Annotated in this window: 53 protein-coding genes, 2 tRNA genes, 1 pseudogene and 1 riboswitch (1 of these 57 only partly in view); of the genes and pseudogenes, 13 read left to right on the forward strand and 43 right to left on the reverse strand. The window is 61.7% G+C overall.

Translation table 11 applies throughout. From position 1 onward, the window contains the following. The 7 genes from pdxS to BMY91_RS19930 form a co-directional block, all read right to left on the reverse strand. On the reverse strand, positions 1-782 hold a 782-nt coding region (pdxS, locus tag BMY91_RS19900; protein ID WP_090825293.1), incomplete at its 3' end, for a pyridoxal 5'-phosphate synthase lyase subunit PdxS. 257 nt (positions 783-1039) lie between these two features. Further along, positions 1040-1669: a phosphatidylinositol phosphate synthase gene (gene pgsA, locus BMY91_RS19905; protein WP_090825098.1), complete on the reverse strand. Its 630-nt coding sequence runs from the start codon at positions 1667-1669 to the stop codon at positions 1040-1042. After that, positions 1659-2252, reverse strand: coding sequence for an HIT family protein (locus BMY91_RS19910; protein WP_090825100.1), 594 nt, complete (start codon positions 2250-2252; stop codon positions 1659-1661). Before BMY91_RS19910 ends, pgsA begins: the two co-directional genes overlap by 11 nt. 19 nt (positions 2253-2271) lie before the next feature. Beyond that, entirely contained in the window at positions 2272-4281 is a 2010-nt protein-coding gene (thrS, locus tag BMY91_RS19915) for a threonine--tRNA ligase (RefSeq protein WP_090825101.1), read from the reverse strand. 132 nt (positions 4282-4413) lie between these two features. After that, on the reverse strand, positions 4414-7914 hold the full coding sequence (locus tag BMY91_RS19920; RefSeq protein WP_090825103.1) for a DNA polymerase III subunit alpha: 3501 nt from the start codon (positions 7912-7914) through the stop codon (positions 4414-4416). Between the two features lie 3 nt (positions 7915-7917). Further along, on the reverse strand, positions 7918-8262 hold the full coding sequence (locus tag BMY91_RS19925; RefSeq protein WP_090825105.1) for a DUF6504 family protein: 345 nt from the start codon (positions 8260-8262) through the stop codon (positions 7918-7920). Positions 8263-8344: 82 nt separating this feature from the next. Then, positions 8345-9412 (reverse strand): FAD-dependent monooxygenase, encoded by a 1068-nt coding sequence (locus BMY91_RS19930; RefSeq protein WP_177179971.1) that lies wholly within the window; start codon positions 9410-9412, stop codon positions 8345-8347. A 58-nt stretch (positions 9413-9470) separates the two neighbouring features. Between BMY91_RS19930 and BMY91_RS19935 the strand changes: the two genes are divergently transcribed. Together BMY91_RS19935 and BMY91_RS19940 are read left to right on the forward strand one after the other, a co-directional pair. After that, positions 9471-10007, forward strand: coding sequence for a TetR/AcrR family transcriptional regulator (locus BMY91_RS19935; protein ID WP_090825108.1), 537 nt, complete (start codon positions 9471-9473; stop codon positions 10005-10007). A gap of 46 nt (positions 10008-10053) precedes the next feature. After that, positions 10054-10443 (forward strand): hypothetical protein, encoded by a 390-nt coding sequence (locus BMY91_RS19940; protein WP_090825110.1) that lies wholly within the window; start codon positions 10054-10056, stop codon positions 10441-10443. A gap of 1 nt (position 10444) precedes the next feature. Here BMY91_RS19940 and BMY91_RS19945 read toward each other — a convergent pair whose 3' ends face one another. Then, on the reverse strand, positions 10445-11191 hold the full coding sequence (locus tag BMY91_RS19945; RefSeq protein ID WP_256212851.1) for an SOS response-associated peptidase: 747 nt from the start codon (positions 11189-11191) through the stop codon (positions 10445-10447). Positions 11192-11357: 166 nt separating this feature from the next. Here BMY91_RS19945 and BMY91_RS19950 point away from each other — a divergent pair, with 166 nt between their 5' ends. The 3 genes from BMY91_RS19950 (at position 11358) to BMY91_RS19960 (ending at position 13482) form a co-directional block, all read left to right on the forward strand. Beyond that, positions 11358-11615 (forward strand): mycoredoxin, encoded by a 258-nt coding sequence (locus tag BMY91_RS19950; protein ID WP_090825295.1) that lies wholly within the window; start codon positions 11358-11360, stop codon positions 11613-11615. 146 nt (positions 11616-11761) lie between these two features. Continuing rightward, positions 11762-12847, forward strand: a complete 1086-nt coding sequence (locus BMY91_RS19955) for an S-(hydroxymethyl)mycothiol dehydrogenase (RefSeq protein WP_090825114.1) — start codon at positions 11762-11764, stop codon at positions 12845-12847. Further along, entirely contained in the window at positions 12844-13482 is a 639-nt protein-coding gene (locus BMY91_RS19960; protein WP_090825116.1) for an MBL fold metallo-hydrolase, read from the forward strand. Before BMY91_RS19955 ends, BMY91_RS19960 begins: the two co-directional genes overlap by 4 nt. A gap of 10 nt (positions 13483-13492) precedes the next feature. Here the strand turns inward: BMY91_RS19960 and BMY91_RS19965 are convergent. The 4 genes and pseudogenes from BMY91_RS19965 to BMY91_RS19980 form a co-directional block, all read right to left on the reverse strand. After that, positions 13493-15819, reverse strand: a pseudogene (locus BMY91_RS19965) (FdhF/YdeP family oxidoreductase). An 84-nt stretch (positions 15820-15903) separates the two neighbouring features. After that, positions 15904-16644, reverse strand: a complete 741-nt coding sequence (locus BMY91_RS19970) for a lipoate--protein ligase family protein (RefSeq protein ID WP_090825118.1) — start codon at positions 16642-16644, stop codon at positions 15904-15906. Then, a complete protein-coding gene (locus BMY91_RS19975; protein ID WP_090825120.1) occupies positions 16644-17447 on the reverse strand; it encodes a thioesterase family protein in 804 nt (267 codons plus the stop codon). Before BMY91_RS19975 ends, BMY91_RS19970 begins: the two co-directional genes overlap by 1 nt. 31 nt (positions 17448-17478) lie before the next feature. After that, entirely contained in the window at positions 17479-17967 is a 489-nt protein-coding gene (locus BMY91_RS19980; RefSeq protein WP_090825121.1) for a DedA family protein, read from the reverse strand. 78 nt (positions 17968-18045) lie between these two features. Between BMY91_RS19980 and BMY91_RS19985 the strand changes: the two genes are divergently transcribed. Continuing rightward, entirely contained in the window at positions 18046-19002 is a 957-nt protein-coding gene (locus BMY91_RS19985) for a hypothetical protein (protein WP_090825123.1), read from the forward strand. Here the strand turns inward: BMY91_RS19985 and BMY91_RS19990 are convergent. Further along, positions 18999-20507: an FAD-dependent oxidoreductase gene (locus BMY91_RS19990; RefSeq protein ID WP_090825296.1), complete on the reverse strand. Its 1509-nt coding sequence runs from the start codon at positions 20505-20507 to the stop codon at positions 18999-19001. The genes BMY91_RS19985 and BMY91_RS19990 overlap by 4 nt on opposite strands. 45 nt (positions 20508-20552) lie before the next feature. Beyond that, the gene (locus BMY91_RS19995) at positions 20553-21065 is read right to left on the reverse strand and encodes a DNA alkylation repair protein (protein ID WP_090825125.1); all 513 of its coding nucleotides are present in this window, start codon (positions 21063-21065) and stop codon (positions 20553-20555) included. A gap of 60 nt (positions 21066-21125) precedes the next feature. Between BMY91_RS19995 and BMY91_RS20000 the strand changes: the two genes are divergently transcribed. Continuing rightward, positions 21126-22214, forward strand: coding sequence for a PDDEXK nuclease domain-containing protein (locus tag BMY91_RS20000; protein ID WP_090825127.1), 1089 nt, complete (start codon positions 21126-21128; stop codon positions 22212-22214). 12 nt (positions 22215-22226) lie between these two features. Here the strand turns inward: BMY91_RS20000 and BMY91_RS20005 are convergent, their stop codons facing one another. Then, positions 22227-23216 carry a dienelactone hydrolase family protein gene (locus BMY91_RS20005; protein WP_090825128.1) on the reverse strand — a complete coding sequence of 330 codons (990 nt, stop codon included), beginning with the start codon at positions 23214-23216 and terminating at the stop codon, positions 22227-22229. Positions 23217-23620: 404 nt separating this feature from the next. On the opposite strand from BMY91_RS20005, the gene BMY91_RS20010 reads away from it, so the two are divergent. Next, entirely contained in the window at positions 23621-24952 is a 1332-nt protein-coding gene (locus BMY91_RS20010) for an HNH endonuclease (protein WP_371261067.1), read from the forward strand. Between the two features lie 84 nt (positions 24953-25036). Here the strand turns inward: BMY91_RS20010 and nrdF are convergent, their stop codons facing one another. The 4 genes from nrdF to nrdH form a co-directional block, all read right to left on the reverse strand. Beyond that, positions 25037-26011: a class 1b ribonucleoside-diphosphate reductase subunit beta gene (gene nrdF, locus BMY91_RS20015; protein WP_090825132.1), complete on the reverse strand. Its 975-nt coding sequence runs from the start codon at positions 26009-26011 to the stop codon at positions 25037-25039. 121 nt (positions 26012-26132) lie between these two features. Continuing rightward, positions 26133-28274, reverse strand: a complete 2142-nt coding sequence (gene nrdE, locus BMY91_RS20020) for a class 1b ribonucleoside-diphosphate reductase subunit alpha (RefSeq protein WP_256212852.1) — start codon at positions 28272-28274, stop codon at positions 26133-26135. An 11-nt stretch (positions 28275-28285) separates the two neighbouring features. Then, positions 28286-28756 carry a class Ib ribonucleoside-diphosphate reductase assembly flavoprotein NrdI gene (nrdI, locus tag BMY91_RS20025; protein WP_090825134.1) on the reverse strand — a complete coding sequence of 157 codons (471 nt, stop codon included), beginning with the start codon at positions 28754-28756 and terminating at the stop codon, positions 28286-28288. A 63-nt stretch (positions 28757-28819) separates the two neighbouring features. After that, positions 28820-29062, reverse strand: a complete 243-nt coding sequence (gene nrdH / locus BMY91_RS20030) for a glutaredoxin-like protein NrdH (protein WP_011775022.1) — start codon at positions 29060-29062, stop codon at positions 28820-28822. Between the two features lie 396 nt (positions 29063-29458). Here nrdH and BMY91_RS20035 point away from each other — a divergent pair, with 396 nt between their 5' ends. Further along, the gene (locus BMY91_RS20035) at positions 29459-30424 is read left to right on the forward strand and encodes a LysR family transcriptional regulator (protein ID WP_090825136.1); all 966 of its coding nucleotides are present in this window, start codon (positions 29459-29461) and stop codon (positions 30422-30424) included. Positions 30425-30474: 50 nt separating this feature from the next. After that, positions 30475-30981, forward strand: a complete 507-nt coding sequence (locus tag BMY91_RS20040; RefSeq protein WP_090825138.1) for a DUF2004 domain-containing protein — start codon at positions 30475-30477, stop codon at positions 30979-30981. 94 nt (positions 30982-31075) lie between these two features. Here BMY91_RS20040 and BMY91_RS20045 read toward each other — a convergent pair whose 3' ends face one another. From BMY91_RS20045 to BMY91_RS20070, 6 genes are read right to left on the reverse strand one after another with little or no spacing between them, the layout of a single operon-like run. Further along, positions 31076-31777 (reverse strand): hypothetical protein, encoded by a 702-nt coding sequence (locus tag BMY91_RS20045; RefSeq protein ID WP_090825139.1) that lies wholly within the window; start codon positions 31775-31777, stop codon positions 31076-31078. Then, on the reverse strand, positions 31774-32772 hold the full coding sequence (locus tag BMY91_RS20050) for a vWA domain-containing protein (protein ID WP_256212846.1): 999 nt from the start codon (positions 32770-32772) through the stop codon (positions 31774-31776). Before BMY91_RS20050 ends, BMY91_RS20045 begins: the two co-directional genes overlap by 4 nt. Next, complete coding sequence (locus BMY91_RS20055; RefSeq protein WP_090825143.1) at positions 32769-33761, reverse strand: vWA domain-containing protein; 993 nt, start codon at positions 33759-33761, stop codon at positions 32769-32771. Before BMY91_RS20055 ends, BMY91_RS20050 begins: the two co-directional genes overlap by 4 nt. After that, positions 33752-34213, reverse strand: coding sequence for a hypothetical protein (locus tag BMY91_RS20060; RefSeq protein ID WP_090825145.1), 462 nt, complete (start codon positions 34211-34213; stop codon positions 33752-33754). The genes BMY91_RS20055 and BMY91_RS20060 overlap by 10 nt, the downstream gene beginning before the upstream one ends. Further along, positions 34203-35129: a DUF58 domain-containing protein gene (locus BMY91_RS20065; RefSeq protein ID WP_090825147.1), complete on the reverse strand. Its 927-nt coding sequence runs from the start codon at positions 35127-35129 to the stop codon at positions 34203-34205. Before BMY91_RS20065 ends, BMY91_RS20060 begins: the two co-directional genes overlap by 11 nt. 11 nt (positions 35130-35140) lie before the next feature. Further along, positions 35141-36148: an AAA family ATPase gene (locus tag BMY91_RS20070; RefSeq protein ID WP_090825149.1), complete on the reverse strand. Its 1008-nt coding sequence runs from the start codon at positions 36146-36148 to the stop codon at positions 35141-35143. A gap of 165 nt (positions 36149-36313) precedes the next feature. Between BMY91_RS20070 and BMY91_RS20075 the strand changes: the two genes are divergently transcribed. After that, positions 36314-36517 carry a hypothetical protein gene (locus BMY91_RS20075; RefSeq protein WP_371261065.1) on the forward strand — a complete coding sequence of 68 codons (204 nt, stop codon included), beginning with the start codon at positions 36314-36316 and terminating at the stop codon, positions 36515-36517. A gap of 27 nt (positions 36518-36544) precedes the next feature. Here BMY91_RS20075 and BMY91_RS20080 read toward each other — a convergent pair whose 3' ends face one another. The 5 genes from BMY91_RS20080 to BMY91_RS20100 all read right to left on the reverse strand — a co-directional run bounded on the left by BMY91_RS20080 (position 36545) and on the right by BMY91_RS20100 (position 42204). Next, on the reverse strand, positions 36545-37366 hold the full coding sequence (locus BMY91_RS20080) for a carbohydrate ABC transporter permease (RefSeq protein WP_090825152.1): 822 nt from the start codon (positions 37364-37366) through the stop codon (positions 36545-36547). Continuing rightward, entirely contained in the window at positions 37363-38232 is an 870-nt protein-coding gene (locus BMY91_RS20085; RefSeq protein ID WP_090825154.1) for a carbohydrate ABC transporter permease, read from the reverse strand. The genes BMY91_RS20080 and BMY91_RS20085 overlap by 4 nt, the downstream gene beginning before the upstream one ends. Further along, positions 38229-39629, reverse strand: a complete 1401-nt coding sequence (locus BMY91_RS20090) for an extracellular solute-binding protein (RefSeq protein WP_256212847.1) — start codon at positions 39627-39629, stop codon at positions 38229-38231. The genes BMY91_RS20085 and BMY91_RS20090 overlap by 4 nt, the downstream gene beginning before the upstream one ends. A 31-nt stretch (positions 39630-39660) precedes the next feature. After that, complete coding sequence (locus BMY91_RS20095; RefSeq protein ID WP_254779733.1) at positions 39661-40860, reverse strand: ROK family transcriptional regulator; 1200 nt, start codon at positions 40858-40860, stop codon at positions 39661-39663. Positions 40861-41082: 222 nt separating this feature from the next. Continuing rightward, on the reverse strand, positions 41083-42204 hold the full coding sequence (locus BMY91_RS20100; protein WP_177179972.1) for a class I SAM-dependent methyltransferase: 1122 nt from the start codon (positions 42202-42204) through the stop codon (positions 41083-41085). Between the two features lie 227 nt (positions 42205-42431). Here BMY91_RS20100 and BMY91_RS20105 point away from each other — a divergent pair, with 227 nt between their 5' ends. Next, a complete protein-coding gene (locus BMY91_RS20105; RefSeq protein ID WP_090825158.1) occupies positions 42432-42809 on the forward strand; it encodes a cupin domain-containing protein in 378 nt (125 codons plus the stop codon). A 65-nt stretch (positions 42810-42874) separates the two neighbouring features. Here the strand turns inward: BMY91_RS20105 and BMY91_RS20110 are convergent. Beyond that, a tRNA-Ala gene (locus BMY91_RS20110) sits at positions 42875-42947 on the reverse strand. A 374-nt stretch (positions 42948-43321) separates the two neighbouring features. On the opposite strand from BMY91_RS20110, the gene BMY91_RS20115 reads away from it, so the two are divergent. Next, positions 43322-43912, forward strand: a complete 591-nt coding sequence (locus BMY91_RS20115) for a ScbR family autoregulator-binding transcription factor (protein WP_090825302.1) — start codon at positions 43322-43324, stop codon at positions 43910-43912. Positions 43913-43986: 74 nt separating this feature from the next. On the opposite strand, the gene BMY91_RS20120 is transcribed toward BMY91_RS20115, so the two are convergent. From BMY91_RS20120 to BMY91_RS20175, 12 genes are all read right to left on the reverse strand, one after another. Further along, positions 43987-44062: transfer RNA gene (locus tag BMY91_RS20120), tRNA-Ala, on the reverse strand. A 116-nt stretch (positions 44063-44178) separates the two neighbouring features. Continuing rightward, positions 44179-44583 (reverse strand): ribosome silencing factor, encoded by a 405-nt coding sequence (gene rsfS / locus BMY91_RS20125; protein WP_090825160.1) that lies wholly within the window; start codon positions 44581-44583, stop codon positions 44179-44181. Between the two features lie 58 nt (positions 44584-44641). Next, the gene (locus tag BMY91_RS20130) at positions 44642-45835 is read right to left on the reverse strand and encodes a hypothetical protein (protein WP_090825161.1); all 1194 of its coding nucleotides are present in this window, start codon (positions 45833-45835) and stop codon (positions 44642-44644) included. Between the two features lie 7 nt (positions 45836-45842). After that, on the reverse strand, positions 45843-46514 hold the full coding sequence (nadD, locus tag BMY91_RS20135; RefSeq protein ID WP_256212853.1) for a nicotinate-nucleotide adenylyltransferase: 672 nt from the start codon (positions 46512-46514) through the stop codon (positions 45843-45845). Positions 46515-46518: 4 nt separating this feature from the next. Next, complete coding sequence (locus tag BMY91_RS20140) at positions 46519-46758, reverse strand: hypothetical protein (protein ID WP_090825163.1); 240 nt, start codon at positions 46756-46758, stop codon at positions 46519-46521. A gap of 81 nt (positions 46759-46839) precedes the next feature. Next, positions 46840-48204: a glutamate-5-semialdehyde dehydrogenase gene (locus BMY91_RS20145; protein WP_090825165.1), complete on the reverse strand. Its 1365-nt coding sequence runs from the start codon at positions 48202-48204 to the stop codon at positions 46840-46842. Beyond that, entirely contained in the window at positions 48201-49382 is a 1182-nt protein-coding gene (gene proB, locus BMY91_RS20150) for a glutamate 5-kinase (protein ID WP_090825168.1), read from the reverse strand. The genes BMY91_RS20145 and proB overlap by 4 nt, the downstream gene beginning before the upstream one ends. Further along, positions 49372-50958 carry a GTPase ObgE gene (gene obgE, locus BMY91_RS20155; protein ID WP_090825169.1) on the reverse strand — a complete coding sequence of 529 codons (1587 nt, stop codon included), beginning with the start codon at positions 50956-50958 and terminating at the stop codon, positions 49372-49374. Before obgE ends, proB begins: the two co-directional genes overlap by 11 nt. Before the next feature lie 134 nt (positions 50959-51092). Beyond that, complete coding sequence (gene rpmA, locus BMY91_RS20160; RefSeq protein ID WP_024816903.1) at positions 51093-51356, reverse strand: 50S ribosomal protein L27; 264 nt, start codon at positions 51354-51356, stop codon at positions 51093-51095. Between the two features lie 61 nt (positions 51357-51417). Beyond that, entirely contained in the window at positions 51418-51726 is a 309-nt protein-coding gene (gene rplU, locus BMY91_RS20165) for a 50S ribosomal protein L21 (protein ID WP_090825171.1), read from the reverse strand. Between the two features lie 376 nt (positions 51727-52102). Beyond that, the gene (gene thiD, locus BMY91_RS20170; protein WP_090825172.1) at positions 52103-53620 is read right to left on the reverse strand and encodes a bifunctional hydroxymethylpyrimidine kinase/phosphomethylpyrimidine kinase; all 1518 of its coding nucleotides are present in this window, start codon (positions 53618-53620) and stop codon (positions 52103-52105) included. After that, positions 53611-53709: riboswitch (TPP riboswitch) on the reverse strand. Its footprint overlaps the gene before it by 10 nt. Positions 53710-53883: 174 nt before the next feature. Next, positions 53884-57063, reverse strand: partial view of an Rne/Rng family ribonuclease gene (locus BMY91_RS20175; protein WP_256212848.1) — the 3' portion only. The gene runs 6 nt beyond the window's last position; only the last 3180 of its 3186 coding nucleotides appear in the window; its start codon lies beyond the right edge, outside the window; its stop codon occupies positions 53884-53886.

The following is a 57063-nucleotide window of genomic DNA, read 5'->3' on the forward strand; positions in this document are numbered from 1 at the left end:
CGCTGGGCGGGGTTGCCGGACTTGAAGATACCGGAGCCAACGAACACGCCGTCGGCGCCGAGCTGCATCATCATCGCAGCATCAGCCGGGGTAGCAATACCGCCGGCGGTGAACAGGACCACGGGGAGCTTGCCCGTGGCGGCAACTTCCTTGACCAGCTCGTACGGGGCCTGCAGTTCCTTGGCCGCAACATACAGCTCGTCCTCGGGCAGGGCAGACAGCTTGGCGATCTCGGCACGGATCTGGCGCATGTGACCGGTGGCGTTGGAAACATCACCGGTGCCGGCCTCGCCCTTGGAACGGATCATCGCCGCGCCCTCGTTGATGCGGCGCAACGCCTCACCAAGGTTGGTGGCACCACACACGAACGGAACGGTGAAGTTCCACTTGTCGATGTGGTTGATGTAGTCGGCCGGGGTCAGGACCTCGGACTCGTCGATGTAGTCAACACCGAGGGACTGCAGAACCTGGGCCTCGACGAAGTGGCCGATGCGGGCCTTGGCCATCACCGGGATGGACACGGCGGCAATGATCGCATCGATCATGTCGGGATCGGACATGCGGGACACGCCACCCTGGGCGCGGATATCAGCCGGGACACGCTCGAGCGCCATGACGGCGACGGCACCGGCGTCCTCAGCGATGCGGGCCTGCTCGACGTTAACGACGTCCATGATGACGCCGCCCTTGAGCATCTCCGCCATGCCCCGCTTAACGCGGCTGCTGCCCGTAACGCTGTTCGCGGACGAACCGGCTTCGTTGCTTACATCTGGTGTAGACACAAAAACCCCTATGGGTAGATAAACGACCTTCTTGCCGGAGGCACGCGCAGCCACACGACCGCAATCAGCGCACACCGGATTTTCAGGTCAAGGTGACCAAGTACTAGTAATAGTAGTCGCACGTTGCAAGGTGGCAGTACATTCATTACTGCCTTTGCAGGCAACAAACGGGCCTGTCATAGGACAGCTGCACAACCGCCGGCGCGCGACTCTGGCCGGATGCCACTTCACATGGGAAGAGTTCCGCCTTTAGGCGGCTAGGCCGTGCCGGCCCCACCCGTTTCGGCCATTGCTTGTTTGTGCACGGCGGACATCCGCTGGACTATGGTCACCACGCTGGCCAGTGCCAGCAGGATCAGGGTTACCAACAACACCACGGGCGGAAGTCCAAGTCCGGTGAGCCCTGCGATCAGCAGCACGGAGGCCAACCGTTCCGCCCGTTCTGCAATCCCGACGCTGGCTTGATAGCCCAGCGACTCCGCTTTGGCCCGTGCGTAGGAAACAACCATGCCCAGGACAAGGCAAACGACGGCGGCCGTACCTATGGCGGGGTCCTCGCCCTTGGTGAAGAACCAGATGGTGAGGCCTGCGAAGATCGCCCCATCGGCCAACCGGTCCAAGGTGGAGTCGAGGAAATTACCCCAACCCCCGCTGCGACCTTGCAGGCGTGCCATGATGCCGTCAACCACGTCCGAAAAGGCGAAGAAAGCCACAACTACGGAGCCCCACCACAACTGGCCAAGGGGGTAGAGGAGCAAACCACCCAGGATCACGCCGGCCGTACCCGCAATGGTCACGGAGTCCGGTGACACACCGATCCTGAGGAGCCAACGCGCCAGAGGGGTAAAGAGTGAAGTGAAGAAGCCGCGCGCATGCCTATTGAGCATTCGACTCCCCCGGCCAGGCTTCAGCCACAAGCTTGCGGACCTCATCAAGAGTCTGCGTAATGGCCTTGGTCTGGGCGATGATGGGGAAAAAATTTCCGTCCCCGCCCCAGCGCGGTACTACATGCTGGTGGAGGTGCGCGGCGATACCGGCGCCGCCGGTGACTCCCTGGTTCATGCCCAGGTTGAAACCGCTCGGATTGGACACCTTCCGCAAGACCCGCATGGCGGTTTGCGTGAGTTCGGCGAACTCTGCTGTCTCCTCCACCGTGATGTCCGTGTAGTCAGGCACGTGGCGGTAGGGGCAGATTAAAAGGTGCCCTGGGTTGTACGGGAACAGGTTGAGGACCACGTAGCAGGTCCTCCCGCGATGGACGATCAGGGATTCCTCGTCGGTGCGGGTGGGGCCCACGCAGAACGGGCAGTCATCCTTGTTCTTGAATTGATCCTGCCCGCCCTTGATGTAAGCCATGCGGTGCGGAGTCCACAGGCGCTGAAAAGCGTCCGGAACGCCCGCGAGTCCGAAGTCATCGGTTACGTCGGCGTCACCGGGGATGCCGGCTGCCGCGCCTGTGTTCTCCTGCACCGTCTGTGTGTCCGTTCCGTCAGCTCTCGCGGTTCTTGACGGCGTCCACGATCCTACGAACCGCCTCTGCCACGGGCACGCCGTTATCCTGGCTGCCATCCCTGAACCGGAACGACACTGCACCGGCCTCGGCGTCCTCGCCTCCGGCAATCAGGACAAACGGGATCTTGTCCTTGCTCGCCGTCCGGATCTTCTTGGGGAAGCGATCCGACGAGACATCAACTTCGGCCCGGATTCCTGCGGCCTTGAGCTGGTCCACGACATCGAACATGTAGTCGTTGAACGTCTCGGCAACGGGAATGCCCACCACCTGGACGGGAGCCAGCCACGCAGGGAAGGCGCCGGCGTAGTGCTCGGTGAGGACGCCCATGAAGCGTTCAACCGAACCGAAGAGGGCCCGGTGGATCATCACCGGACGCTGGCGGGTTCCGTCTGCTGCCTGGTATTCCAGCTCAAAGCGCTCCGGCAGGTTGAAGTCCAACTGGATGGTGGACATCTGCCAGGTCCTGCCCAGGGCGTCTTTCGCTTGAACGGAGATCTTGGGACCGTAGAATGCTGCTCCACCCGGATCCGGAACCAGTTCCAGACCGGATGCTGCTGCAACTTCGGAAAGTGTGCGCGTAGCCTCTTCCCACGCCGAGTCCTCGCCAACGAACTTCTCTTCGTTCTTGGTGGAGAGCTCCAGGTAGAAGTCGTCCAGGCCGTAGTCCTTGAGAAGGCCCAGGACGAAGTTCAGCGTGGTGGTGAGCTCGTCCTTCATCTGCTCGCGCGTGCAGTAGATGTGGGCGTCGTCCTGTGTCATTCCACGCACACGGGTCAAGCCGTGGACTACGCCGGACTTCTCGTAGCGGTACACCGAACCGAATTCGAACAACCGCAGGGGAAGTTCACGGTAGGAACGCCCACGTGAGCGGAAGATCAGGTTGTGCATGGGGCAGTTCATCGGCTTCAGGTAGTAGTCCTGGGCCGGCTTGCGAACAGTGCCGTCGTCATTGAATTCCGCGTCCACCTGCATCGCAGGGAACATGCCGTCCTTGTACCAGTCAAGGTGTCCGGATACCTCGTACAGGTGGCCCTTGGTGATGTGGGGGGTGTAGACGAACTCGTACCCGGCATCCACGTGACGTTGGCGTGAGTAATCTTCCATCGCCTTGCGGATAATGCCGCCCTTGGGATGGAAAACGGGCAGGCCGGAGCCAAGCTCGTCAGGGAAGGAGAACAGGTCAAGCTCGACGCCCAGCTTGCGGTGGTCGCGACGCTCTGCCTCGGCGATGCGTTCCTGGTAGGCCTTGAGGGCTTCCTTGGTGGGCCACGCCGTTCCGTAGATGCGCTGGAGCTGCTGGTTGTTTTGGTTCCCCAGCCAGTAGGCAGCGGACGAGCGGGTCAACGCGAAGGCATTGGAGATGATCTTGGTGTTGGGCAGGTGCGGGCCACGGCAAAGATCGCACCAGACGCTCTCGCCGCTCTTCCTGTCCACATTGTCGTAGATAGTGATGTCGCCGGCGCCGACCTCAACGTTCACACCTTCCGCGGCGTCGCTTGCCTCGTTCTTCTTGCCCAGAAGTTCCAACTTGTAGGGCTCGTTGGCCATGGCTTCGCGGGCTTCTTCTTCGGTGACCACGCGGCGAACGAACTTCTGGTTCTGGTTGATGATTTTTTGCATCATCTTTTCCAGTTGGCGCAGGTCTTCCGGGGTGAACGGCTCAGCGACGTCGAAGTCGAAGTAGAAGCCGTCAGTGATGTACGGGCCGATGCCAAGCTTTGCGTCCGGACGCAACTGCTGGACGGCCTGGGCCATGACGTGGGCTGTGGAGTGGCGGAGCACGTTGAGGCCATCGGGAGATTCGATGGTGACGCCTTCGATGTCGGCATCGGCCGGCAGGACCTGGTCCAGGTCCTTCAGCACACCATTGACACGGGCTACAACGACGTCGCGGCGCTCGAAGAAGAGTTCCGCGCCGGTAGTCCCTTCCGTCACCTTGGTCTCTTCGCCATCGACGATGAGGGTGATCTGTTGGGCATCTGACACGGGTGTCTCCTATTCATAGTTAAAGGCTTCATAGCTTGTGGCGTACGGGGACCACAGCCAGCCACCGTCAATCGTATCTGCTTCGGCGAGGGCGGCCAAAGCAGCGCGCCGATCCTGGATTGAGCCGCTGGTTCAGCTTCCCAGGCCCGTGATGGCGAGGTTCCTGGAGATGCCATGCAGTGGTCCTTGGTGCGTGTATTCAGCAGGCATTCCACCTCCAGCAGGCAGGAGGTCTGTGTATGGCAACGTTTCCGGCTGGCCGAGGTCCCAGGCTTTGCTGGCGCTCAGGCTGATTCCCTTGGGGCCCGTCCTTCTGGTGGTGCCACGAATCAACAGCAGGCGTGTACCGAACAGCAAAGGACCTGACTCTTCCTGGGCTTCATGGAAAAAGACGGAATCTACGCAGCCGGTACCGTCATCGATGCTGATGAAGACCACGCGCCTTCCTCCACGCATGGGCGGGGTTTGGGTTGCGATCCGAACCCCGGCCACCAGGACTTCAGTCCCGTTGCGCAAACCCAGCAGCTTGTCAGCAGTGGTGACCCCCAGCTTGTCCAGGAGGGGCCGGTGGCTGTCCATGAGGTGCTGGCTGACATCCACGGCCATGAGGTCAAGCTCGGCCCTGACGTTCTCCACCATGGATGGTTCGGGAAGTTCAGGAGCCAGATTCCGCAGCTCCACATCACCCAGAGCGAACGACAACTGTCCTTCGATGACATCCGTGGGCTTCCTTGCAGGACTGCTTTGGAGCGCCTGCAGGTGTTGCACGAGGTCTGCCCGGTTCGCTTTCCCCCCGGAATCTTTGTGCAGGGAATCAAAGGCGCCCAGTTGAGCAAGCCTTTTGATGTTCGGTTTGCTGACTCTCCCCCGCGCCCGGAGGTCAGCCAAGGAATCGAAGGGTTGCCCTGCCACGATTCTCTTGAGTTCTGCCCCCGAAAGCCCATAGATCCCAGTGAGGCTCAGCCGGATGCCAAGCTTGCCTCGATCTGGCCCGTCCTGGATCCTTTCCACTCTGTACTGGGCATGGCTCCTGTTGATGTCCAACGGCAGGATGGGGATTCCCAACCGCCGCGCTTCTGCCACCAACAGCCGTTTGGGATACATGCCGGGATCGTGTTCCCAAAGTCCGGCGAGAAAGGCTTCCGGGTGGTGGGTTTTCAGCCAGGCCGATTGATAGGTGGGCACCGCGAACGCGGCTCCGTGGGCTTTGCAAAAACCAAAGCTGCCAAAGGCCTTCAAGGTCCCCCATACTTTGTCCACAACCTCGGGAGAGTATTTCTTGATGGCTTCACGCCGGAAGTAGGTCTCCACTCCCGGTTCATGGATTTCGTCCCCTAATGCCCTGCGAAACTCATCCGCCCTTGCCAATCCGCAGCCGGTCATCACGTGGAATGTCTTCAGAATCTGCTCGTGGAAAACCGTAACCCCGTGGGTTTCCTGCAAAACCGGCTTCAAATCCGGATGAGGGTAGATTTCCGGCGCGAAACCGTGCCTGTGTTCCAGGAAGGGACGGACCATGTCCGACTTCATGGGCCCGGGACGGAACAGGGAGATATCGATGATGAGGTCATTAAATTCACGCGGAGCCATCTTCCCGATGAGCTCACGCTGACCCGGGGACTCAATCTGGAAGCAGCCAAGGGTATGGGTGCTCCGGATCAACTCATAGGTAGGTTCGTCATCAAAGGGCACGGCATTAAGATCGATCCTGCCGTCAGCAGCTATATAATCCGGCCCCTTTCCACCCGGCTCAACCGGGTGCTTTCCTGCGGCAACCACTTCAGCTTTTGAAGGATGGAGGCGAATGACTTCACGTACCGCAAAGGCCATGGCACTTTGCATCCGTACGCCAAGGACATCAAGTTTGAGCATTCCCATGGGATCCATGTCGTGTTTGTCGAACTGGCTCATGGGCAACCCCAGCCCGCTCGGTTGAACGGGAGTACGGTCCAAGAGCGTTGCATCCCCCAGGATCACGCCACAGGGGTGCATCGAAATGTGCCGGGGAAGACGATCCAGCCTCTCTGTAAGGTCTACCAACAGGTCAAGTTGCTGGTTTTCCTCCAGGCCTCCTCGTTCAACGCGTCCGGCAAAATCACGGAGCTCGGGCTTCTCCACCAGGGCTTCACGGAACTTGCGCGCAGAGAACCGCCACAATTGCTTGGCAATATCGCTGACTTCGCCCTCATCCATGCCCAGGGCCATTCCCGCATCCCGGACTGCGCCTCGCGCCCTGTACCCGTTTTGCATGCTCATCAGGGTGACACGCTGGGCTCCAAACCGGTCAAAAATCTCGCGGTACACGTTGTGCCGTTCCGCAGATTCGACGTCAAGGTCGATGTCAGGAAGGGTTGAGCGGCGTCCCGACAGGAAACGTTCAAAGATGAGATCGTGGCGGATTGGATCCACCTGGCTGATCTCGATCAGGTAGTTGACCAGGCTGGATGCCCCTGATCCCCGGGCAGCTACTCTGACACCCATTTCCAGGATCATTCGGGAAACCTCAGCCACCGTCAGGAAGTAGGAGGCAAAGCCGAGCCTGCCGATGATCCCAAGCTCATGCACCAACCGCGAGCGCATTTGCTTCTCTGTTTCCCCGGAGATGCTTGGGAAGCGTTTGGTGATTCCGGCTTCGCAGCGCTGGGTAAGTTCAATCATGGGGTCGCAGTCGATGCCAAGGATGGAGGCTTCGGGTACTACTGGTTTTTTCCATCCCATGTCCAGGACTGGATCCATGCGGCATTTGTCGGCGAGCGCTTCAGTGTTGGCGAGGAGTTTGTTGAGGTCGGCTTTCCCTTGGCCTGCTGCGTTCATGATTTCTTTGCCGAGTTGAAGCATCTGGTGGGCGTTCTTCAGCCAACCCTGTCCTGTTGGCTGCAGCATGGGTGCTGTGGAGAGTTCCGGGAGGGACTTCAGCGTCCGCGCCGAGTCCAGGACGTCTGCGGTTGCTGCGCCGTCCTGGGCGCAATAGCGGACTGCGTTGCTGAGGATGGCCGGGATGTTGTATTCAAGGGCGAGCTTGAGCATCCGTACTGCGTGGGCGGTGCTGAGGGGTTCGCCTGGTGCGCTGAGGTGGGTCACCGTTTCGGCCACGAGGGTTCCTGGCGGCATGGCGTCTATCCATTGTTTGAAGAGGGTTCTGGGCCGGAGGTATTTGCGGCCTCCCATGGCCCGGCCGACGTCAGAGTCCGGTCCGAGCAGAACCGTCAGGACGGGCTTGAGGGTTGTGGGATCGAGGGTTCTTGAGGCGAGCTCTCCTCTGGTTACGGCAACGGGGACTGCTCCCCCGGCTTTTCCAGAGGTTCGTGCGTGAGCGTCCGAGACGAGGCGGCAGAGCGCCCTGTAGCCGGCTCCGTTGTTGTTTCCGTGGGCGAGGACGACGACGCGGCCCGCGACGTGGGTGCGGTGGTCGCCGTCGTCGTCAAACACTGCAAGGTCTACCCCGGCGATGGGGTCGATACCTGCGTCCATGCAGGCTTTGAGGTGTTTGACGGTGCCGTAAAGGCCGTCCCGGTCTGTGCAGGCGAGCGCTGTGGCGCCGTCAGCTGCGGCGGTTTGGGCGAGTTCCTCTGGCCAGGAGACACCGTAGTGCGCACTGAAGGCAGTGGAAACGTGCAGGTGGGTGAAGCTCAAGGTTCACGCTGCTTCGTCGGGTTCTACGGCATGCGCCGGCGCGGCGGCGTGGATGCGAAGGAGGCGCCATCGTCCGCTGCCTACGTGCCTGACGAGGTCAAGGGTGATGGCCTGGGTGGCAGGTGTTTGCTCTTGCTGGGGTTCAAGCTGTACCCGCCAGATCTCGTGGTCTACCAGTCCCGCTCCACTGCCCAGGGGGGCGCGGCTTTCTTCGATCCACCATTGGCGGCGTTCATACCATCGGACAGGTTCATTGATGACTGTGCAGGGGTGCCCTTTCCAGTGGACTGTCCGTGGCTGGCCCAGGTCAGTACAGTCGACGTCCACGGACTCGCTGAACAGCCCCATTTCCACACCTCTTCACGCCGGATAACCCTTATTCGAAAGTATGTTCGAATAGTTCGAGTTTACGCCGACGCCCCGGCAAAACCTACTTCGAAGGTTGAACACCCTCCTGGGCTTTCTCCCGGCGCTTCGATACCCGCCTGCCTGCCTGGGTCAGCAAGGCATCCCTCCATGGCTGCATGCCTTGCGCGAGCGCTATGGTCCCCATCAGCGATGAAGCTACCCTCAGTTGCTGGGTGCGGCGTAGGCGTTTCCTGCCATATGCTGCGAGCGCATCCTCCATGGGCAACGTGTTGAGCAGTCCACCCAGGGTCACGGCATCTACCAGCGCTTCACAGGCGCCGCGTCCAAGATTTGGGGTCATGGCATGTGCCGCATCTCCTACCAACACCACATTGCCCCGTGCGTAGCGGCGCAGCGGTGGGGTGGTCCAGATGCGCTGGGCGAGCGATGTTTCCGGGGAAGCCGCAGCGAGTACCTTCCGCACAGCAGGGGAATAGTGCGCGTATCGGGCCCGCGTCACGTCCAGCGCTTCGGTGACATCCACCTTGTCCGGACCAAGATCGGAACGGAATGATGCGTACCAGTTACTTCCACCCCCGGCAGGCGCCAAACCGAAGATCTCTCCCCGTCCCCAGTATTCGCCGATGTCATGAGTCGAGGGTGTTCCCGGAACTACTCCGCGGACCGCAAGAAAGGGGGTTGCGCGGGCAGCACTGATTTCACCCCAGCAGCGCCTGCGGACGACGCTGTTGACTCCATCTGCACCCACCGTAAGCCAGGTGTCGCTGGGGAGGTGATCCACTCTTTGCGCCACCCGGGTCGCCGTTTCCGGCACTGCAGAATCCAGAAGCCTCAGCAGTTCAGGCCGGGATATCCCCATGAGCCCTTCCCCCTCCATGGACAGCATAGGAACTCCTGATGGAGCCCGCAGGGCGCCGGTTTTGATAATGGCTCCCCTGCTCCGCGCTGCTCCGAGTATCCCCAGTTCGGCCAAGGCATCCTGGGCCTTGGACCACATTGCCAGCGTGGTTCCCACGGTGGGGAGTTGGGGCCTTTGCTCGTACACCGTGACGTCAAACGTGCCGGGATCGAGCCTGGCCGCGAGTGCCAGCCCGGCTATTCCGCCGCCAATGATCTCCACTTTTTTCATGCCCACACTGTACTACTACATTTGTAGTGTTGATAGGGGGTGAAGCTAGACTTCCCCCATGCATGACCGCCGAACCCACCTTGCCGACGCTGCGATTGCGGTGGTCGCCACCCAAGGACTCAAGGGGCTCACCCATCGTGCCGTCGATGCCCAGGCCGGTGTCGCCGTCGGAACTACCTCCAATTACTTCCGCAGCCGTGCCGCGTTGGTGAGCGCCGCCGTCGATCGCGTTGAAGAACTGGACCGCCTCCTGCTGCAGCAGGGACAGTTTGAATTTCCGACGTCGGCAGCATCCTTGGCGGAGCAACTCGCCGGAGCCGTCATAGGGCTCGCGCATGAAAACGCTGAGTTGACCCGGGCACGCTTCGTTTTGGCTCTGGACCAGCCCGAGGTAGTCGCCGCAGGGCACGAGCGCTTGGTATCGGCATTGGCGCAACTTCTCCAAGGCATGGGGATGCCCGAAGCACGGACCCGCGCGGAAGCAGTGTCCGACTACAGCGACGGGCTTGCCCTGCATCTGCTCACCGCCCGCAAGGGGCAGGGCATCGACACCGCAGCCGTGGCACGCAGCATCCAGCGTCTCCTGGAAGGATGACAGCCCAGGGGTGGACGGCAGCGGGTCCACAGAGCAGGATTGTGGCATGAGCACCAATGACGCACTCCTGAAGCAGGTCAACATCTCCGCCGCAGACGACAACCTTGTGGCAGTCTTCGAAATTGACGGCAACATCCCAGGCTCCGGCGCTTACGTCGTGGGCCTTGTTGCTGCCAGCGAAGATTATTCCTCACAGCGCAGGCTCGGTATTGAGTTCATGAATGGTGAGGCGATCTCGTTCTACTCCTTCAACCATTCCCTCAGTGCAGAGGAAAACTACGACATCAAAGGCGTGGAACACTCCGGCAACGTCATCACCGGCAACTTCCCGATGTCGGCAATCCACGGGCTGAGCAAAGGCCACGTCATGACAGCCTTCAGTGAGGCGGACGGCCGCGACTTCCAGTCCGGCGTGCCGGTGAACGAGGCTCTCTAAGCTAGAAGAGACCCTCCACCGGTTCAATGAGTTCCGGGGAGTTGTTCCGGACATTTCCGACCGCGGCACCCACCGCGTCCAGTGTCCAATCGCCAGCGGCATGGTGCGCCCCGGAGCGGACCAGTTCCACCAGGCCCTCAGCGTCCTTCTCCCGCGGATCCAACCACGCTTCCATTGTCTCTGTGCTCATGGGCAAGGGAACACGATCGTGGAGGGCAGTGAGTTCGTCAAACACTGAGGCACTGCGCCGGGTCCGGGCTGACTCAGCAGTTGGCGTGTCGGCAGTGAGGATGGACATGGACAGCAGCCAACGTCCTGGAACGTCAGGGGAAGCAGCCTGGTCCCGCCACCATTCATACAAACCGGCGAACACCAATCCGTGACCATCCCCCGGGTGCACGTAGTACGGTTGTTTGCTCTTGCCCTCGCCCTTCTTCCACTCGTAATACCCATCCGCAGGAACAGCGCACCGGCGGGCTACCGCGGCCTTCTTGAAGGATGGCTTCTCCAACAGCGTCTCGCTGCGGGCGTTGATCAGCCGCGCACCGCCCTTCGGATCCTTGGCCCATGACGGCACCAACCCCCATTTAGCCACATGGAGTTGCCGTTTCACCTCGTCATCCACCAGCCGCTCCAACACGATGGGAACCGCGTCGGTCGGCGCTACGTTCCACGACTTCTCGAGGGCAATCTCGTTCTCAAGTTCGGCATCGAAGTCGGCGAGCAGGTCACCCACCGCACGGGCCATTACATATCGTCCACACATGCGAACAGTCTGCCCGTTCCCAGGTCAACGCACCAGCGCGGAAGTGACGTAACCCGGCTACGCAGCCGAACGGGAATTATTCGGCACCGGGTTACCGTTGATAGGAACGAACCACCCCGTGAAAACGACCAATACTGAGGAGAGCTCTGTGGATTTCACTCCCGACTCCGGCACCATCACCATGTTCTCGACCACCTGGTGCGGCTACTGCAACCGTCTGAAGAAGCAGTTGGACGCCAAGGGCATCGGCTACACCGAGATCAACATCGAAGAAGTAGATGGCACCGCCGAACTCGTCGAGAAGCTCAACGGAGGCAACCGCACCGTTCCTACCGTTCTTTTCCCGGACGGCACCGCGGCCACCAACCCCTCCGCTTCCGAGGTCGAAAGCCGCCTCGCCGCATAAGGCCCTGTTAGCCGGCTTCATGCCCGGGGTCCGCACGGAACAATCCACGCACTGTCTGCCACCTGTGATAGACAGAATGGAATCCGTAGCGGGCCCTGTTGCATTTTAATCGGGCCGCTCCCCGCGATCCCGAAGGGAAGCTCTCCATGGTCCACGCAGTCAAAGGTGTCGTCGTTCGCTCCAAAGGCGCACCGGCAACCCTCGAAACCATCCTGGTTCCCGAACCCGGCCCCGGCGAAGCACTGGTGGACATCCTCACCAGCGGGGTCTGCCACACCGACCTCCACTACAAACTCGGTGGCATCAGCGACGACTTCCCGTTCCTCCTGGGACACGAAGCAACCGGCGTGGTCAGCGCAGTGGGCCCCGACGTCACGGACGTCGCACCCGGAGACCGCGTGGTACTCAACTGGCGCGCCGTCTGTGGCAACTGCCGGGCGTGCAACCGCGGCCAGGCCCAGTACTGCTTCAACACCCACAACGCCACCCAGAAAATGACCCTCGAGGACGGCACCGAACTCTCGCCTGCCCTGGGCATCGGCGCCTTTATCGAGAAGACTCTGGTGGCCGCCGGGCAATGCACCAAGGTAGACCCCGACGCCGATGCCGCCGCAGTCGGCCTGCTCGGCTGCGGCGTCATGGCAGGCTTGGGCGCCGCCCTCAACACCGGCGGCGTCAAGCGCGGCGACTCCGTAGCCGTCATCGGCTGCGGTGGCGTTGGTGTGGCAGCCATCGCGGGCGCCGCGCTCGCAGGCGCCACCACCATCATCGCTGTGGACATCGACGCCAAGAAGCTCGAACGCGCCAAGGAGCTCGGCGCAACCCACACCGTGGACTCGTCCTCTGGCGACCCCGTCGAGGCGATCCGTGCACTCACCGGTGGCTTCGGAGCAGACGTGGTGATTGACGCCGTCGGACGTCCCGAAACGTACAAGCAGGCCTTCTACGCCCGCGACCTCGCCGGAACCGTGGTCCTGGTAGGCGTCCCCACACCGGAAATGACACTGGAACTGCCGCTGCTGGACGTTTTTGGCCGTGGCGGATCACTCAAGTCATCCTGGTACGGCGACTGCCTGCCCTCCCGGGACTTCCCCATGCTGGTGGACCTGTACAAGCAAGGCAAGCTGGATCTGGACGCCTTCGTGACGGAGCGCATCACCATCAACCAGGTGGAAGAAGCGTTCGACAAAATGCACCACGGTGCCGTACTGCGATCGGTGGTTGAGCTGTGAGCGCCGGCAACGTCACCATCGATCGCGTAGTCACCTCCGGGACGTTCTCCCTCGACGGCGGAACCTGGGACGTGGACAACAACGTCTGGATCATCGGCGACGATTCCGAGTGCATCGTCATAGACCCCGCCCACAACCCCGAAGCAATTCGCCAGGCTGTGGGCGAGCGAACGGTCAAAGCCATCCTGCTCACGCACGGTCATGACGACCACATCAGTTCCGCCGGCGCGTTCTGGGAACTCGTCAAAGCCCCCATCCACCTGCACCAGGACGACTGGATGCTGTGGCGCACGGTGTTTCCCGAGATAGATCCGGACGTTGCCATCATGGATGGTGATGAGTTCACAGTCGCCGGGTCAACGTTGAAGGCCCTCCACACCCCCGGGCATTCGCCAGGCTCAGTGTCCTTCCACCTGGCCAGCGAAGCGACGCTGTTCAGCGGGGACACCCTCTTCCAAGGAGGACCCGGCGCGACCGGCCGTTCCTACAGCGACTTCCCCACCATCATCGACTCCATCCGGACCAGGCTTTTCCCTCTGCCGGAGGCGACCGTGGTCCGCACCGGGCACGGGGACTCCACCACCATCGGCGCGGAGAAGCCGCACCTGGACGAATGGATTGCGCGCGGCCACTAGGCCGGCCTCGTCATTGTCGTCGGCTGGCTGCCGTCTCGAATTTCGGGGCGGCAGCCGGCTCAAGCCGAATAATTATCGACTTCGAAGCTGGGGTGTTGCTGTCCTCCGCCGTCGAATCCAGGGGCACCAAAACATTCGCTTCCGGATAGTACGCAGCGGCACACCCCTTGGCTGTGGGGTACGACACCAAACGCAACTGGGGCAGCACGCGGTCCACGCCGTCGTCGGCCTCACTGTGGACGTCCACGTATTCCCCGTCCTTGCAGCCCAGTTCCGCCAGGTCCGCCGGATTGACCAACAACACCATTCGCCCCTTCTTGATACCCCGGTAACGATCGTTCATGGAATACGTGGTGGTATTGAACTGATCATGGGACCGGATGGTCTGCAAAAGAAGCCTGCCCTCGGGCACGTGAAGGGTCTCCAGCTCATTGACAGAGAACATGGCCTTGCCCGTGGCTGTGGGGAAGGTCCGGCTGTCCCTGGGTCCGTGGGGCAACACAAATCCGTCCTTTTCGCGGATACGGACATTGAAGTCCTCGAACCCGGGCACCACGTGGGAGATATGGTCCCTGATGGCGTCGTAATCCGAGCGGAGGCCCGCCCAGTCCACGGGCACGGTGCGGCCCAGGACAGCTTGGGCAAGGCCGTCACAATGGCCACCTCGGACAAGACCCCCGGGGCGATCGGTTCCAACGGCCCGGCCGAGCGGTGCACGGCGCAGACGGTGTCTTCCACCGTGACAAACTGCTCCACCCCGTCTTGCCTGTCGATCTCGGTGCGGCCCAGTGCAGGCAAGATCAACGCCTGCTCACCCACCACCACGTGCGAGCGATTCAATTTGGTGGAAATCTGGACAGACAGGCGGGTCCGTCGGACCGCAGACTCAGCCACAGCTGTATCCGAAATCGCATGGACAAGGTTGCCGCCCAGAGCCACCAACACTTTGACCCTGCCATCCCGCATTCCGCGGATACTGTCCACGGCATCGAGGCCGGGGTTGCGAGGCGGATCAAAGCCGAACTCCCGCTGGATTGCGTCCAGGAACCGGGGTGGCATCTTTTCCCAGATCCCCATGGTCCGGTCACCCTGAACGTTGCTGTGTCCACGGATTGGTGACGGACCAGCCCCAGGCTTACCAATGTTCCCGCGCAGCAGGAGCAAGTTGATGATCTCCTTGATGGTTGGGACGGCCTTCTTGTGCTGTGTGAGCCCCATGGCCCAGGTGATGATGACCTTGTCAGCACGGAGATATCTTTCAGCAAGCTCATCGATGTCGCGGTTCGTCAGGCCCGTGGCTTCGAGGACATCATGCTCGTTGAGTGTGGCCAGGTGTGCGGCGAAACCAACGAATCCCTGGCAATGCTGGTCAATAAATTCGCGGTCCAGGATCGTACCTGGCGCCGCACTTTCGGCATCGAGGACGCGTTTGGAGAGAGCCTGCAGGAGTGCCATGTCCCCGGCGAGGCGGATCTGAAGGAACTGGTCCGCAAGGTCTGTGCCCCGGCCAATCAAACCTCGCGGTTTCTGCGGATTCCTGAAGTTGATCAGGCCCGCTTCAGGGAGGGGATTCACGGCAACTATCGCCGCCCCTGCCAACTTGGCCTCTTCAAGGGCTGTGAGCATTCGTGGATGGCAGGTACCAGGGTTCTGGCCCATGATGATGATCAGATCAGCTGCGGCGAAGTCAGTGTAGGTGATGGCCGATTTACCGACGCCAATGGTTTCACCCATGGCAACGCCCGTGGACTCATGGCACATATTGGAACAATCGGGAAGATTGTTTGTCCCGGAGGCCCGCACAAAGAGCTGATAAAGGAAAGCTGCCTCGTTGCTGGTCCGGCCGCTGGTATAGAAAGTTGCCTGGTCCGGGGCGTCGAGTGCGTGTAATTCCTTAGCGATGATCTCAAACGCCTGGTCCCAACGGACAGGTTCGTAACTGTCCGAACCTGCTGCTTTGTAGACGGGTTCCACCAGCCTGCCCTGCTGTCCCAGCCAGTACTCAGACCGGTGCTCCAGCGATGCCAGGGTGTTCTCAGCCCAGAAGCGCGTGGGGATCCTTAAGGGTTCCGCTTCCCAGCCGATCGCCTTGGCGCCGTTCTCGCAAAACTCGGCCACTTTGCGTTCCGGTGGGTCGGGCCAGGCACAACTCATACAGTCGAAGCCGTCCTTTTGATTGACGGCCCTCAGCGTTTTCCACGCCCGCGAAGGACCCATGTACGCCATGGCATGCGGGAGTGTTTCAGTCAGGCTGGGTAGACCCGCGGCGGATTTTTCTGGCGGACTGACACTGAGGTCTACGTCCGAATCCTCCACTGGATCCCTTTTCCGGCCCATGATGACACCGCGATTCGCGTGATGAGGTAGCTGATTCCTTCAGACTAGCCCCAGCAAGTTGGCCGCTCAAAGGAGCTGCGGCCACTAGGCCATAAGACTGCGGAAGTCGCCGTCGAGCACGTCTGCGTAGCCGCGGTAGGCCTCAATCACGGCATCCTCCACCGTCTTTACGTCAAGATGCGGCAGCAAGTCATTTGCCGCGCCGGCAGTTGCAGGGTCCCAGTCCAAGCCCAGGGCTGCATAACTCGCTGTAAGGACCTCACGGATGGGCTTGGAGTTCTCCACGACGATCACCGAACTGAACAGCCAACCACCTGACACCACCCGCTGGGCGGTGCCAATGAGTTTGATCCGGTGGGCTGGAAAGTCCGGATCCTCGCCATGAACGCTGAACTCGCCAGGGCAGTACTCCCCCGGAATCTCACCAACTGCAGCGTGGACGCCGACGCTGCGAAGCGCCCCAGCCAGCAGCTCTCCGAACTCCGAGAACCGGGCTTTGGCCCGAACGATCGCATCGGGATGCGGTTCTACATGGTCGATGACCAGCGAGCCCTGGTGGTAGGCAGCTGCCCGCCCTCCTGCCTTGCGGACCAGAGGCTGAAACCCCAAGTCGCTGCACGCGAGCTCGGCAGCGCCAAAGCCCGGCAGATTGGCATCGCGCTGACCGAAAGCTACGGTCGGCTTCGGGCGGTAAAGACGAAGCGATGGACCCAGCTCCCCGCTGCGGGCGCGTTTCAAAAGCTCCAGGGCGAAGTCAAGGTCCTCCGCCGCGCCCATCGATTCGTGCTGACGGTATGCCGTGAGGCTTGTTCGCTCCCCCGCCATCAGCTCTTCCTCAAAGTCAGGATCTGCTCTGCCCTGCCGAACGGTCCGTTGATGTCATGGAGCACCGTGGACGTCAACCCAATGCCGTCGGCCCCAAAGGAAACCTTGTTGTCCAGGCCCAACCATTCTCCGGCCGGAGCACGGTACATATGGATCTGCAGATCCACGTTCGGGAAGATGTAGCTGTTCTCGCCCGGAGGAACGCGGGCCGCAATCCCGTTGGCGGTGTCCACCAACCCCATCAACCGTGCCAGCTCCGTGCTGTCTGCCTGATCCGTCAAAGGGTGCGAAGTCCGGATCCATACCCTGCCGGATCCAGGACGGTGGCCTTCGGCCAAGCGCATCTCCAAGGAACGGATGTAGCCGCCGGGCCAAACGCTGGCGCCGTCCCAGGGCTTGCATTCGTCAGGGGCGGGCATGGCCTCATCTTCAATTGCAGCCACCGCACTGGTGTCGCTGGTGATCATGCGCCACGCGGCGGCGCGAATGGCCACGCGGCCGTTCGCCGAAAGTTCCGCCTGGATCAATTCAATGGTCCGGCCCGGCCTCAACGTTGAGGTGCTGACCTGGAACTCGCCGCCGGGGATCAGCCCGAGGATTTCATAGCTGATCCGCGCCAGGCGAACATCGTCCCGTGGCTCGTGACGTACCAAGGCATCGGCGATGATGCCCGAGGCCGGAGCCATATGTTGTTCGTGGGGATTCCACGCACCCTGGGCGTGGATCGTGGACCGGTAGCGGCCCTCGCCCAGCGATTGGTAGTAAAAGCCGCCGTCCGCCAGTTCCGGTAATGCAGTAGTCAACCCGAGCCTTTCGCCGATCCAGCAGTAGAACTCAGACCACTGTATCCGCTGATTTGGCTGCTGCCCGACGCCGGCGAATCACGACCACCCAGACAACCAAGGCCGCCAACACGGCGGCGCCCAGTCCCGCTCCTACAGGCGACGCCGCTGCTACCGCCAGCCAGGCTTCCAGGGCGGCAAGGCCAATAGTCGCGTAGAGCAGGGCCCAGATTACCGAACCAGTGATCGCGGCGGGGAGGTATCGCCTGAGGGGCATGCGGGCGGCACCTGCTGCAAGGTTAATGGCCGTTTGAAGGCCGATGGTCAGGAAGGAAAGCACTACGGCGTACGGTCCCCAGCGCTGTATCAGGGCCTGGGCACGGGCTGCTTTGGGACCCTGGAGGGAACTGCCGAATCGGGTGTGCGAAAAACCTGTCACGGCTCCCCGCCCTATCCAGTAGGTGGCGTTGACGCGGATCATGACGATAGCGAAGAGCGCCGCGAGGGCGACGCCGAAGGGCAAGCTCATGATCTGGTCCACTGACTTAGGCTACCCTAAGCAGCTGGGTGTTGCGGACGGGTCAGCGTAGCCGGCGTGATGAAACCCTAGGATGATTCCATGGACCTCCGCGACGCAGCCCAGGAGCTATACGCCGTGTTACCTCGCGATTTCACGGCCGAGCGTACGGCTCTGGCCCGCAAGGCCAAAGACGACGGTGACAAGGATCTGGCGAAGCAGGTTGGCGCCCTCCCCAAGCCAACCGCCGGCGCCTGGGCCGTCAACATGCTCGCCGTGCACAAGCCCGAGGTGATTGACGGCGTCGTGCGCTTTGGCGTTTCCCTCAGAGCCGCCCAGGAAGCGGCCGACGCTGCGGCCTTTCGCGATCTTGGACAGCAGCGCCAAAGCCAACTGGCATCGGCTGTGCATGCTGCCAAGGACCTGGCCGGTGAGCTCGGAGCACCTTTGAGCGCCGCCGCTGCAGCGGACGTCGAGCAAACCATGAGGGCGGCGATGGCTGATGCTGGCGCCGGTGCCGCGGTGACAACCGGCCGCTTGGTGCGGGGACTCAGTGGCAGCGGCTTCGAGTCTGTGGACCTCACGGGTGCGGTGGCCGCGGCGGGCCCTGAGGACCACACTGGCTCGCAGGTCACCGCGAAAAGTGAGGCCAAGCCAACCATGAAACAGCCGTCCTCAGCCAAGGAACCGCCCGCTGCCAAGAAGAAGGAACCGAAGGAAGAAGCCACTTCACTGGCGGATCGGCGCGCTGCCAAGCAACAGGCAGCGCTGGAAGAGGCCCGCAGCCACTTCGAGGCAGCTGACAAGGAGGCCCAAAACGCCGAAGAAACGGCGGCCAAGGCCTGGGACGTGGTCAACGAGTTGGCCGATCGCCGCGAGAAGCTCAATGCCGGGATCCAGGAAGCACGGAACCGTTTGGCATCGTTGGAGGCGGAACTGATCGGCGTCACCAGGGACGTGGATGCGGCGGACTCCGAGAAGAAACTCGCAGTCCGGGCTGCCAGCCAGCAACGTCGTGCCGCAGACCAAGCCCTCCGCCGCGTCAACCGGCTGAGTTAGTCCTTCGTCTTGCCCACCGATTTCTGCAGGTTATGCGTCGCTGGGCCTTCAAGGTACTTGCCCTCCGGGGTAAACCTCGACCCGTGGAGGGGGCAGTCCCAGGATTTCTCGGCGTCGTTCCATCCCAGCAGGCCGCCCAAGTGGGCGCAACTGGCAGAAACCAAGCAGACTTTACCGTCAACAGTGCACACCGCGGCTGGTTCGCCCTTGTAGAGTCCTACGACGCCGGTCCCCTCTGGTGGGCGGGTTTCGTCAGTTATCTCAGGATTGCTTCTGACCCGGGCTTTGTCCTCGATCATCCGCTTGGCGGTACCGGCATTGAGCCGCACGGCCTGAAAGGCGCCTTGGGGTGACGTGACGCGGTGATGAATGGTGGTTGCCCAATCTGACTGGCCGCCCAGGATGTCTGAGGTAATGGACAGCGCGGCGGCAACTCCGTTACTCATCCCCCACTTGTTGTAGCCCGTGCCGAAGAAGATCCGGCCGTGGCCACGTGGCAGTTTGCCGAAGAACGGCATGAGGTTGGTGGCCTGGTAGTCCTGCGCGGACCAGGTATGGGTAACCTCTGCCCCGGGGTAATGGTGGCTGGCCCATCCCAGAAGGTCATCCAAGTGCTTCTTCGGTGATGTCGCACGCCCACCCGCGTGCCCGTAACCGCCCACCAGGAGCAACTCTCCCTCCGGGGTGGGATGGGTGCGCTGGGATCGGGTGGGAGCGTCAATGGAAAGGTACATGGCCTGTGGGATTTGGGTTCCGGCCTGTGGCCGGAGCGCCGCGGCGTAGGAACGGTTTGGTTCGAGCTTGGTGAAGTACAGGCCGCGGTCCAGGATGGGCGTGCCCGTGGCGAGCACCACGGTGTCAGCTGTGAAGGTGCCTTTGCGGGTGGTCACTTCCAAGGGCTTATCCGATCCCACATTCTGGACCTGGACGCCCTCAACGATCAGGCCGCCGTGCTTTCGGATGTCCATGGCCAAGGTATCCAACACCTCCATCGGGTGAAACTGCGCTTGACCTTCCAGCTCCAATGCCTCCACCACGGGGAAAGGCAGGCCTGGGTCACGGCTGAAATGCACATCCAAACCGACGTCCCTCGAAACCGCAGCTTCCTTGCGGAGCCGCTGCCCGCCGTCGTCGGTGGTTGCGAAGGTGATCGCCGTGCGGCGCTGGAACGGGACTCCTTGTTGTTCGAGGTACTGCGTCAGCCAGGCTTGGCCCGTCTTGTTGGCTTCCATGTACGCCTGCACCACCCTCAGTGCGTATTGGCCGCGCAGTGCGGAAAGGACGCCTCCTTGCAGAAGGCTCAGCTTGCCGGTGGTGTTGCCAGTGGTCACAGCACCCAGGGTGCGGGCTTCAAAGACCACCACACGCTGCCCCGAACGGGACAACAGCAATGCCGCCACGAGTCCGGTGATGCCCGCACCCACCACTATGGTGTCAAAGTGTTTTTCATCGGGAAGTGAATCGGACGTGAAGTGGGATTCGCGGTCCAGCCACAGCGATTCCATCATTCAACCTGCCTCTCAATTCACTGGCATATGTTGAGGGAAACGCTAGGCCGGTCGCTGGTGCTTATCAAGGGGTGGGGTGCCCGTGGCGAGGGCGGCGGCGCGGCGCAATTCTGCATCCGGGTCGGTCGCCCAACGCTCCAGAACGCGATCCGCACGCTCTCCCGCGGTCCCTTCGAGCCTGGCCAGCAGGGGCCGCACGACGTCTTTGGCAAGGGGTTCCACGAGTTCTCGTGTCCCGGCACTCCGGATGAAGCCCTCAATGCGGGTCAGGTCCGTGTTAACCAGAATCCCCACCTTGGTCTGCAGCAAAACAACTGCTGCGAGGCGGCGTTCATAAACCGGCTCGTCCCATAGTTCCGAGCTCAGGGCGGTGATGTCGTCGTGGCTGAGCTTTTTGTACTTTTTCAGTGCGTCCCGGATTGTTCCGCGTACTGCGCCCACGGAGGCTCCATAGACCTTCAAAGCGTCACCGAGGCGTGCACTGGCCTGATCGGCCTTCTCCCACGACGACTCACGCTGCAACGTGTAGTCCACAAAATCACCGGCTTCACTCACCTCACTATTTTGTCAGTGCCTCCCCCTAGCGTGATGCCAACAGCAAATGACAGGAGACACATGCCGTCCCAAGAGCTCGCCACCGAGGCCACGTTTCCGGAGGTTCCTGCTGCCTCTTCCATGCCCCACTGGTATCCCGCACTGCTCAACACGGTGACGCAGGAGGTGCGCGCAGGCAGGACCCGCGCGATGGCTTCCGCCAACAGCGAGGTCCTGAACTCTTACTGGAGCATTGGCAGGCAGTTGGCAGAACGGGAATCCGAGCAGGGCTGGGGAGCCAAAGTGGTGACGCGGTTGTCGGCCGACATCCGCACTCGATTCCCTGAAGCGAAAGGTTTCTCCCCCAGAAACCTGCGGTACATGAAGAGCTTCGCGCAGGCGTGGCCGGACTTTCCACTGTTGCAAGAACCGCTTGCAACATTGCCTTGGTACCACCAGATCGCCCTGCTGGAAAAGCTCGACGACGCCGCCACGCGGCTTTGGTACGCAGCGGCAGCTGCCCAACATGGCTGGTCGCGCAACGTGCTGACCCACCAGATCTCGACCCGCTTGCACGAGCGCTCCGGGCAGGCCATCACCAACTTCAAAGCCACCATGGTGCCGGCTGATTCCGACCTCGCGCAGCGGGCCACCAAGGATCCGTATGTCTTTGATTTCCTTGCCATGTCTGATCGGCACACCGAACGGGACTTGGAGCTGCAATTGGTCAAGCATGTTGAAAAGTTCCTTCTGGAGCTGGGGCAGGGCTTTGCTTTCGTCGGTGAGCAGGTTCGGCTGGAAATTGCCGGCGACGAGTTCTTTGCAGACCTGCTCTTCTACCACTTGAAGTTGCGCTGCTACATGGTGATCGAACTCAAGGCAGTGAAGTTCGAGCCAGGGTTCCTAGGACAGTTGGGCATGTACATGGCAGCCGTGGACGACCTCATGGCGCATCCCGACGACAAGCCCACCATTGGTTTGTTGCTCTGCAAAGAAAAGAACAGCGTGGTGGCTGAGTACGCACTGCGTGGTTTCAATGCTCCCGTGGGCATCGCTGAGTGGCGGACCTCGCTGGCGGACTCGCTGCCGGATGAGTTGGTGGCGAGCCTGCCGAGTATCGAGACGTTGGAGGCCGAGTTGGCGAGCGAGGCGGCGCGGTTGCAGGGATGATCTCTGGTTGGGTTAAACGTTGTCCTTGAACCACATCAGTGTGTCGTTCCACGCAGCTGTTGCCTGTGCCTGGACGTAGCGTTCCCCGGTGTCATTGTGGAACGCGTGGTCAACGCCCGGGTAGACCTTGAGCTCATGCTTGACCGTTGAAGCGTCCAGGGCTTCCTGCAGCTGTGGCATCGCGCCGGTGATCCGTGCGTCCTTCTCTGCGTAGACGCCAAACACTGCGGGCTTGATGGTGGGCACCTTGGCCAGATCCGGCGCAGGACCGTAGAAGGCCGATGTCGCCTTGAGCCCTGCGATCTCGGTGGATGCCTGCCAGGTGATGCCGCCACCGAAGCAGAACCCGATCATGGCAATGCGGCCTGATTCGACGAAATCCTGGCTAGTGAGGTAGCCGAAAGCGGCTTTGAAGTCGTTAACGTGCCGTTGCGCGCCTGCCTGTGTGAGTGCACCCGGGACGGCATCCGGGTCCATGTTCGCCGTACCGCCTTCCCTGCTCAGCAGATCCAATGCCAGCGCCGCGTAGCCTTCCTTGGCGAAGCGTCTGGCAACGTCCTGGATATGTGGAGTGAGGCCTCTGTTCTCATGGCAGATCAGAACCGCAGGGCCCTTTTGAGTTCCCTCCGGCCGGGCAAGGTAGCCACTGATCTCAGTCCCGCCCGAGGTGAATGTCACTGTGGCAGTTGTCAGCCCGGCAGCACCCTCCGGAACAGACAATGGGCTCTTCGCATTGGGAACTGCCGTTGTGGCATTCCCAGGCGCCGCAGTTCCTTGCGAGGCCGCGGAGGACGTGGGCGACGGCGTGGGCATCGGATCCGTGGTTCGGGGAACCTCCTCCGGCGTGCAGCCCACCAACGTCATGGCGGCCGCAGCTGCCGTCATGCTGCCCATGATGAACGCTACCCGCCTGGTGAAGGTCTTATGCGACATGTCCCCCGACCGGTAATCGTCATAGAACTCTTCGATCAAGTACTTTTCGAACTTCTCCAGCTGGACCATGGTGAACCTCCCGACGATGTGGAATATCCTCCCCTGATGTGAAGACGCGGACAAGGGTGGGATGGTTCAGCGACCCACCCCGATGGCTCGTGCCCCGGACTATGGGCACCCCTTGTTGTTTGACGGGATACGGGCTTCCGGACCCCGGCAAGCCTGGAAATGCATGCGCTAATAATGTCGGTGCCTGCTGGCAGAGTGTGAGCATGGAGAAGATGAGGGAACACAAAGCGGGTGCGGCGCCAGCTGCTGCGCTGGTCCGTGCGCCGTCGCCTTCCCTAGTTTCACCCCGCGTTTCCAGCACGGCTTCAGGCACTGTGTCAGCCGTGGCGCCTGTGGTTGATGCTCCTCCTTCGCCCCGCACCGTCAGCGCTGATCTGATCAATCAACTGCGGGCCTTGGAGGACATGAAGTCCGCCATTACCGGCCTTCAGGCGCGGATAGCTGTGGCCTTCGACCTCGCGCAACGGCAGGAACGCGCTGCGGCGGGTGTGCCTGTGTCTGAGCGCGGCCAGGGGGTGGGCGCTCAGCTGGCGTTGGCGCGAAAAACAACCCGGGAATCCCCGAACCGGGGCTCCCGACTGTTGGGATTGGCGAAAGCCCTGGTGGTGGAGATGCCCCGCACCCTGGCCGCCCTGGAATCAGGCCAGCTCAACGAATGGCGCGCCACGCTGCTGGTGAAAGAGACAGCGTGCCTGTCTGTGGAGGACCGGTGCGCGGTGGATGACGAGCTCGCCCCCGACACCGGAACATTCGACGGCAAAGGCGACCGGTCCATCATCGCCGCCGTGAAAGCCGCCGCGTACCGGCGTGACCCACGCTCCGTCGCGCAGCGGGCGAGCCATGCCGCGAGCGAACGCACGGTCAGTCTGCGCCCGGCACCGGACACCATGACCTACCTCACCGCACTGCTGCCCGTCGCCCAAGGCGTCGCCGCATACGCTGCGCTCACCCGCTCCGCCGACACCGCCCGCTCCACCGGCGATCCCCGCACCCGTGGGCAGGTCATGGCCGACACCCTCATCGAACGCACCACCGGCACACCCGGCGGGATCTCGGGCGTTGAACTCCACCTTGTCATGACCGACCGCACCCTCTTCCAAGGCGACAGTGAACCAGCCCGCCTCAAAGGCTACGGAATCGTCCCCGCCGAATGGGCCAGAACACTGATCTGCACCACCAACCAGACCCCAAACAGGCAGGAGCGTGCGGGAGTGCAGGAACCAAGGCTGGGGTTTCAAGCCACGGGTGCGCAGGAACCAAGGCTGGGGCTTCAAGCCACGGGTGCGCAGGATGATGAGTTCACCGTGTGGCTGCGTCGGCTTTACACAGCACCCGGAACGGGCGAGCTCCTGAGCATGGACTCCAAAGCCCGGCTCTTCCCACCACGACTCAGACGCTTCATTGAATCCCGGGACGATACCTGCCGCACCCCGTACTGCGACGCGCCCATCCGCCACATCGACCACGTGGTTCCCTGGCACGCAGGGGGCGCCACCACTCTGGCCAACGGAGCCGGCCTCTGCGAAGCCTGCAACCACACCAAAGAAAACCCCGGCTGGACCACCACAACGAAGACCATGCCCGGTGGCAGGCACACCCTCCACATCCGCACACCCACCGGCCACAGCTACCTATCCCAAGCCCCACCTTTGCCGGGCAGCTTCTATGCGGAACGACTCATACCCGAACCACCACCCGCCCTCAGCCAAGGAGTGCCACGTAGTCACAGCCCTTGAGGCCTGGCCTTCATGCCTAAGAACGTGCCCTTAAACAGAAAGGCGGGCAGCGATTGCTCGCTGCCCGCCTTCAAGAAGACGCGTTTAGAACTCCCAGTCCTCGTCCTCCGTGTTGACAGCCTTGCCAATCACGTAGGAGGAGCCCGAGCCAGAGAAGAAGTCGTGGTTCTCGTCAGCGTTCGGGGACAGGGCTGACAAGATAGCCGGGTTCACGTCGGTGACAGAAGCCGGGAACATGGCCTCGTAGCCCAGGTTCATGAGTGCCTTGTTGGCGTTGTAGTGCAGGAACTTCTTGACGTCCTCGGCCAGGCCGACTCCGTCGTAAAGGTCGTGCGTGTACTGGACTTCGTTCTCATACAGCTCGAAGAGCAGCTCGAACGTGTAGTCCTTGATTTCCTGCTTGCGGGCCTCGGAAACCTTCTCCAAGCCCTTCTGGAACTTGTAGCCGATGTAGTAACCGTGCACGGCCTCGTCACGAATGATCAGGCGGATAAGGTCGGCCGTGTTCGTGAGCTTGGCGCGCGAGGACCAATACATGGGCAGGTAGAAGCCCGAGTAGAACAGGAAGCTCTCCAGCAACGTGGAGGCAACCTTGCGCTTCAGGGGATCGTCACCCTGGTAGTAATCCATGACGATCTGAGCCTTCTTCTGCAGGTTCTCGTTCTCGAGCGACCAGCGGAAAGCGTCGTCAATCTCCTTGGTGGAGCACAGGGTGGAGAAGATGGAGGAGTAGGACTTGGCGTGCACGGACTCCATGAAGGCGATGTTGGTGTACACAGCTTCTTCGTGCGGGGTGATCGCATCCGGGATCAGCGAAACAGCGCCGACCGTGCCCTGGATCGTGTCCAAGAGAGTGAGGCCGGTGAAGACGCGCATGGTGAGCTGCTGCTCATCCGGCGTCAGCGTGTGCCACGACTGGACGTCGTTGGACAGCGGCACCTTCTCCGGAAGCCAGAAGTTGTTGACCAGTCGGTTCCAGACTTCCACGTCCTTGTCGTCCTGGATCTTGTTCCAGTTGATGGCCTCGACGTGGCTAAGCAGCTTGACCTTTTCGGTCATTTCATCCCCTTTAGCGTTGGGTTCTTAAGGTAAGCGTACGACGGCGGGTGGTGACCCGCCGTCGTGCTTTTCAGTTGTGAGCGCGGCAGCTGCCGCTAATTTTTCAACCTGGGAAGGTTGATCAGAGCATGCAGCTGACGCAGCCCTCAACTTCGGTCCCTTCCAGCGCGAGCTGGCGGAGACGGATGTAGTAGAGAGTCTTGATGCCCTTGCGCCATGCGTAGATCTGCGCCTTGTTGATGTCACGCGTTGTGGCGGTGTCCTTGAAGAACAGTGTCAGGGACAGGCCCTGGTCCACGTGCTGCGTGGCCGCGGCGTAGGTGTCGATGATCTTCTCGTAGCCGATTTCGTAGGCATCCTGGTAGTACTCCAGGTTGTCGTTGGTCAGGTACGGAGCCGGGTAGTAGACGCGGCCGATCTTGCCTTCCTTGCGGATTTCGATCTTGGCGGCCACCGGGTGGATCGACGAGGTGGAGTTGTTGATGTAACTGATGGAACCGGTAGGCGGCACGGCCTGCAGGTTCTGGTTGTAAATGCCGTGCTCCATGACGGAGGCCTTCAGCTCGCGCCAGTCATCCTGGGTGGGGATGTGGTGGCCGGCGAAAAGCTCCTGAACGCGTTCCGTTGCCGGAGCCCATTCCTGCTCGGTGTACTTATCGAAGAACTCGCCGCTGGCGTAGGTGGACTTCTCGAAGCCGCCGAACTTCTGGCCGGTCTCAATGGCCAACCGGTTGGAAGCGCGCAGAGCGTGGAACAGCACCGTGTAGAAGTAAATGTTGGTGAAGTCCAGGCCCTCTTCGGAACCGTAGTGAACGTGCTCACGGGCAAGGTAGCCGTGAAGGTTCATCTGGCCAAGGCCGATCGCGTGGCTCTGGGCATTGCCCTGGGCGATGGACGGCACAGAGTTGATGTAGGACATGTCGGACACAGCGCTAAGGGCACGAATGGACGTCTCGATCGAGAGACCGAAGTCCGGCGAATCCATGGTCTTGGCGATGTTCATGGAACCGAGGTTGCAGGAGATGTCCTTGCCCACGGTCTCGTAGCTGAGGTCTTCGGCGTAAATGGACGGCGAGGAAACCTGGAGGATCTCCGAGCACAGGTTGCTCATGGTGATCTTGCCGTCGATCGGGTTGGCCCGGTTCACGGTGTCCTCGAACATGATGTACGGGTAGCCGGACTCGAACTGGATCTCTGCGAGGGTCTGGAAGAACTCGCGGGCACTGATCTTGGTCTTCTTGATCCGGGAATCGTCAACCATCTCGTAGTACTTCTCGGTCACCGAAATGTCGGAGAACGGAACACCGTAGACCTTCTCGACGTCATACGGGGAGAAGAGGTACATGTCCTCGTTCTTCTTGGCGAGCTCGAACGTGATGTCCGGAACCACAACGCCCAAGGAGAGGGTCTTGATGCGGATCTTCTCGTCGGCGTTTTCACGCTTGGTGTCCAGGAAGCGGTGGATGTCCGGGTGGTGGGCGTGCAGGTACACGGCGCCTGCGCCCTGGCGGGCACCGAGCTGGTTTGCGTAGGAGAAGCTGTCTTCGAGGAGCTTCATCACGGGGATGACGCCGGAGGACTGGTTTTCAATCTGCTTGATCGGAGCGCCGTGCTCACGGATGTTGGTGAGCGAAAGCGCAACACCGCCGCCACGCTTGGAGAGCTGGAGCGCGGAGTTGATGGCGCGGGCGATCGACTCCATGTTGTCTTCGATGCGCAGCAGGAAGCAGGAGACGAGCTCGCCGCGCTGGGCTTTGCCGGCGTTGAGGAACGTGGGAGTGGCCGGCTGGAAGCGGCCATCGATGATTTCATCAACGAGACGGTTAGCCAGTTCCTCGTTGCCGCGGGCCAGGTGCAGGGCAACCATGCACACGCGGTCCTCGTAGCGCTCCAGGAAGCGCTTGCCATCGAACGTCTTCAGTGTGTAGGACGTGTAGAACTTGAACGCACCGAGGAAGGTCTCAAAGCGGAACTTCTTCTTGTACGCGCGGTTGAAGAGGTCCCGGATGAAGTTCATCGTGTACTGGTCGAGAGTTTCGCGCTCGTAGTACTGGTTCTTCACCAGGTAATCGAGCTTCTCTTCAAGGTCGTGGAAGAACACGGTGTTGTTGTTCACGTGCTGCAGGAAGTACTGGTGAGCAGCTTCGCGATCGGCTTCGAACTGGATTTCACCGTTCGGGCCGTAGAGGTTCAGCATGGCGTTGAGTTCGTGATAGCCCAAGCCCTTGTAAGCCTCAGGCAGTGGCTTCTTGGCCGTGTCCACAGCGCTCCCGGTTACTTCTGTTTCTGCGACAGTTGTGTCCAAAACTTTTCCAGCCCTTCGTTGACCCGTTGGACGTCTTCTGGCGTCCCCATGAGTTCAAATTTGTAAAGATGCGGCACCTTGCACTTAACGGAAATGATGTCCCCCGCCGCGCAGTAGTTGTCCGCGAAATTAGTGTTCCCTGCCCCGATAACACCCCGGATCAGTTCCCTGTTCCCGGGATTGTTCAAAAACCTGATGACCTGCTTCGGCACCGAGCCTTCACCGTTTGTTCCGCCATACGTAGGCAGGACGAGGACGAAGGGTTCAAGGGCCTGAAGCGGGGCTTCCTGGGCATAGAGCGGAATGCGCGCTGCGTCCAGGCCCAGTTTCTGGACGAATCGTTTAGTGTTCTCGGATGTCGAGGAAAAGTAGATGAGGTGACTCCTCGTGGTGACAGCTTCCGTCACATCGCGTGCGGTTGCCGCTGCCAGCGGTGCCATGGGAGTCACCTCAACTACATAGGAATTCTTGGTGTGCTGTGGTGGCGAAGTTTGAGTGAAAACTTAGGCCACGGAGGAAACGGCCTGGGCCAGTTCCTCGATCTTGTCCGGGCGGAAACCAGACCAGTGGTCCTGCTCGGTCACAACAACCGGAGCCTGCATGTAACCCAATGCCTTGAGACGCTCGAGGGCCTCGGCATCCTGGGAGATGTCGACACTCTGGTAGGCAATGCCCTTCTTGTCGAGTGCCCGGTAAGTTGCGTTGCACTGAACACAGGCCGGCTTCGTGTAAACCGTTACGGTCATGATCCCTGTCCCCTTAGTTGAAGTCTGTCGCTCTTCGTATCTGGCGGGCTCAACCGGAACTAACTACTGAATCCGATACCGGCCCGCGGGCTGCCGTGACAGCCAACACGCTCTGATTTTGTCTTGGGCTGGTTTCCCGCTCAATCCGTAAATCGATACTACATGTAGTGCAAGCGTCGAACTGGAACCCCAAGATGATGTATTACAAGTATGTCATTCAATCCACCGCTCGTCCACAGGCAAGGGCCTTCAAAATGTCCGTGATTCCGCCAAATTGAGAGAGGTCATCCACACCCTGTGGACTACTTAGCCACATTTAATCTTCAGCGTGTCGCACGGATACGGCGTGTCGTGACACTTTGAAAATGTGGCGTGGCGAACAGCTAAAATCTGCTGATGGTCAACCTCCTCCACCTCCGGACCCTGCTGGAGGTAACCCGGCTGGGTTCCTTCGCAGCCGCCGCCACCCAATTGGGCTACACAGCCTCGGCAGTCTCCCAACAGATGGCTGCGCTGGAACGTGATACCGGCGTCGAGCTGTTCCAGCGGTCAGCGCGCAGCGTTGTCCCCACAGAAGCCGCCCTGACCATGACACGGCACGCATCGAAGGTTCTCACGGACGTCGAGGCCCTGCTGGCCGCGGCCTCCAGGACGAACGATTCCCCCGCCCAGGAACTCCGGTTGGGCATCTTTCCCAGCCTGGCCACGTATGTACTCCCGGACATCCTCCGGAATGAGCGATGGAACGGCTTGGGTATTGAGCTGAAAGTGTCAGTGGCCGAGCCCGCCCAAACCATCCAGGGGCTTCGGAGCGGAGGTGAACTGGATGTGGCGCTCGTTTACCAGGTGGGCCAGTCCGGCTTGGCCTGGCCTCACTCTTTGGAGCGCCAGTGGATCGGCGACGACGATTTCAGGGTTGTCCTGCCGGCATCGTGGAAGATCCGTGAGGATGCCGAGATTGAGGCTGCCCATCTTTCGGACATGCCCTGGATTGTCCACCACCCCGGGACCAGTGACGCCCTGGTGATCGAACGCCTGTTCGCCAGCTGCAATCTGCACCCACGTGTTGTTGCTTACAGTGATGACTTCCATGCGAGTCTGGAAATGACTGCAGCCGGCCTTGGCGCCTCGCTGGTACCGGAACTCGCGCTCCGGAACCGGCCGCCCGGCGTCGTGGTTCTTGACGTTCCGGATATCCGGCTGGCACGCAATGTGTTTGCTCTGCTCATCAATGAAAAGCGCACCGCACAGGTCCAGCTGTTCACCCAGATGCTCGCTGACACCCTCCGTGACACGTCCGGCAGGAGCGGCCTTCATCCCCTGAAAACCGCGCCTGTCAAGGGTCCGCAACGGCGCAGGTGAAATATCCGCAAGTGCTGGAACCCGCCGGTTGATGGGGTTAGATTGATCACATGGGCAAGGTAGCGAGCAAACATTTTGGGGAGATCGAGCTCAACCACGGGCGGGAACACTGCTTTGTCGCCAGGCACGAACTCGGCGGCAACCAGCTTGAATTGGACCTCAACGTCGCCGCTCACGACCACTTCGACGAGGCCGCACTGCGCAAGGTTGATTATCGCTTGCGTTTCCTCCCCGAACTCGTGGACCAGGTCAGGGAAATGATCGCCGACGAGCTGGACCAGGACGGCACCAACCCTCAGCAGTTCCTCCACTTTCATTGTTCCCAGCTTAAGGAAGAGCAGCTTGAATCTGTCTTCGGCGTCCGCGATAAAGGACAGCTCACCAACGACGTCTTCCTGAAGGCACTCAAACTCGGCCATGTCGCCATCTACCCCGGACAACCGGAGCGTTACTTTGTGCTGGACTTCACGCTCGGCTCCCACTTCACGGACGAACTGCTGGTGGTGGCTGCTGACGAGGACGGCGTGGTGGATGACGAGATTCTCTGGGAGTCGTAATAGCACTTAAACGCCGACGGCGGCCGGTCACCTTTCGGATGGCCGGCCGCCGTCGTTGTGCCTGGCTTGCGTAGCGGCTTCTTCGCCGAATGGTTCACCAGGGCTTATCAATGCCGGGTCCATTGTCCGGGGTCCGCAGGTACTCTCCCCGCTGTTGGCCCTCGTTGCGTTCCTGCTGGGCCTGCTGAGCGCTCTCCTCCAGTTGCTTCAGCTGCTGTTGCTGGGGCGCGGAGGGAGTCTCCGGAGAAGGCTGCTGCGCATCGCTTTGTTGCTTGTCCTTTTCGGTGATTTTGGCTTCGAGGCGCTTGGCAGCCGAGTCAAGGGCAGCACCCTCCCCCGTTTGGTTCGCCGGGCCGGCTTCGTGGCAGCGGCCCGGAGCTGCTCCGGCTGCGCTGAGGGCTTCCCGGAACAACCGGGCAGCAGCTGCATCGGCCGCTGCATCCCCCAGCTTCTCGATGCTCAGCACCAGGTTAACGCGCACCTTGCACTCATCATCTCCGGCTCCTGCCCGCAGGGAAGCTTCGAAGTCCTCACGGGCAGCCGCAAAGTCCCCGCCGAGAACGTGCGCGTCGCCGGACGCGAACAGTGCTTTATGGGGTTCAAGGACGTTCGCAACGCCGAGCCAAGCTGCTGCCCGGCCCACCCCGTCACTCTGACCGGTGGCGAAGGACTCAGCAGCTGCGCCACCCAGCACACCAACACTCAGCAGCTTCGCGGCAACGGCGAGCGCGATCAGCGCGGCAGGCGCGGACCACAGCGCCAGCCGGTGCCGCCGTCGGGCTTTGTTGTGGGTCATGCGGAGGGCTCCTTCTGCTGTGCACTTCGCAGGTTCAGGAGCGCGCCGAGGTGCCGCAGCGGCTCATTCAGGGCAATGAGGAAGGCGGCGAGCGCAAGCAGCCAATAGAGTTCCACTCGTCCGGGCCCGTCCCCGTTCGCCACCAATGCACCCGGTTGCGCCTTGCCAAGCATGTCTGAGGTGGGCGCGGTACCCGTTCTATGGGAATAAGGAACCTTCAGTTGCTCTGCGATGCTGCGTAGCTGTGCTTCGTCAGCCTTGGAGACAGCGTCGCGCGGGGTGTCTGACGTTTTGTCCCTGACGTATCCTGCGTCGGCGTCTGTTGTTTCCTTCATTCGCCCGCCTTCGGCTGTCCCATATCCGAGCACCGCTCCCCCGGCGACGTTGGATGCATCCATCGGCGCCGGCGCGTCCGCACTGGTGTTCTCGCCGTCTCCTGCATAAAACACCAGTGCCGGACGTCCCGGGTGTTCCTTGTGGGCGGCGGCGATCTTTTCCTTCAGGAGCTGGGAGGCTCCTGACACGCTGCTGCCCTTGGCATACCGGGTGTTTTGTGGTTGGAGCGTTGTCATGGCGGTTTGCAGCGCGGTGGCGTCCCCGGTGAGGGGCATGCGAACGCTTGCTTTGCTGTCAAAGGTGATCAGGGCGAACTTCGCTCCGGCAAGTTCCTTGGCGACAGCCATGACGTCCTTCCGAACGCCGGACAGCCGGGTTTCAGCACCGTTGTAATCCTCCGCGGCCATGCTGGTACTGGTGTCCACCACAAAATACACGTCCATGTCGGCGGCCGCGGTTTGGCTGTGGCCACCCGGCAAGCCGGGACGCAGGGCAGCGAGAAGAAGAAGTACGACGGCGGCACACCGGAACGCGGTATTCCGCGCCGGACGGTGGTAAGGGGTTCCGCGTGTGGTCGCCACTGCCCACCCCGTAAACGCCAACACGCACACGAAGGCGAGGGCAATCACAGGCCACGGCAGGATTGGTGCGAATGTCACGGTTCCAGCCGCCATCCGAGGACCAGGAGTCCGGCGCCTGCCACGAATGCGATTCCAAGCGGCAAGGCGGGCGCATCGGCCACCACTGCCTGGGGCGCTGCGGTGTAGCTGGTGGCCTCCGTCTCCTGCACCTTGTGGACGATGCCCGGCACGGCGTCCGGGCTGTCCAGGGTGAAATACGTGCCACCCGTGTGTTCGGTGGCGGCTCTGAGTTGGGTGCCGGGCTGATCGGGCTGGTCTCCGTAGTCCATGTCCGCCGGGTTGAGGGCGTGGACCTTCACGTTCTTGGCGGCGGCCAGCGTGGCTGCCTCCTCCAGGGTGAAGATGGGTTCCCCGGACAGGAAGTTGTCCGTGGCCAGGACCACGGAGCGGGAGCGCTTGGAGTCCCCCGGTATAGCGGCCGAACCTTCGGTGTCCGGGAAGCTCTGCACACACGTGGCCAGTCCGTCGCCGATGAGGGAAGAGCCATCGCCGTTCCACGTCCCGTCAAAGAATGATCCGGCTCCGTCGTCCAGGGCTTCCGTGGCTTGCTTGAGTTGCTCTGCCGCGTAGTCGTAGTCATCAGTGAGGGGGAAGAGTTGCACGCTGCTGCTGTCGAAAATGACCATGCCGATTCTTTCGCCGTCGAATTCCTTGGCGAGTTTCTGGAACACACCGGCGATCGCTGCGTCTGTGCTGGTCATGGAGCCGGAGACATCCAGACACAGCACGATGTCCCTGTTACGGATTTCGGGCTGTTCCGTGCTGCGCTGGGCGGGCCTGGCTGCTGCGGTGGCGGTGGCCGCCAGGAACACCGCTCCCAGGACGACGGCGAGCGCCAGCCGTGCCCGGTGCCGGCGCAAGGCTCTTTGGTACTCCGGAAGGTCCGTGAGTCGCCCACCGTGTGCAATGGCCCTGTTCCGCGGCGGACGACGGCGGCGGGACAGCCATGCGGCGATCGCCACTGCCGTGGCGGCAAGCGGAAGGATCCACCAGTAGCTCAGTTCCATTCCAGCACCACCTGGCGTGCTGTCTCTGCCGAGCGGCGCACGGACTGGATGGGTACTGGGGCGAACTCGTTGGGATAGATTGCCGCGATTCCCGTCGCGAGGTGATCAAGACCGTGGTGACGCAGTTCCTCCAGCGTCATGGAGGTGACCGGCAGGCCGGTGGCTGCGGCGGCGAAGTTCCGCACGAGGAAGCTGAGTCTCTGGTGGGCGGCCCGCCCGGGGAGCCGGCCGGCGTCGACGTCCTCAAGGGTGGCCTCAATGTGGGTGAGGCACGCCGTCTGCAGTGCGTTCAAGTCCAGCATTGTTGTTCTGTGGTTGACTGGCGCTTTCTTTCCGGTCGGCCACAAGAGCCAGAGGTACCAAACCACCATAAGCACCACGAGCATCAACCCGAGCCACAACCAGTGCTGTTGATAGTGCAGTGGCGCGTAAAAGCCGGCGTCATCCTGCATTGGCACCATCCTTGCCGGAGCTCCTGGCAGACATTGCGCCCGAGCGGTGTTTCTCAAGAAGGGCAAAGACGGCCGTCAGAACATCTTCGCTGCCGGTGGTTTGTTCCTCGGCAATCCCCACGGTGCGGAAGATGTTCCTGCGGCTTTCATCCCTGTCCAGCATTGCGGCGGCGTAAGCGGCCCGCACCGTGGCGTCCATCGCGAGTGGCATCGGAATCCCCTGCCCCGTCCCGACGTCGAAGCTGTCCTGCGCCTTCTCCGCGTCCTCCGGAGCAAGATCTGCGTCCCGGATGGTGAGCCAGAGAACTTCGTGACGCGCACTGAGTCGACGCATCAGGCTCACGGTTCGGGTATCGGGCAGGAACTCGTCGGCCACGGCGACAATGAGGAGCCGCCCCTTCAGGTATCTCAGGACGTAGTCGAGCTGCTCTGCGATGTTGCTGGCACCGGTGCAAGGGGCGTTGGCGTCCACTTCCCGGAGCAGCCGCTCCAGATGCTCTTCCCCATTGCGGGGCGGGATGTACTTGGATCCCGCCGCGTCTCCATGCAGCAGGCCGACGTCGTCGCCGTGACGGCTGGCGAGATATCCCAGGACGCCGGCCGCATGGACGGCTACGTCCTTCTTGGGCTCCCCGGACAGCGATCGTGCGGCGAGGTTCCGTCCGGTATCCATCATCAGCAGGACTGAATGCCTGCGAACCGCTACATAGCGCTTAACCAACGGTGAGCCGTGACGTGCCGTGGCTTTCCAATCGATATCCCTGACTTCATCGCCGGGGACATAGGCGCGCAGTTCGTCAAAGTCCAGGCTGCGGCCCTTGAAGACTGAGCCGTACTCACCGTCAAGGAGGGAAAGAGTCCTGCGGTGGGCGAAGATGAACATCTTCGACTTGATGCGTCGGAGAAGACTGGGCACGTGCAGCTCCGCTACGGAGTCTGCACGGATGACAGCACGGCATCGATGACTGTTTCCACTGCAATGCCTTCCACCACAGCGTCGAACCCAAGAATGACGCGGTGGCGCAGGATGCGATGCGCCAGGTTCTTGACGTCCTCGGGAATCACATGGTCCCTCCCACTGATGAGCGCCAGCGCCCTGGCAGCCTGGCTGAAGGCGATGCTCGCGCGCGGGCTGGCTCCGAACTCTACGAGGTTGGCGAGGCGGGGCTCCAAGTACTGGGAGGCATTGCGGGTGACGTAGGCCAGGCCCACGATGTACCTCACAATGGCAGGATCGATGTAGACGCGCCGCACCAATTCCTGGACCTGGACCACAGCGTCAAGGGAGGCAGCAGCCGGGGGCTTCTGCTCGGAGCTGTATACACCGGCATCGATACGCCGGATGACTTCTGCCTCCTCAGCCGGGCTCGGATAATCCAAGACGTCTTTAAGCATGAAGCGGTCCATCTGCGCTTCGGGCAGGCGATAGGTCCCCTCCTGCTCGATGGGATTCTGGGTTGCCAGCACCAGGAACGGTTTTGGCAAGGGGTAGGACTCGCCGCCTATGGACGTCTGCCGTTCCTGCATGGCTTCAAGCATGGCGCTCTGCGTCTTGGCACTGGAGCGGTTGATCTCGTCCAACAGGACAATGTTGGCGTGCACCGGGCCCAACTGAGTGACGAAGGTCCCTTTGGCTGCGTCGAAAATCTGGGTTCCGGCGATGTCGCTGGGCAGCAGGTCCGGCGTGCATTGGATCCTGCGGAACTCGGCACTGACGGACTCCGCTATGGCCTGCGCCGCTGTGGTTTTGGCCAGTCCAGGAACACTCTCCAGCAGGACATGGCCACCAGTCAGAAGACCGATCACCAGGGTCTCCCGCAACCTGGCCTGGCCCACCACCTTGTTCTCGAAACTGCGGACAATGCTGCCCACGAGTTGCTGCGCACGGGCCATGTCCGGTGCGTCGATGCCGGCCGTGGCTGTGGTCTGGTGCACTCGTGGTCTCCTCGCTGGCGTATGCGTATCGCAGCAGGCGGAACGCGCTGGGTGCCGGGCACCGGGTGCTTTTGCCTGCATCGGCCACTCTATCCAAGTCGTGCCGGTTCAGGTCCGCAATGGGGACCCCTCCCCATGCACTCTTCCTGGGTCTATCCTTTTGCCATGCATCAGCTACCAGCCGCCTATCAGAACTACCTCGCATCCCAGGACCAGCACGTCGTTGACGCCGTCCGACCCGTTCTTCTGCAATCAGCCGCGGACCAACGTCACGGAGTCCGGATCACGTTCAACAGGGGACCAACCGGGCACCAGGCCCATCTGGACGAGTCCATTCCCTACGGGGAAATCATCGAGGACATCGACTGACCCGGCACCACCTCCCACGGGCGCGGGCTATCCCTTGATGGCCCCGGAGAGGGCAAAGGAATTCCCCATGCCCCGGGACACCAACGCGTAGAGCAACAGCACCGGGAGAGAATAAAGGATGGAGAAAGCGGCCAATTGGCCGTAGGCAATCGCGCCGTGCTGGCCAAAGAAACTGAAGATTGAGACTGCCGCCGGCTGTTTGGCCGGAGACAGAAGCAGGATGAAGGGCACAAAGAAGTTTCCCCAGGCCTGGATGAAGACGAAGATGAAAACCACACCGAGTCCTTGCCTCATGAGCGGCATGACGATGGTCCGCAAGGCCGTCATTGCCGAAGCCCCATCCATCCACGCAGCTTCCTCCAGTTCCAGGGGGACGGAATCCATGAAGTTCTTGGTCATCCAGATGGCCATCGGCAGTGTGGTTGTGGCCATGAAGAAAACGGTTGCTGCCATGGAATCCAGCAACTGCAGCTGAACGAACAACCCGTAGACGGGCACCATGATTGCCGTAACGGGCAACGATGTGCCAAACAGGACCGTGTACATGAACGGCTTGTTGAAGCGCGATTGATATCTGGACAAGGGATACGCCGCCAACACTGCGGCCAGCAGGTTCACCACCGCTGTCCCTGCCGACAACAGAAAGCTGTTGGCCAAGGGCTGGAGCAGCAGTTCAGGGGTCAGCACAGCACGGAAGTTGGCAATCGACGGCGTGGACGGCACCTTGGCCTGGTATCCGGCTTGGGGATCGACGGCGGCCAGCAGCAACCACAGCAACGGCGCCACAAAACACATTCCTATCAGAGCCAATGCCATGTCCGCGCCCAGCTTGGCTTTGGAACGCCTCATCCGCGCTGCTCCCGGAGGAGCCGAACATATATCGCTCCAAAGACCATCCCCAGCAGAATGAGCACTGATGCCACCGCAGTGCCGTAGCCGATGTCGCCGAACTTGAACGCCTCCTGGTAAGCCAACACCGGCAAGGTGGTACTGGCATTGGCGGGGCCGCCGGCCGTCATTACCCAGATGAGCGTAAACACAGCCAAGGTTTGGAGCGTGATCAGCATCAGGTTGGTGGCAATACTGCTGCGGATCAGTGGCAACGTGATGAAAACGAGCCTCTGCCAGCCCCGGGCACCATCCATGAGCGCAGACTCAGTGATGTCCCGTGGCACATCAGCCAAGGCTGCCCGATAAACCAGCATCGAGAACGCTGTTCCACGCCACGTGTTCGCCAGGATGATCGCAACGAGCGGAAATGAATACAACCAATCCACGCCCGGGGCTCCCAGAAAACCCGTCATTTGGTTCAGTGTTCCGTCTCGGTTGAAGTAAGCGTAGGCGGCGAACGCCGCGACGATTTCCGGTAGCACCCATGCGGCAACAACTGCCGTACCTACCAGCTGCGACACAGCCCGCCGTGATCGCGTCATCAACAGGGCAATCACCAAGCCCAGGATGTTCTGGCCCAACACGGCCGAAGCCACCACAAACAATACGGTCAGCCATGCAGCCGCCGGAAAGGAGTCGTCGCTGAACATCCGAACGTAATTGTCTGTGCCAACCCACTGCGGGTCCTTGGCGGCTTTGCCGGACAAAGAGGCGTCAGTAAAGGACGCATGGAAGGACCACAGCACCGGGGCCACGAGGAACACCAGAAGCAGGAGAATGGACGGGACTACCGGAAGGAGCCGCAGCGAGCGGCGGATCGTCATTTCTCCAGAACCTTGTCCTCACCAACGAGCTTGCGGACGGTGGCGTCGTATTCGGCAGCGGCATCCTCCGGGCTTTGCTTCCCCGTGATGACAGCTTCCGTGGCCACTTGGACAGCAGTGGAAATCCGCGGGTAGTCCGCAGTGGCCGGACGGTAATGGGTCACTGCCACTAAATCCGAAACATCTTTAACAAAGGGGTTGGCCGCCAGGTAATCGGCTTCCGATGCGACGTCCGTGCGCACGGCGATCTGCGAGTTGTTGATGTCGTAGGACAACGCATTTTTCTTGTTCAGTGCCGTGGCAAGGAAGTTGAAGGCGAGATCAGGATTCTTGCTCTTCGCTCCTACCGCAAGAGTCCAACCGCCGGACATACTGACGCCACCAGGGTCCTGGCCATTCCGGGTGGGGAACGTGGCTACTGCCATGTCCTGCTCATAGCCCGACCACTCGTAGGCACCGCCTTTTTGCCAGAACGACGGCGTGTAGGAACCTTCTACAGTGGCCCCCAGTTTTCCCTGGGGGAACCATTCGCCGAACACCTTCTTCCACACGTTCGGGTCCAGTGCTTCGGCCGGGCTGACTGCCAGTTTCTCGTCGTAAAGGGTCTTCAGGAAAGCCAGCGAGTCTGTGAAGCCTTGGGAGCCCACTACCCACTTCTTCTCATCCTCGTCGTACAACGTGCTGTCGGTGCCATAGAGGAGTTCATAGAAGCCCTGCATCACCGTTCCCTCACCGGTCCCCTTGCCTGCGTACATGTTGAAAGGGATCACGGTGGGATCGGAGGCTTTGATGGCCCGCGCGGCAGTCAGGATGTCCTCCCACGATTTCGGCTGCCACGGCAGGGAAATGCCTGCGTTCCGGAACACGGCCTTGTTGTACCAAATGGCTCTGGTATCGGTGCCCAACGGCACAGCATAGATGCCGCCATCGTCAGCCCTACCGGCCGCCTTGGCTGCCTCGTTGAAGACGGACCAGTCGTCCCATTTCTCAAGGTAGCCATCCAGTTTGAGGAGGTAGCCGGCGTCGACGTCGGAACGCACCTTGAACGTGTCCTCGTAGAAAACGTCCGGTGCTGTTTCCGCGGAACGCTGGGCCAGGGCCAGCTTGGTCCCGTAATCGTCGTCGTTGGCCTGGATGGGTTGCAGCTCCACGGTCACGGCGGAGTTGGCAGCTTCAAATTCCTTCTTGGCATCCTGCATGACCGCATCAAGCGCCGTGAACGCGTCGGTTTTCTGGTAGACGATCTTCAGCGTCTTGCTCTCTGCCCCTTCAGGCGTCGACGAACAGGAAGACGCAGCGGCTACCACCACAGCGACGGAAACAAGGGCGGTCAGCTTCCTTGCGAGCGTCTTCACTCCAGCCGACGTCAATCCCGCTAACTTCACTGGGCGGCGCATGGTGCTCCAATCAGTTTTACGTGTTGCTTGCTTACCCCTCCAGAAGGAGCCGCTGCGCGCGAGGGGCCAGCATATGCTCCAGAACCAGGCACGCGGCACCAATGGCGCCGACGTCTTCACCCACACCGGTCCCTACGACTTCGAGGTCGTGAATCATGCGGGCAGCGTTGTTCTTGTCCAGCAGCCCTGGAACCCTGTCCAGGAAATATGGGGACATCCTGCCCCAGAAAGGACCGCCAAAGACCACTCGCTCCACGTCTAAGGCGTTGGTCACTACGGATACGGCGCGTGCCACGAGCGTTGCCGACTTATCCAGGATGGCGATGGCCTTTGGGTCTCCGGCATCAGCTTTGTCGCACAACCCGGCGAACCGTTCCTGGACTTCGGGACCGTCCGCGCCCTCGCGGTGGCCATCAAGCACTCCCGCTGCTTCCGCCTCGGCTACAACAACCTGCGGGATACACGAAGACTTGACGCATCCGCGCTGTCCGCAGTCACACAGCGGCCCGTCAGGGTCCACTACGATATGTCCGATTTCTCCGGCGTTTCCGGACGTGCCACGGACTACTTCATCATTGAGCACCAGGCCACAGCCGATGCCGGTTCCCATGTACATGAAAACAAAGCTGCCGGCACCGCTGGCTCCGCCGGCCCATGTTTCGGCCACCGCAGCACTCGTCACGTCCTTGTCCACCAAGGTTTCCAGCCCCGTTGCCTCGGTCAGCGCTTCACGGATACGCACCCTGTTCCAACGCGTCAGGAGCGGAGGCTCCACCACGGAGCCTTCGTCGAGGTCGATCGGCCCAGGGACCGCAACGCCCAGCCCAGCGATCTTGGAGGCATCCACACCGGACTCTTCGATGAGGACCGTGATCTGTTCAGCGATGCTGGTGATGACTCCCGCCGGATCACCACCAGGGGTCGCCATACGCGAATGCCGGACAACGTCCCCCAGCAGGTCAAGCACCACGAACGTGATAACGGCCGGATCCAAATGGACGCCAACGGCATACATGCCCGCAGGGTTCAGACGCAGGATGGTCCGCGGTTTCCCGGGCCCTGAGCCTTCCTTGCCGGCTTCGACAATGAGCTGCTGGTCCAGGAGCCGCCTGGAAATGTTGGAAATCGTTTGCGGGGAAAGCCCAACAATCTGCGCCAGCTCAACTCTGCTGAGGCCGCCGGATGATCGCCGGATGGCCTCCAGAATGACGGTCAGATTGAAGTCCCCCATCCGGGGTAAATTCGTTCCGCGCCTCGGTGTCGGCTGCCGGATCTCAGTCACTGATGCCCCTCGTCATTCGGAAAAACTTCGTCGAATTTAGTCTGTGTCTGCATCGTACGACACCCCCGCCTCCGCGGATACGAGCACACGCTGGCACCGGAGTACGGGGTTGGTAACAATGACACTGAATTGTATGCGACGGCCCCTCGGACCGCCTTTTGATGACGGACATCACGATCTTATGCTGCGCGTCACCGTAAACTTCGGGTTGCGGCCTTGCTCCGTTGTGGGCCCGATGAGGCGCTCCAGGGCCGCACGGTACTGCAGATGACTGTTGTACACCGTCCACAACTCTCCCGCGGGCGCCAGGACACGTGAGGCTGCCTCGAACATCTTGAGAGCTGCGCCGGCATGGACGCTGGCCCCGAGGTGGAACGGCGGGTTCAACAAGATCAGATCAATACTTCCGGTGTCCAGGGTGGACATGGCGTCGTCGTGGATGACGGTTATCCGATCCCCTGAGCCGTTGGCCAGTGCCGTACCTTTGGCCGAGGCCACGGCTGCCCACGACTGATCCGTAGCGATGACGCGCGAGCCTTCGTTGCGTCGTGCATACATTGTTGCCAGAATGCCCGTCCCGCAGCCCAGGTCAACCACGCGATCAGCGGCGGGAATGCGGTCCAGGAACGTCAGCAGGTACCGCGTTCCGATGTCCAGGCGGGCACCCGAGAACACTGCACCATGGGCACTCACCGCGATCCCCAGTTCAGGCAAGGAATCGGTGACGGGGAATGGCGCGGTGGGAGAGACTGGTTGAGGATCCTTCGCCACGAGCACCCTGGACTTCTGCCTGGCCAACTGAGGTTGAACCGAAGCGAAGAACTTCTCCAACACAGCGTTCATGCCAAGGGACATATGCTTGACCCGGCCTCCGGCCAACAGGACTGTCCGCGGCCCCGCAAACCGCGCAACGGCGTCGGCGATTTCCTCCAATTCTGCCAGCGACTTCGGCAACTGGATGAGGACAAGGTCGGCGCCGCCCAACAACTCCCCTCCGAGTTCGCACTGGGTGAAGCGATTCTCCAGGCCCGCCGCTGCGGCGTTGCGCTGCAACGCGAGCCTACCGCTGAAGAGATCCTGGTTGACGCGCACATGCCCGACGCCGAGACCCGCCAGCGCGCCGAGCGTCAAGGCGCCATATCTGTCACCGATCACAACAACCCTGGAGTCCGGGCCGACGAAGTCCGCCGCAGTATCCAGGAGAATCCTGTCCGTCGCGTCATATGCCTGCAGGTTGTCCGCTTCTACGTCAGGAAGCCTGCTCAACGTTGCGAAAAGGGCTTCGCGTTCCATAGCCGTCACGATGCGGTTCTCGCTTTCCTTGCGTCAGTGTCCCGACTTGACTGCAGTGTCTCGACTTAAGAGGGGCTTGGGAGGAATCTGGAGTGCATCAGGCAAACACCTGCTGGTCGTTTCGGTTGATGCCACAACCCAACACTTGCAGGCACAGGTCACGGCGAACGTCGGAGCCAGGCACCGGGACCATCATCTTCCGGCTCCCCCATCCCCTGCGAGAAACCATGAGTGTCAATGTTGTCACGAACCTGGAAGTAAAGTCCCACAATTCTCCCGACGAAACACGGCGTCCAGAGAAGACCGTGCTGGACCTCGTCACTGTAGGAGACTACACAATCGGCCGCATGACGTTTGAACCGGGCTGGACATGGGCCGACTGCATCAAACCGGTTGTCGGTACCGATTCCTGCCAGCTGAGCCACGTCGGTTTTTGCGTCGCCGGCGCCTTGGAAGTAGAAACGAACGACGGCGGCAAGATCAGTATTGCGGCCGGCGATTCGTACACCATTCCGCCGGGTCACAACGCCTGGGTTGTCGGTGATCAACCGTTCCAAGGAGTCGAGTTCGTCAGCGGCGCCGAGTTCGCGCGGCCACCTGACTAGACGCCAAGTACCGGGCACACCAAGCAAAAAGACCCCGCTCAGATGAGCGGGGTCTTTTTCCGAAGTGGAGCTGAGGGGACTCGAACCCCTGACCCCCTGCATGCCATGCAGGTGCGCTACCAGCTGCGCCACAGCCCCGGATTTACTGCTTTCTTGAGGAAGTATTTCTCTTCCCGCCGAAGCAACTCGTCAATACTAACCACATTCGGCTAAGAAGAGAAATCGCCGGAACGTGAAGTGCATCACGCGGTCCGACTGGTCGAATCCGTCCTTCGGCAGCCGAGGTGCGCTGGACGAATCCACCGCACCTCCCCCCAAACCGGCTGCCTGTGAGCGTGCCGCCCGGGCGGGCACAGCTCCCCCTGAAGTCTAGAATCTCCCGCCCGGAAAACAAAACCGTCCAGTCGGTTTATTGTCACGGCCTGACAGCGAAGCCGATGATAGCGTTATGAGGTCCTGTGGGCGCCCGCACGGCCGCCAACCCAGAGTTCGTGAAAGGTCATCCACCGCCCATGCAGCAACGCGCGAAAGACACCCGGCTGGCCGTTATTGAAGGTGCCGCCAAGGTATTCGCGGAAATCGGCTACGGGAACGCCAGCCTCACTGACATCACCAAGCGTGCCGGCGTGACCAAGGGCGCACTGTACTTCCACTTCACGTCCAAACGCGACCTGGCATTGGCGGTCATCGACGAACAACATGCCATGGTGCAGGAGTCCGGCTCGCTGATAGCTGCATCCGACAATCCCGCGCTGGAGAAAATCATTGGACTCTGCAGGATGTTCGGACAGCAACTGTTGGACGAACCGATCGTCCAGGGCGGTATCCGGCTCACCTTTGAAGCATCCGCCTTCCAGGCCGACGTTTCCGGCCCGTACGAGGATTGGATCAACACCGCAGAGCAATTGCTGGAACAGGCCAAGATGGATGGGACTGTCAGGGATAGCCTGGATCCGGCCGCATTTGCCCGCTACTTAATTGCGTCCTTCACCGGCGTTCAGATGGTCTCCGAGGTCCTGACGGGCCGCGAGGACGTTCTACTGAGGATCGAACAAATGTGGGAGTTCATGATGCCGGCACTGATATCCAGCCCGGCCACCTGAACACAGCCGCAATACAGCAGCGTTTCCCGGGATACGTGAAAGGTCCTGCCTTCCGTAAGGAAAGCAGGACCTCTTGGTGGAGCTGAGGGGACTCGAACCCCTGACCCCCTGCATGCCATGCAGGTGCGCTACCAGCTGCGCCACAGCCCCATATTCTTGCTGCTTCCCGTTTCGCCTTCCGGCCGTCCGCGCCGAAGCAACTCAAATATCTTAGAACAGCATTTCCGAAAATTCCAAATCGGGCATATTCGGTATGCCGGCAGTTCCTAGTGCTCGGAGTCCTCCACTGCAGCGGCCTTTGCTGAGGCGTCGTCACCCAGTTCGAGGTCCACTACAGGGCAGTCCTTCCACAGGCGCTCCAGGGCGTAGAAGACCCTGTCCTCGGCGTGCTGAACGTGGATCACAATGTCCGCATAGTCCAGCAGGACCCAGCGGCCTTCAGAGCGGCCCTCGCGACGCACCGGACGAAGGTCCTGCTTCAGCAGTTCTTCCTCGATGCCATCGACGATTGCGTTGACCTGGCGCTCTGTAGGAGCTGAGGCAATCAGGAAAATGTCAGTCAGAGCCAAACGTTCGCTCACGTCCAGAGCGACGATGTCCTCTGCGAGCTTGTCGGCCGCGGCACGCGCGGCGTGACGGGCGAGGGTTATTGATTGTTCATGTGCAGACACGGGAACTCCTTGTTGTGGCCTGGGGCCGATGTATGGCGTGAGCCGTTAGTAAGCGGAACTAGCCGCTGGTGATCATGATGATGCCGACGATGAGCGCAACAAGGCCCAACGCCAGGACGCCGTACTGCATCAGCCTGTTTCGCTGTGCCCTGGCCAAGCCGGCCGTGTTAACGTCCAAGGGGTCGAGACCATAGGCGGCACTGGCCGAAATCGGCGGACGCTGCGTCTCTTCGCTGGTTTCCACCGGAGCTGCCGGCTTCTTCCGTGCCGACCTTGCAACTGCCTCAGCCCGGGCCAGGACTCCCGACCGGCCTCGGGCACCGGACTTCTTGCCCTGCGACTGGTTGGCATCGAGCTTGGGACCGGCCGAGGTAACCAGCGGCACAAACGTGGTGCTTGGCCGCTTCATGACGGGTCGCTCCACGCCGGGAACCTTCACGAACTCCAAAGGAGTCACCATGGCCAGATTGTTGGCCGTGGAAGGTCCTGCTGCGGCAGCCGGCGACGCGCCATTCCCTGGAGACTTATCCGCAGCCCCCTTGTTTCGCTCCGCCTGGTTCTGCTCAGCAAGCTTCTGCTTGGCGGCGGCGCGCTTATTCATGACAGCTGCGCGCTCTGCAAGGGCAATCTGTTCTGCAAGAACCGCCGGATCAACGGCCAGCGGATCCTGCTCAGCAATGTGCTCCAGTTTTGCGGTCTGGTTCTGCACCTGGGCAGCGATCAGCTCACGGACAGCAAGCGCCTGCTCCACAGACATCCCGGATTCGGACGGACTTTTCTTGTCGTCTGCGCCTTCGGACGAAGATTCCGAAGGGCCCGGGGCCTGTTCTTTGGCAGGTTCGCGGGCCGCCTCCGCCTTGGCCGCGTCAGCCTTGGCGGCCTCCGACTCGGAACCTGCCACCGGAACGATGGGGTTCATTGACGTGGCGACCTCAGCCTGGAGTTGCTGGAGCCGAAGTTGGCGACGGGTGGGTGGGCCACCGCCGGACAGCTGCTCTTCCTTATCCGCCAATTCCTTGATGGTGCGCAATGCGGCACGATCACGGGCGCGGATCTGGGAAGACCGCTCTTGGGCAGCGGACCCTACAGCATCCACCGGCGCATCAGCGGCACGGCGATTGCGGCTGCTTGGGGGGTTGGAACCCGCACCAGACTCCGCCTCCGGGGCCGCGGTTGCGTCTGGCTGCTGCTCGTCCCTGGCGAGCCGAAGCTCACGCCTGCTGCGGATGGGTCGCTGTTCCTGGCTGCTCATTCAAAACTCATTCAGTACGTGCTTGGTCGTCTGATCCGGACAATGCGGGCGACAGCTCCCCTGACACAGGCTGCGCCGCATACAGTCCATACTTGGCGATGTACTGCACCACTCCGTCCGGAACGAGATACCAGACAGGATTGCCCGCTCCCACACGGGTACGGCAGTCCGTGGACGAAATCGCCATGGCAGGAACCTCCAGCAAGCTGACGTCGTCCCTGCCCATACTGTGCAGTTCATGCCCCGGACGTGTCACGCCAACGAAGTGGGCCAAGGACCACAGTTCGTCCACGTCCTTCCACGAAAGGATCTGGGCCAGAGCATCTGCTCCAGTGATGAAGAACAAGTCCGCGTCCGGACGCTGCGCCCGGAGATCGCGGAGTGTATCAATCGTGAACGTGGGACCCGGGCGGTCCACGTCTACCCTGCTCACCGTAAACCTGGGATTCGACGCAGTGGCAATCACAGTCATCAGGTAGCGATGCTCAGGTTCGCTGACCAATTTGTGCGACTTCTGCCAGGGCTGGCCAGTAGGCACGAAAACCACTTCATCGAGGCCGAACTTGGCTGCGACTTCGCTTGCAGCCACAAGGTGGCCGTGATGGATAGGATCAAAAGTTCCACCCATCACGCCCAGTCGGAGCCTGCGCTCCGACTCCCCACGCGGTGTTGCGGCGATAATGTTAGTGGCCCTGGTTGTGGGTGTGCTTGTTGGGGTGCTGGCGGTGCGGGTCGGAGTGCTCCTCAACGGCCTCGTGGCGGTTGCCGAGGTTGGTGTAGGAGAGCGTGACAAACATGAGGACCAAGAGGAAAGCGAACATCACCACACCGAAGACCCACGGCTCTGCCCAGAGTGGCGCGAGTTCCTCGTGGCCGCCCTCAGTTTGGGCGGCAATGGACGTGGCGATCTGCTGAAACAGCATCTTCTCCCCTAGTTGATTCTCAAAGGATTGCACGGCGGGACTCCCCGCCGCTCCGGACTTCTGTTCTATGTTACCGCGTTGCTAGCTGCGGACTTGGCCTTCGCCCTGGACGATCCACTTGGTAGTGGTCAGTTCCGTGAGTCCCATGGGACCCCGCGCGTGCAGCTTCTGCGTGGAAATGCCCACTTCAGCTCCGAGGCCCAGTTCGCCACCATCAGTGAAGCGTGTGGAAGCATTGACGATCACAGCAGCAGAATCGATCTCTGCAATGAACTTCTCGGCGTTGGCCAGGTTGTTGGTGAGGATCGCTTCGGTGTGACCGGTGGTCCACTTCCGGATGTGGTTTACCGCATCATCCAGGCTATCCACCATGGCCACTGCGAGATCAAGGTCCATGTACTCGGTAGCCCAGTCCTCGTCGTCGGCAGGAACAGTTTCCACGCCACTGCCTACGGCGGCCGAGATCCTCTCATCCACATGCAGGGTCACGCCCGCAGAACGCAATGCGGCGGCGACGGCAGGAAGCACCGTTGAGCCGGAATGCACCAGGAGCGTCTCCACGGTGTTGCAGACACTGGGCCGCTGCGTCTTGGCGTTGAGCAGGATCTCCACGGCCATCTCCTCATCGGCAGACTCGTCGATGAAGATGTGGACGTTTCCTTCTCCGGTTTCAATGACGGGCACCGAGGAGTTGGTCACGACAGTCTGGATCAGCTCACGTCCACCCCGGGGAATGAGGACGTCCACCCGTCCGCGGGCGCGCATCAGGACATTGGCGCCTTCACGGCCGTACTGGTCCACCGTCTGCACAGCATCGGCAGGCAAGCCCACGGAGTCAAGTGCCTCGCGAAGAATCTGCACCAGTGCTTCGTTGGTGTTCGCCGCAGCTGACCCTCCGCGAAGAATCACGGCATTGCCACTCTTCAGGGCGAGGCCTGCGATATCCACGGTGACGTTGGGACGGGCTTCGTAGATGGCGGCCACCACGCCCATAGGCACATTGACCTGACGCAGCCGGAGTCCGTTCGGCAGCGTTTGGCCCCGGACAACGTTTCCCACGGGATCCGGCAAGCCAGCGAGGTTTTCCAAAGCCGCAACCAGGCCATCGATGCGGGCAGGAGTCAAGGTCAGGCGGTCCAGCAATGCTGCCGACGTGCCGTTGGCACGGCCCACCGCCACATCCTTGGCGTTCGCGTCGAGCACATGCTTCCGGTTCTCCACCAAGGCGGCGCCAATGGCACGCAGGGCACGGTCCTTCCAAGCACGGTTGGCTTGGCCCATGCGTCGGGCGGCCTTGCGGGACCGATCGGCGATGGCATGGACAGCCGCCTGGACATCCTCCGGCGACAATGGAACGTCGCCTGCCGCAGGGTTCTCCGGCGTCTGGCCGGAAGCACCGGAAACGTCGGAGATCACAGGGGCGTCGGGGGTCAGCGCTTCAGTCATGCTCCAAGTTTAGATGAGCGCGGAGTCCGCAGGAGCACCAGATCGTCAACATGAACAACTTCGCGATCGTAGCCGCGGCCCATGGCCTGGCCCAGCTCCTGCGTAGTGCGGCCCAGCATCCTGGGAAGTTCCTCCGATGAGTAGTTGACCAGGCCGCGGGCCACCACAGTTCCATCATGGGCAACCATCTCCACGGGATCGCCCGCTTCGAAGTCACCGCTGATGTCCGAAATACCTGCGGGAAGCAACGACCTGTGCCGGTCGCGCACAGCCTTGACTGCGCCGTCGTCGAGCATGAGACGCCCGTGAACCGTCGCAAGGTGCGCCAGCCACAAAAGGCGGACGGGCTTGCGGCTGCCGTTCACGGCGAACCAGGTTCCAACGTCGTCCCCCGCCAACGCCGACGCAGCGTTCGCGGTTGACGTCACCAGTGCGTGGATGCCGGAGCCCGCCGCAATGGAGGCTGCCTCCACTTTGGTCATCATGCCCCCGGTACCAACACCGGCCTTCCCTGCCTTACCGATGGTCACGTCCTCCAGATCCTGCGGACCGCGAACCAGCGGAATTCGCTGGGCACCCTGCGACGGCGGGCCATCGTAGAGGGCATCGACGTCGGATAGCAGCACGAGTGCGTCAGCTCGGACCAGATGCGCCACCAGGGCAGCCAACCGGTCGTTATCGCCGAAGCGGATCTCGTGAGTTGCCACGGTGTCGTTTTCGTTGACAACGGGCACAACGCCAAGATTCAGGAGGCGGTCCAATGCCCTGAACGCATTGGTGTGCTGCGTACGGCGCATCAGGTCATCGGCCGTCAGCAAAACCTGGCTGACAGTGACGCCGTGGGCACTGAAGGCCTGGGTGTAACGGGCCATGAGGAGGCCCTGCCCGACGCTGGCAGCAGCCTGCTGGGTGGCCAGGTCCTTGGGTCGCTTGGCCAAACCCAAGGGAGCCAGTCCGGCCGCAATGGCACCAGAGGACACCAGGATGATCTCCGTGCCGGCATTTCGCTTGTCCGCCAAAGCGTCCACAAGTCCGGCGAGGGACTTTTCGGAAATGCCGCCCTTGATGCTGGTCAGCGAGGAGGACCCGACTTTGACGACAATCCGTTTGGCGTCAGCCAAGGCTTGCCGTTCGAGTCCTTCTGCTGCCCCCGGAATTTCGACAGTCCTAGTCGTCATCACCGGCGTCCAGGTTGCTTTCCTTCACGGCCTGGGCACGGCGGCCGCTGACGGATTCAGTCCAAATGCCCGCCTTGCGTTCAGCCTCAAGCTCGGCGCGTGCGGCAGCCTTGGCTTCGCGGCGTTCAATCTGTTCGTCACGCTTCTGCGATCGTGTGGGACGGTCGCCGATATCGGCAACACGGATATCGGTGCCACGGGGTGTTGCCAGCAGTTCAGCACCCGCCATCATGGTGGGCTCCCAGTCGAACACCACGCCGTCGTCCTCGCCAATGACCACGGTATCGCCGGGCTTGGCGCCAACCTTGAACAGTTCGGTTTCCACACCCAGCTTCGCCAGGCGGTCGGCGAGGTAGCCGATGGCTTCCTCGTTGGTGAAGTCGGTCTGCTTGACCCAGCGCACGGGCTTGTCGCCCAGCACGCGGAACAGCGGTTCCAGATTCTTTTCCTCACGGCGGATCTTGAAACCGGACTCGTTGACAGCCCGCGGACGCAGGACAGGCGGAGCTACCTTGGGCGGTGCAATCGCGACAGCGTCACGTGCTGCCTTGACGATCTCCGCCATGGCGAATCCGAGCTGCCGCAAGCCCTCATGGCTGGTTGCCGATACTTCAAAGACGCGGTAGCCGCGGGCTTCAAGATCCGGACGAACGAACTCGGCCATGTCCTTGCCGTCGGGCAGGTCAACCTTGTTCAGGACCACAAGCTTGGGGCGTTCATTCAGGGGGACAACTTCACCGTCTACTCCGGCGTAGCTCATGTCAACGGCGTACTTCTCCAGTTCCGCCTCAATGATGGCGAGGTCGGAAAGAGGATCGCGGTCAGATTCCAGGGTTCCACAGTCAAGGACGTGCACCAGTGCGGCACAACGTTCCACGTGACGCAGGAAGTTATGGCCAAGGCCCTTGCCTTCGCTGGCACCCTCGATCAAACCGGGAACATCGGCGATGGTGAAGCGCACTTCGCCGGCCTGGACCACGCCAAGGTTGGGAATGAGGGTGGTGAACGGGTAATCGGCGATCTTGGGCCGGGCTGCCGACATGGCTGCAATCAGGCTGGACTTACCGGCCGAGGGGAAGCCCACCAAAGCGATGTCCGCAATGGACTTCAGTTCCAGGACAATGTCGCTGGAATCGCCTTCGATACCCAACAGCGCAAAGCCCGGCGCGCGGCGCTTCTGTGAAGACAGGGAAGCATTGCCGAGTCCGCCCTGGCCGCCAGCCGCAGCAATATATTCTGTGCCCTCTCCCACAAGGTCAGCCAGGACGTCGCCGTCCTTGGTCTTGACCACGGTGCCATCGGGCACGGGAAGAATGAGGGTTTCACCATTCTTGCCACCGCGCCAGTCACCCATTCCGGGTCCACCGTTGGTGGCGTGCCGGTGGGGGGCGTGGTGGTAGTCAAGCAGCGTGGTGGTTTGGGCCGACACACGCAGGATCACGTCGCCGCCATTGCCGCCGTTGCCGCCGTCGGGGCCACCGAGCGGCTTGAACTTTTCCCGCTTAACAGAGACACAGCCGTGGCCGCCGGTTCCGCCGGATACGTGCAGGACTACCCGGTCTACAAAGCTCGCCACGTGGATCTCCTCTATTGCTGTTGCCAGCGCTGTTGCATTAACCAGCGCGCCTGGGCGCCCTAGTCGATTGTAATGCGGTTAAAAGAACGGTGGAGCGGGCCGTTTGGCCCGCTCCACCGGTTCAGAACTTGTTGTTACTCTGCAGCTGCAGCAGCAACGATGTTCACTACGCGACGGCCGCGGCGAGTACCAAACTCAACCGAACCTGCCTGGAGAGCGAACAGGGTGTCGTCGCCACCGCGACCGACGCCTGCACCGGGGTGGAAGTGGGTTCCACGCTGGCGAACGATGATTTCGCCTGCGGAGACTACCTGACCACCGAAGCGCTTTACGCCCAGGTACTGTGCGTTGGAGTCACGACCGTTGCGAGTGGAACTCGCGCCTTTTTTGTGTGCCATGTGAAATGCCTGCCTCTAAATTTCTGGGGAAACTGAAAAACCTGAACAGCGGTAACGAAAGTTACGCGATGCTGGTGATCTTGATCTTGGTCAGTTCCTGACGGTGACCCTGACGCTTCCGGTAGCCGGTCTTGTTCTTGAACTTCTGGATGACGATCTTGGGACCACGGAGGTCCTCGAGGATCTCAGCCGTGACCTTGACGTTGGCCAGTTCCGCAGCTGCGGAGGTGACCTTGTCGCCATCAACCAGGAGCAAGGCGGGCAGCTCAAGCTTGCTGCCGGCTCCACCGGGGACGCGGTTAAGCGTTACGTAGTCTCCAACGGAAACTTTTTCTTGGCGGCCGCCTGCGCGGACAATCGCGTACACCACTTGGGTACTCACTTCTCTCGACGTTTATAACTAAATTTGCGTGCGGAACCTTGAACCGGAATCAGGCTTGGTTCGCGCTGTGCCTCAACGCCGTGGACTTCTGATCGAAGTCCGCGAGTCATCCCATGAACAATTCCAAGGGGCATAACCCAAGTGTTGGCGTAAGCACCGAAGATCAAGATTACGCTAGTTTGACCTTCAGCTGCAAATGAGGCCGGGTCCGGAGGCTACCACGTGACTTGCGTCACCAGATGTAACGGACTCTCCCGGCACCGTGCCCATACAGCCTACAGGGTTTGGGCACGATTAACGCGATTTCCCCCGCGGCGCGCGGAGGCAAACGGCGAAACGTGCGCAATCGCCCAGGAAATGAGGCCTAAGCGAATAAGCGTGGGGCGTCGAAGAATGCTGTCTCATAACGGCAGGAGTCCCTGAAAGCTTCCACCATTGCCGCACGCTCCCCCGCTGAGGCTGCCAAGGCAGCGGCGTCAGTGAAGTTGATCGCATTCCTGGTTGCCGCTGCAAAATCCTCATCAGCGTAAGTCTTCAGCCAATCCGCATACGGGTGCCCGGAGGGCGCCCCTGCGTCCACATAAGCCGTGTGGAGCTGCTGGCCTACCTCGGCGTACAACCAGTAGCAGGGCAAAACTGCCGCCAGGAGAACGCCATACCTACCGGAGGCCGATGCCGCCATCAGATGATCCACATACGACTTGGTAACCGGCCCCGTCACGGTGGAGGCCTCACGCGTGCTCAGCCAGTTGCGGTGGAGTTCCGATTCCACTTCGAGGCACTGCTGCGACGCCTTGGACCAGAACAATTGCTCTTCCTCCGTGGGTGCAAGTGCGCCGGCACGGGCCAGGACCCTGGAATACCCATTGAGGTAGATCGCGTCCTGTGCCAGGTAATAGTTGAAGGCCGCCTCCGGCAGGCTGCCTGATTGCAGGCCTTCAATAAAGGAGAGCCTGTAGATGGCATCGAGTTCCGGGGCGGCTTCCTTCCACAACTCCGAGGCGAAGTTACCGGGCCTGAGCACCTTTTGGTGGTGGAAATGGTTAACGGGACCGCTCCCCTGGCCAACATCAAGGGCATCGGAGGCCTTCAGGGCTTGAAGCAACCAGGGCTTCACTTCCCGCAATGAAGCTTCCCAATCGCCGGTGCGGGCCTGAACGGTGGCCAAAGCGGAGGAAAGTGAACAGCCCGTGCCATGACTGTTCTTCGTGTCCACCCGGGGACCGGCTACCTCGACCACATCCTGACGCAGCAAGCCACTGGTGTTCACCAACGCATCTGGACATTCCGATCCCGCCAGGTGCCCGCCCTTCACCAGCACCGTGTTTCCGCAGTCGGCGGCAAGCCGTTTTCCCTGGTCCAGCGCCGAAGCCCAATCGTCGGCTTCAGCTTCGCCCAACAACATGGCAAGTTCAGGGAGGTTTGGGGTGATGAGGTCCGCCAAAGGCAGCAGCGAACGCAAGGCCTTCTCCGCGGACCCCTGCAGGAGGCGGTCTCCGCTGGTGGCCACCATGACCGGATCAAGGACCACGACGGCGGGGCGCACCGCTTCCAACCAGCGGCGGACTTCATCAATGACCGCCGCGTCCCCCAGCATGCCAATCTTGACCGCATCAATGGTGATGTCACTGCTGATGGCTTCGAGCTGCTGCCTCAGGAATTCCACGGGAGGTACATGCACAGCGCTGACTCCTAGCGTATTTTGCGCTGTCAGGGCCGTGATGGCTGCCATTGCATAGCCGCCGTGGGCTGCAATGCTCTTCACATCAGCCTGGATACCCGCCCCTCCGGATGGATCTGAGCCAGCGATGCTCAGCACCCTCGGGGTTTGCGTACTTGAGGCCACCAGCGGGTACACAGGAGAGAATGACGATGCAGTCATGAGGACATCCCTTCGCCGGTGCTAACCGGACAGGTTCAACGGGTCTGGATCTCAGCCTGGCCCAACGCCCGGCACCCCGTGTCAGTCCCCTAGCGTAGCCGGGAAGCAGCATTGCCAGGCAACTTCGCAACGGCAAACACTGGATGTGACCGCGAAAGAACCTGGTTGCGCGACTGGACGCAGACAGCAAAGGGTCCTGCAGTACCCGCCATTGACGGATACCGCAGGACCCTATGGTGCCGATCCTTCTGGAGCTGCAGTCTCTAGAGTTCGGAAGCCGGTACGCCCACACCGAGGATGATGGGCTCCTCCGACGCCGCCTTCTTGACCGGTTCCGCCGGCGCCTTGGCCTCGTGGGCCGAACCGCCCGCGGCCGCAGCAGCTGCCTCACGGTGCTCCACGCTGGTTTCGTTTGCCGCACCCTGTGCCCTGCTGGCGCTGCGGTTGCGCCGGCCACGACGACTCCGTGACGCTGAAGCGGTCCCTGGATCCTCGGCTGCGGCCTTCACCGCCGGGACGGTTTCCTGTACAGCTGCCGCCTCTGGGGCGGCCGTGGGCTCCGTTTTTCCTTCCGGGGCTGCGCCAAGGTGCGAGAATGCTTCGGCCAGCAGATCCAGGCTCATGGCGGGCTTGGCAGCCTGCGGTTCCTCGTGGTGTTCAACGAACGGCAAAGCAACTTCTTCGCCGCCGAAGCGCAGGACCGGGGTGGAACGTGCTTCCTGGGTTGCCGCTTCCCGGGACCCCGATTCCCTCGACTCCGCGGTGGCAGCGGGCTGCTCGGGCTCGTGCTGTCCGGCTGCCCTTGCCAGTTCTTCAGCGCGGTGAACTTCGTCGTCGTGCAGGTGCGCGGCGTGGGCTGCAGCGGCAATTGTGGCCAAAGCGGCCCTGGTAGCCTCGGCCTTCGCCTGACGGGCCGGGTCCTGGGGCTCAGTGTGCGTCGTCGTGGTAGCGGCCGGAGCTGAGGCGGGAGTGTGCACCGGTGCCGGCGCTTCGGCGACGGCCTGTCCCCCGCCCTTGCCGCGGCGGCGCTTACGTTCCGTCCGGGCTGCGGGCTGCTGGGTCTCAGTGTGGGGGCGGTGGTGTTCTGCAGCAACGACGTTGGCACGGCGATGCTCCACGGGCTCGTCATGCGTCACTACGCCGCGGCCGGCGCAGTGCTCGCACTGTTCACCGAAGACTTCCAGGAGTCCAGTGCCCATGCGCTTGCGGGTCATCTGAACCAGGCCAAGGGACGTCACTTCAGCCACTTGGTGCTTGGTACGGTCCCGGCCAAGGCACTCGACCATGCGGCGCAGGACGAGATCGCGGTTGGATTCCAGCACCATGTCGATGAAGTCGATGACAATGATGCCGCCGATGTCGCGAAGTCGAAGCTGGCGGACCACTTCCTCGGCCGCTTCAAGGTTGTTCTTGGTGACCGTTTCCTCGAGGTTGCCACCACTGCCGGTGAACTTGCCGGTGTTGACGTCCACTACCGTCATGGCTTCGGTGCGGTCGATGACCAGCGAACCACCGGAGGGCAGGAAGACCTTACGCTCCAGTGCTTTATGGATCTGCTCGTCGATGCGCCATGCAGCGAAGATGTCCTGGTCCTTGGTCCACTTTTCCAGGCGGCCCACCAAATCAGGGGCAACGTAGGTCACGTAAGCCTCGATGGTGTCCCAGGCGTCGTCGCCGGACACGATCAATTTGGAGAAGTCTTCGTTGAAGACGTCACGGACCACCTTGATGGTGAGGTCAGGTTCGCCGTACAGCAGTTCCGGTGCCAGGACCTTGGTTGAGGATGCCTGACCTTCGATGCCTTCCCACTGGGCGCGCAGACGGTTGATGTCGTGCGTCAACTCTTCCTCGGATGCGCCTTCGGCGGCCGTGCGGACAATGACGCCGGCGTTCTCCGGCAGGCGGTCCTTCAGGATGCGCTTGAGGCGGTTGCGTTCGACGTCGGGCAGCTTGCGGGAGATGCCCGTCATGGATCCACCCGGCACGTAGACCAGGTAGCGGCCAGGCAGGGAAATCTGGCTGGTCAGCCGGGCGCCCTTGTGACCCACGGGATCCTTGGTGACCTGGACGAGGACGGAGTCGCCGGACTTCAGCGCATTCTCGATCCGGCGCGGCTGCCCTTCCAGGTTGACGGCGTCCCAGTTCACTTCTCCGGCGTACAGCACGGCGTTGCGGCCGCGCCCGATGTCAACGAAGGCAGCCTCCATGGACGGCAGCACGTTCTGGACCTTGCCCAGGTAGACGTTGCCGATCAGGGAGTCCTGCTGGGTCTTGGAAACAAAGTGTTCGGCAAGTACGCCATCTTCCAGCACGCCGATCTGAATTCTGTCATCGCGCTGCCGGACGATCATCTGGCGGTCAACGGACTCGCGGCGGGCCAGGAACTCGGCCTCGGTGATCACCTGGCGGCGACGTCCGGTTTCCCGGGATTCGCGCCGACGCTGCTTCTTGGCCTCAAGCCTCGTGGATCCCTTAACACTGGCAACCCTGTTTGAGGGCGCTGTCTCCGTGATCGGGCGGGGCGCGCGAACACGGGTCACCGTGTTGGGGGGATCATCGTCCGAGCCGCCGGTCAGTTCAAGATCCTGGTCGCCACGGCGACGACGACGGCGACGCCGTGACGTCACGCCCTCCTCAAGGGCTTCTGCCGCGGGGGCTTCCTCGTCCTCGGACTCCGCGCCGTCCTCAGCGTCGTTCTCTTCGCGCTCGGTTCCACGGCGACCACGGCGACCACGGCTGCGGCGACGGCGCCGGCTGCCGGCATCCTCCAGCTCACTGTCTGCACCGGTCTCGGTTTCTTCCTCGGCTTCCTCGTCCTTCTCTTCCGCAACAGGAACGCGCGGCACAGTGGTGAGGTCCGGAGCCTGGAAGATCATGGATGTGATGGAGACGGGCTCCAGGAACAGGGACGTCGATGCCGCCGGAGCAGAGTCCTCTGCTGGGGACTCTTCAGAAGTGGGCGCTTCAGCTGTATCTTGAGCTACCTCAGCGACAGGTGCCTCAGGCTGGGAAGGGGCCTCCGGCGTCGTGGTTTCTTCAACCGCTTCTGCCGCCTCAACCTTGGGCTTGGCGGTCCGGCGACGGCGGACCGGCTTTTCCGGGGCGGGTTCGGCAGTGGCTTTGGGCTGTGAGTCCACTGCTGCGGCTTCCGGAACAGCAGCGGCCTCATCACCCAGGCCGGGCAGTGGCTCTGCGGGCTCCACCTTTTTGCGGGACCGCGTGCGGCGAACTGGAGCTGCGGCCGTCGCCGGGGCTTCCTCTGCAGCAGGGTTCTGTTCCGGTGTGGGGTTCTGTTCTGCGGCGGGCGCCGACGACTCGACCTCGGCCGCTGCAGTAGCGGCTGCCTTCGGCGCGGCCTTGCGCCGGGTCCGGGTGGTTTTCTTTGGCGCTTCCGCAGTTTCCGCGGGAGCTGCCTCGTCATTAACGGCTACAACCTGGTCATT

The organism is Arthrobacter sp. yr096 (assembly GCF_900108925.1).
Taxonomy (GTDB): domain Bacteria; phylum Actinomycetota; class Actinomycetes; order Actinomycetales; family Micrococcaceae; genus Arthrobacter.

Bases quoted from the DNA above. Each gene is read 5' to 3' on its own strand.
- BMY91_RS20055 (WP_090825143.1), bottom strand. From the start codon at position 33,761: ATGGAACTGAGCTACTGGTGGATCCTTCCGCTTGCCGCCACGGCAGTG.
- BMY91_RS20100 (WP_177179972.1), bottom strand. From the start codon at position 42,204: ATGGAACGCGAAGCCCTTTTCGCAACGTTGAGCAGGCTTCCTGACGTA.
- rpmA (WP_024816903.1), bottom strand. From the start codon at position 51,356: ATGGCACACAAAAAAGGCGCGAGTTCCACTCGCAACGGTCGTGACTCC.
- BMY91_RS20130 (WP_090825161.1), bottom strand. From the start codon at position 45,835: ATGAGCAGCCAGGAACAGCGACCCATCCGCAGCAGGCGTGAGCTTCGG.
- BMY91_RS19925 (WP_090825105.1), bottom strand. From the start codon at position 8,262: ATGGGGCTGTTCAGCGAGTCCGTGGACGTCGACTGTACTGACCTGGGC.
- BMY91_RS19930 (WP_177179971.1), bottom strand. From the start codon at position 9,412: ATGAAAAAAGTGGAGATCATTGGCGGCGGAATAGCCGGGCTGGCACTC.
- thiD (WP_090825172.1), bottom strand. From the start codon at position 53,620: ATGACTGCATCGTCATTCTCTCCTGTGTACCCGCTGGTGGCCTCAAGT.
- BMY91_RS20080 (WP_090825152.1), bottom strand. From the start codon at position 37,366: ATGAGGCGTTCCAAAGCCAAGCTGGGCGCGGACATGGCATTGGCTCTG.
- BMY91_RS19940 (WP_090825110.1), top strand. From the start codon at position 10,054: ATGAGCACCAATGACGCACTCCTGAAGCAGGTCAACATCTCCGCCGCA.
- BMY91_RS20105 (WP_090825158.1), top strand. From the start codon at position 42,432: ATGAGTGTCAATGTTGTCACGAACCTGGAAGTAAAGTCCCACAATTCT.
- BMY91_RS20000 (WP_090825127.1), top strand. From the start codon at position 21,126: ATGCCGTCCCAAGAGCTCGCCACCGAGGCCACGTTTCCGGAGGTTCCT.
- pgsA (WP_090825098.1), bottom strand. From the start codon at position 1,669: ATGCTCAATAGGCATGCGCGCGGCTTCTTCACTTCACTCTTTACCCCT.
- BMY91_RS20090 (WP_256212847.1), bottom strand. From the start codon at position 39,629: ATGCGCCGCCCAGTGAAGTTAGCGGGATTGACGTCGGCTGGAGTGAAG.
- nrdF (WP_090825132.1), bottom strand. From the start codon at position 26,011: ATGACCGAAAAGGTCAAGCTGCTTAGCCACGTCGAGGCCATCAACTGG.
- BMY91_RS20005 (WP_090825128.1), bottom strand. From the start codon at position 23,216: ATGGTCCAGCTGGAGAAGTTCGAAAAGTACTTGATCGAAGAGTTCTAT.
- BMY91_RS20045 (WP_090825139.1), bottom strand. From the start codon at position 31,777: ATGACCCACAACAAAGCCCGACGGCGGCACCGGCTGGCGCTGTGGTCC.
- BMY91_RS20085 (WP_090825154.1), bottom strand. From the start codon at position 38,232: ATGACGATCCGCCGCTCGCTGCGGCTCCTTCCGGTAGTCCCGTCCATT.
- BMY91_RS19935 (WP_090825108.1), top strand. From the start codon at position 9,471: ATGCATGACCGCCGAACCCACCTTGCCGACGCTGCGATTGCGGTGGTC.
- BMY91_RS20145 (WP_090825165.1), bottom strand. From the start codon at position 48,204: ATGACTGAAGCGCTGACCCCCGACGCCCCTGTGATCTCCGACGTTTCC.
- nrdI (WP_090825134.1), bottom strand. From the start codon at position 28,756: ATGGCACCGCTGGCAGCGGCAACCGCACGCGATGTGACGGAAGCTGTC.
- BMY91_RS20115 (WP_090825302.1), top strand. From the start codon at position 43,322: ATGCAGCAACGCGCGAAAGACACCCGGCTGGCCGTTATTGAAGGTGCC.
- BMY91_RS20075 (WP_371261065.1), top strand. From the start codon at position 36,314: ATGCATCAGCTACCAGCCGCCTATCAGAACTACCTCGCATCCCAGGAC.
- BMY91_RS19955 (WP_090825114.1), top strand. From the start codon at position 11,762: ATGGTCCACGCAGTCAAAGGTGTCGTCGTTCGCTCCAAAGGCGCACCG.
- BMY91_RS19945 (WP_256212851.1), bottom strand. From the start codon at position 11,191: ATGGCCCGTGCGGTGGGTGACCTGCTCGCCGACTTCGATGCCGAACTT.
- BMY91_RS20095 (WP_254779733.1), bottom strand. From the start codon at position 40,860: ATGGGGGACTTCAATCTGACCGTCATTCTGGAGGCCATCCGGCGATCA.
- BMY91_RS20060 (WP_090825145.1), bottom strand. From the start codon at position 34,213: ATGCAGGATGACGCCGGCTTTTACGCGCCACTGCACTATCAACAGCAC.
- BMY91_RS20140 (WP_090825163.1), bottom strand. From the start codon at position 46,758: ATGCTGTTTCAGCAGATCGCCACGTCCATTGCCGCCCAAACTGAGGGC.
- BMY91_RS20010 (WP_371261067.1), top strand. From the start codon at position 23,621: ATGAAGTCCGCCATTACCGGCCTTCAGGCGCGGATAGCTGTGGCCTTC.
- BMY91_RS20040 (WP_090825138.1), top strand. From the start codon at position 30,475: ATGGGCAAGGTAGCGAGCAAACATTTTGGGGAGATCGAGCTCAACCAC.
- nrdH (WP_011775022.1), bottom strand. From the start codon at position 29,062: ATGACCGTAACGGTTTACACGAAGCCGGCCTGTGTTCAGTGCAACGCA.
- BMY91_RS19990 (WP_090825296.1), bottom strand. From the start codon at position 20,507: ATGGAATCGCTGTGGCTGGACCGCGAATCCCACTTCACGTCCGATTCA.
- BMY91_RS19985 (WP_090825123.1), top strand. From the start codon at position 18,046: ATGGACCTCCGCGACGCAGCCCAGGAGCTATACGCCGTGTTACCTCGC.
- proB (WP_090825168.1), bottom strand. From the start codon at position 49,382: ATGACGACTAGGACTGTCGAAATTCCGGGGGCAGCAGAAGGACTCGAA.
- BMY91_RS20035 (WP_090825136.1), top strand. From the start codon at position 29,459: ATGGTCAACCTCCTCCACCTCCGGACCCTGCTGGAGGTAACCCGGCTG.
- BMY91_RS19970 (WP_090825118.1), bottom strand. From the start codon at position 16,644: ATGGCGGGGGAGCGAACAAGCCTCACGGCATACCGTCAGCACGAATCG.